This window comes from Maritalea sp. (genome assembly GCF_051251695.1).
GTDB lineage: Bacteria > Pseudomonadota > Alphaproteobacteria > Rhizobiales > Devosiaceae > Maritalea.
Genome location: NZ_JBPOEU010000016.1, coordinates 1 through 56,889, shown reverse-complemented (window position 1 = coordinate 56,889; position 56,889 = coordinate 1). Strand labels below are relative to the sequence as shown.

Annotated in this window: 61 protein-coding genes and 1 riboswitch (1 of these 62 only partly in view); of the genes, 14 read left to right on the top strand and 47 right to left on the bottom strand. The window is 49.6% G+C overall.

Annotated features, from left to right (window positions below; all coding sequences use genetic code 11):
- Together arfB and ACSHWX_RS11335 are read right to left on the bottom strand one after the other, a co-directional pair.
- On the bottom strand, positions 1-49 hold the 5' portion of the coding sequence (arfB, locus tag ACSHWX_RS11340) for an alternative ribosome rescue aminoacyl-tRNA hydrolase ArfB (RefSeq protein WP_435668335.1). Its footprint begins 365 nt before the window's first position; the window shows 49 of its 414 coding nt (coding positions 1-49); the start codon lies at positions 47-49; its stop codon lies off the left edge, out of view.
- A gap of 182 nt (positions 50-231) precedes the next feature.
- Positions 232-855, bottom strand: coding sequence for a TetR/AcrR family transcriptional regulator (locus tag ACSHWX_RS11335; RefSeq protein WP_435668334.1), 624 nt, complete (start codon positions 853-855; stop codon positions 232-234).
- 93 nt (positions 856-948) lie between these two features.
- Here ACSHWX_RS11335 and ACSHWX_RS11330 point away from each other — a divergent pair, with 93 nt between their 5' ends.
- Positions 949-1,488, top strand: coding sequence for a GFA family protein (locus ACSHWX_RS11330; RefSeq protein ID WP_435668333.1), 540 nt, complete (start codon positions 949-951; stop codon positions 1,486-1,488).
- Complete coding sequence (locus ACSHWX_RS11325; protein ID WP_435668332.1) at positions 1,481-1,780, top strand: DUF6958 family protein; 300 nt, start codon at positions 1,481-1,483, stop codon at positions 1,778-1,780. The genes ACSHWX_RS11330 and ACSHWX_RS11325 overlap by 8 nt, the downstream gene beginning before the upstream one ends.
- Positions 1,781-2,026: 246 nt before the next feature.
- Here the strand turns inward: ACSHWX_RS11325 and fliJ are convergent, their stop codons facing one another.
- Entirely contained in the window at positions 2,027-2,440 is a 414-nt protein-coding gene (gene fliJ / locus ACSHWX_RS11320) for a flagellar export protein FliJ (RefSeq protein ID WP_435668331.1), read from the bottom strand.
- 12 nt (positions 2,441-2,452) lie between these two features.
- Complete coding sequence (gene fliI / locus ACSHWX_RS11315; RefSeq protein ID WP_435668330.1) at positions 2,453-3,799, bottom strand: flagellar protein export ATPase FliI; 1,347 nt, start codon at positions 3,797-3,799, stop codon at positions 2,453-2,455.
- A gap of 387 nt (positions 3,800-4,186) precedes the next feature.
- On the opposite strand from fliI, the gene ctrA reads away from it, so the two are divergent.
- The gene (gene ctrA, locus ACSHWX_RS11310) at positions 4,187-4,888 is read left to right on the top strand and encodes a response regulator transcription factor CtrA (protein ID WP_435668329.1); all 702 of its coding nucleotides are present in this window, start codon (positions 4,187-4,189) and stop codon (positions 4,886-4,888) included.
- 79 nt (positions 4,889-4,967) lie between these two features.
- On the opposite strand, the gene ACSHWX_RS11305 is transcribed toward ctrA, so the two are convergent.
- The 7 genes from ACSHWX_RS11305 to ACSHWX_RS11275 form a co-directional block, all read right to left on the bottom strand.
- A complete protein-coding gene (locus tag ACSHWX_RS11305; protein ID WP_435668328.1) occupies positions 4,968-5,792 on the bottom strand; it encodes a CheR family methyltransferase in 825 nt (274 codons plus the stop codon).
- Positions 5,789-6,865 (bottom strand): chemotaxis-specific protein-glutamate methyltransferase CheB, encoded by a 1,077-nt coding sequence (cheB, locus tag ACSHWX_RS11300; protein ID WP_435668327.1) that lies wholly within the window; start codon positions 6,863-6,865, stop codon positions 5,789-5,791. Before cheB ends, ACSHWX_RS11305 begins: the two co-directional genes overlap by 4 nt.
- A 23-nt stretch (positions 6,866-6,888) precedes the next feature.
- On the bottom strand, positions 6,889-7,254 hold the full coding sequence (locus tag ACSHWX_RS11295) for a response regulator (protein ID WP_435668326.1): 366 nt from the start codon (positions 7,252-7,254) through the stop codon (positions 6,889-6,891).
- Between the two features lie 33 nt (positions 7,255-7,287).
- Positions 7,288-7,758 (bottom strand): chemotaxis protein CheW, encoded by a 471-nt coding sequence (locus tag ACSHWX_RS11290; RefSeq protein WP_435668325.1) that lies wholly within the window; start codon positions 7,756-7,758, stop codon positions 7,288-7,290.
- A complete protein-coding gene (locus ACSHWX_RS11285; protein WP_435668324.1) occupies positions 7,755-10,385 on the bottom strand; it encodes a hybrid sensor histidine kinase/response regulator in 2,631 nt (876 codons plus the stop codon). The genes ACSHWX_RS11290 and ACSHWX_RS11285 overlap by 4 nt, the downstream gene beginning before the upstream one ends.
- 131 nt (positions 10,386-10,516) lie before the next feature.
- Positions 10,517-11,167, bottom strand: coding sequence for a histidine phosphotransferase ChpT (chpT, locus tag ACSHWX_RS11280; protein WP_435668323.1), 651 nt, complete (start codon positions 11,165-11,167; stop codon positions 10,517-10,519).
- A 170-nt stretch (positions 11,168-11,337) separates the two neighbouring features.
- On the bottom strand, positions 11,338-11,841 hold the full coding sequence (locus ACSHWX_RS11275; protein WP_435668322.1) for a YHS domain-containing (seleno)protein: 504 nt from the start codon (positions 11,839-11,841) through the stop codon (positions 11,338-11,340).
- 132 nt (positions 11,842-11,973) lie between these two features.
- Here ACSHWX_RS11275 and ACSHWX_RS11270 point away from each other — a divergent pair, with 132 nt between their 5' ends.
- Positions 11,974-12,546 carry a DUF1134 domain-containing protein gene (locus ACSHWX_RS11270; protein ID WP_435668321.1) on the top strand — a complete coding sequence of 191 codons (573 nt, stop codon included), beginning with the start codon at positions 11,974-11,976 and terminating at the stop codon, positions 12,544-12,546.
- Positions 12,547-12,738: 192 nt separating this feature from the next.
- Positions 12,739-13,926, top strand: a complete 1,188-nt coding sequence (locus tag ACSHWX_RS11265; RefSeq protein ID WP_435668320.1) for a hypothetical protein — start codon at positions 12,739-12,741, stop codon at positions 13,924-13,926.
- Between the two features lie 10 nt (positions 13,927-13,936).
- On the opposite strand, the gene ACSHWX_RS11260 is transcribed toward ACSHWX_RS11265, so the two are convergent.
- On the bottom strand, positions 13,937-14,311 hold the full coding sequence (locus tag ACSHWX_RS11260; protein ID WP_435668319.1) for a DUF6476 family protein: 375 nt from the start codon (positions 14,309-14,311) through the stop codon (positions 13,937-13,939).
- Between ACSHWX_RS11260 and ACSHWX_RS11255 the strand changes: the two genes are divergently transcribed.
- Entirely contained in the window at positions 14,310-15,317 is a 1,008-nt protein-coding gene (locus ACSHWX_RS11255) for an RluA family pseudouridine synthase (RefSeq protein ID WP_435668318.1), read from the top strand. The two genes, ACSHWX_RS11260 and ACSHWX_RS11255, sit on opposite strands and share 2 nt — an antisense overlap.
- Before the next feature lie 182 nt (positions 15,318-15,499).
- Complete coding sequence (gene rpoH, locus ACSHWX_RS11250) at positions 15,500-16,387, top strand: RNA polymerase sigma factor RpoH (protein ID WP_435668317.1); 888 nt, start codon at positions 15,500-15,502, stop codon at positions 16,385-16,387.
- Positions 16,388-16,423: 36 nt separating this feature from the next.
- Here rpoH and ACSHWX_RS11245 read toward each other — a convergent pair whose 3' ends face one another.
- The 3 genes from ACSHWX_RS11245 to ACSHWX_RS11235 all read right to left on the bottom strand — a co-directional run bounded on the left by ACSHWX_RS11245 (position 16,424) and on the right by ACSHWX_RS11235 (position 18,961).
- A complete protein-coding gene (locus ACSHWX_RS11245) occupies positions 16,424-17,425 on the bottom strand; it encodes a hypothetical protein (protein ID WP_435668316.1) in 1,002 nt (333 codons plus the stop codon).
- A gap of 181 nt (positions 17,426-17,606) precedes the next feature.
- Positions 17,607-18,230: an FMN-binding negative transcriptional regulator gene (locus tag ACSHWX_RS11240; protein ID WP_435668315.1), complete on the bottom strand. Its 624-nt coding sequence runs from the start codon at positions 18,228-18,230 to the stop codon at positions 17,607-17,609.
- A gap of 17 nt (positions 18,231-18,247) precedes the next feature.
- Entirely contained in the window at positions 18,248-18,961 is a 714-nt protein-coding gene (locus ACSHWX_RS11235) for a thiamine diphosphokinase (protein WP_435668314.1), read from the bottom strand.
- An 11-nt stretch (positions 18,962-18,972) separates the two neighbouring features.
- Positions 18,973-19,069, top strand: a riboswitch (TPP riboswitch).
- Between the two features lie 72 nt (positions 19,070-19,141).
- On the opposite strand from ACSHWX_RS11235, the gene thiB reads away from it, so the two are divergent.
- The 3 genes from thiB to ACSHWX_RS11220 are packed head-to-tail and all read left to right on the top strand — an operon-like array spanning position 19,142 to position 22,416.
- Entirely contained in the window at positions 19,142-20,149 is a 1,008-nt protein-coding gene (thiB, locus tag ACSHWX_RS11230; protein WP_435668313.1) for a thiamine ABC transporter substrate binding subunit, read from the top strand.
- Complete coding sequence (locus ACSHWX_RS11225) at positions 20,124-21,815, top strand: hypothetical protein (protein WP_435668312.1); 1,692 nt, start codon at positions 20,124-20,126, stop codon at positions 21,813-21,815. The genes thiB and ACSHWX_RS11225 overlap by 26 nt, the downstream gene beginning before the upstream one ends.
- Positions 21,799-22,416 carry an ATP-binding cassette domain-containing protein gene (locus tag ACSHWX_RS11220; RefSeq protein WP_435668311.1) on the top strand — a complete coding sequence of 206 codons (618 nt, stop codon included), beginning with the start codon at positions 21,799-21,801 and terminating at the stop codon, positions 22,414-22,416. Before ACSHWX_RS11225 ends, ACSHWX_RS11220 begins: the two co-directional genes overlap by 17 nt.
- Here the strand turns inward: ACSHWX_RS11220 and ACSHWX_RS11215 are convergent, their stop codons facing one another.
- Together ACSHWX_RS11215 and ACSHWX_RS11210 are read right to left on the bottom strand one after the other, a co-directional pair.
- A complete protein-coding gene (locus tag ACSHWX_RS11215) occupies positions 22,417-24,708 on the bottom strand; it encodes a hypothetical protein (protein ID WP_435668310.1) in 2,292 nt (763 codons plus the stop codon).
- A 45-nt stretch (positions 24,709-24,753) separates the two neighbouring features.
- A complete protein-coding gene (locus ACSHWX_RS11210) occupies positions 24,754-26,046 on the bottom strand; it encodes an adenylosuccinate synthase (RefSeq protein ID WP_435668309.1) in 1,293 nt (430 codons plus the stop codon).
- A 165-nt stretch (positions 26,047-26,211) separates the two neighbouring features.
- Here ACSHWX_RS11210 and ACSHWX_RS11205 point away from each other — a divergent pair, with 165 nt between their 5' ends.
- Positions 26,212-27,180: a DMT family transporter gene (locus tag ACSHWX_RS11205; RefSeq protein ID WP_435668308.1), complete on the top strand. Its 969-nt coding sequence runs from the start codon at positions 26,212-26,214 to the stop codon at positions 27,178-27,180.
- On the top strand, positions 27,173-27,388 hold the full coding sequence (locus ACSHWX_RS11200) for a SlyX family protein (RefSeq protein ID WP_435668307.1): 216 nt from the start codon (positions 27,173-27,175) through the stop codon (positions 27,386-27,388). The genes ACSHWX_RS11205 and ACSHWX_RS11200 overlap by 8 nt, the downstream gene beginning before the upstream one ends.
- A 25-nt stretch (positions 27,389-27,413) precedes the next feature.
- Here the strand turns inward: ACSHWX_RS11200 and ACSHWX_RS11195 are convergent, their stop codons facing one another.
- The 6 genes from ACSHWX_RS11195 to ACSHWX_RS11170 form a co-directional block, all read right to left on the bottom strand.
- The gene (locus ACSHWX_RS11195) at positions 27,414-27,854 is read right to left on the bottom strand and encodes a VOC family protein (RefSeq protein WP_435668306.1); all 441 of its coding nucleotides are present in this window, start codon (positions 27,852-27,854) and stop codon (positions 27,414-27,416) included.
- 325 nt (positions 27,855-28,179) lie between these two features.
- Entirely contained in the window at positions 28,180-29,772 is a 1,593-nt protein-coding gene (gene serA / locus ACSHWX_RS11190) for a phosphoglycerate dehydrogenase (RefSeq protein WP_435668305.1), read from the bottom strand.
- A 70-nt stretch (positions 29,773-29,842) separates the two neighbouring features.
- The gene (locus ACSHWX_RS11185) at positions 29,843-31,003 is read right to left on the bottom strand and encodes a phosphoserine transaminase (protein WP_435668304.1); all 1,161 of its coding nucleotides are present in this window, start codon (positions 31,001-31,003) and stop codon (positions 29,843-29,845) included.
- A 126-nt stretch (positions 31,004-31,129) separates the two neighbouring features.
- Entirely contained in the window at positions 31,130-31,453 is a 324-nt protein-coding gene (locus tag ACSHWX_RS11180; RefSeq protein WP_435668303.1) for a hypothetical protein, read from the bottom strand.
- 139 nt (positions 31,454-31,592) lie between these two features.
- The gene (locus tag ACSHWX_RS11175) at positions 31,593-32,402 is read right to left on the bottom strand and encodes an endonuclease/exonuclease/phosphatase family protein (protein ID WP_435668302.1); all 810 of its coding nucleotides are present in this window, start codon (positions 32,400-32,402) and stop codon (positions 31,593-31,595) included.
- Between the two features lie 344 nt (positions 32,403-32,746).
- The gene (locus ACSHWX_RS11170; RefSeq protein WP_435668301.1) at positions 32,747-33,445 is read right to left on the bottom strand and encodes an outer membrane protein; all 699 of its coding nucleotides are present in this window, start codon (positions 33,443-33,445) and stop codon (positions 32,747-32,749) included.
- Between the two features lie 167 nt (positions 33,446-33,612).
- Between ACSHWX_RS11170 and ACSHWX_RS11165 the strand changes: the two genes are divergently transcribed.
- Entirely contained in the window at positions 33,613-34,536 is a 924-nt protein-coding gene (locus ACSHWX_RS11165) for a DMT family transporter (RefSeq protein WP_435668300.1), read from the top strand.
- Positions 34,537-34,556: 20 nt separating this feature from the next.
- Here ACSHWX_RS11165 and glmM read toward each other — a convergent pair whose 3' ends face one another.
- Positions 34,557-35,903 carry a phosphoglucosamine mutase gene (glmM, locus tag ACSHWX_RS11160; protein ID WP_435668299.1) on the bottom strand — a complete coding sequence of 449 codons (1,347 nt, stop codon included), beginning with the start codon at positions 35,901-35,903 and terminating at the stop codon, positions 34,557-34,559.
- 142 nt (positions 35,904-36,045) lie between these two features.
- A complete protein-coding gene (locus ACSHWX_RS11155) occupies positions 36,046-36,672 on the bottom strand; it encodes a LysE family translocator (protein ID WP_435668298.1) in 627 nt (208 codons plus the stop codon).
- A 120-nt stretch (positions 36,673-36,792) separates the two neighbouring features.
- Between ACSHWX_RS11155 and ACSHWX_RS11150 the strand changes: the two genes are divergently transcribed.
- Positions 36,793-38,103 carry a hypothetical protein gene (locus ACSHWX_RS11150; protein ID WP_435668297.1) on the top strand — a complete coding sequence of 437 codons (1,311 nt, stop codon included), beginning with the start codon at positions 36,793-36,795 and terminating at the stop codon, positions 38,101-38,103.
- Positions 38,104-38,147: 44 nt separating this feature from the next.
- Here ACSHWX_RS11150 and ACSHWX_RS11145 read toward each other — a convergent pair whose 3' ends face one another.
- The 22 genes from ACSHWX_RS11145 to ACSHWX_RS11040 form a co-directional block, all read right to left on the bottom strand.
- Positions 38,148-38,786: a VOC family protein gene (locus ACSHWX_RS11145; RefSeq protein ID WP_435668296.1), complete on the bottom strand. Its 639-nt coding sequence runs from the start codon at positions 38,784-38,786 to the stop codon at positions 38,148-38,150.
- 152 nt (positions 38,787-38,938) lie between these two features.
- Complete coding sequence (gene ftsH, locus ACSHWX_RS11140) at positions 38,939-40,864, bottom strand: ATP-dependent zinc metalloprotease FtsH (RefSeq protein WP_435668295.1); 1,926 nt, start codon at positions 40,862-40,864, stop codon at positions 38,939-38,941.
- Between the two features lie 166 nt (positions 40,865-41,030).
- Positions 41,031-42,329, bottom strand: a complete 1,299-nt coding sequence (gene tilS, locus ACSHWX_RS11135; protein WP_435668294.1) for a tRNA lysidine(34) synthetase TilS — start codon at positions 42,327-42,329, stop codon at positions 41,031-41,033.
- On the bottom strand, positions 42,323-43,303 hold the full coding sequence (gene ybgF / locus ACSHWX_RS11130) for a tol-pal system protein YbgF (RefSeq protein WP_435668293.1): 981 nt from the start codon (positions 43,301-43,303) through the stop codon (positions 42,323-42,325). The genes tilS and ybgF overlap by 7 nt, the downstream gene beginning before the upstream one ends.
- A 144-nt stretch (positions 43,304-43,447) precedes the next feature.
- Positions 43,448-43,936 (bottom strand): peptidoglycan-associated lipoprotein Pal, encoded by a 489-nt coding sequence (gene pal / locus ACSHWX_RS11125; protein WP_435668292.1) that lies wholly within the window; start codon positions 43,934-43,936, stop codon positions 43,448-43,450.
- A 142-nt stretch (positions 43,937-44,078) separates the two neighbouring features.
- Positions 44,079-44,897, bottom strand: a complete 819-nt coding sequence (ygiD, locus tag ACSHWX_RS11120) for a 4,5-DOPA dioxygenase extradiol (RefSeq protein WP_435668291.1) — start codon at positions 44,895-44,897, stop codon at positions 44,079-44,081.
- 108 nt (positions 44,898-45,005) lie between these two features.
- Positions 45,006-45,530 carry a GNAT family N-acetyltransferase gene (locus ACSHWX_RS11115; RefSeq protein WP_435668290.1) on the bottom strand — a complete coding sequence of 175 codons (525 nt, stop codon included), beginning with the start codon at positions 45,528-45,530 and terminating at the stop codon, positions 45,006-45,008.
- Positions 45,531-45,543: 13 nt separating this feature from the next.
- On the bottom strand, positions 45,544-46,857 hold the full coding sequence (gene tolB / locus ACSHWX_RS11110; protein ID WP_435668289.1) for a Tol-Pal system beta propeller repeat protein TolB: 1,314 nt from the start codon (positions 46,855-46,857) through the stop codon (positions 45,544-45,546).
- An 83-nt stretch (positions 46,858-46,940) separates the two neighbouring features.
- Positions 46,941-47,990, bottom strand: a complete 1,050-nt coding sequence (locus ACSHWX_RS11105; RefSeq protein ID WP_435668288.1) for a hypothetical protein — start codon at positions 47,988-47,990, stop codon at positions 46,941-46,943.
- 4 nt (positions 47,991-47,994) lie between these two features.
- The gene (gene tolR / locus ACSHWX_RS11100) at positions 47,995-48,444 is read right to left on the bottom strand and encodes a protein TolR (protein ID WP_435668287.1); all 450 of its coding nucleotides are present in this window, start codon (positions 48,442-48,444) and stop codon (positions 47,995-47,997) included.
- On the bottom strand, positions 48,444-49,148 hold the full coding sequence (gene tolQ / locus ACSHWX_RS11095; RefSeq protein ID WP_435668286.1) for a protein TolQ: 705 nt from the start codon (positions 49,146-49,148) through the stop codon (positions 48,444-48,446). The genes tolR and tolQ overlap by 1 nt, the downstream gene beginning before the upstream one ends.
- Positions 49,149-49,358: 210 nt before the next feature.
- Entirely contained in the window at positions 49,359-49,799 is a 441-nt protein-coding gene (gene ybgC, locus ACSHWX_RS11090; RefSeq protein WP_435668285.1) for a tol-pal system-associated acyl-CoA thioesterase, read from the bottom strand.
- Position 49,800: 1 nt separating this feature from the next.
- Positions 49,801-50,259: a hypothetical protein gene (locus ACSHWX_RS11085; RefSeq protein ID WP_435668284.1), complete on the bottom strand. Its 459-nt coding sequence runs from the start codon at positions 50,257-50,259 to the stop codon at positions 49,801-49,803.
- Between the two features lie 23 nt (positions 50,260-50,282).
- Positions 50,283-50,768 (bottom strand): NUDIX domain-containing protein, encoded by a 486-nt coding sequence (locus ACSHWX_RS11080; protein WP_435668283.1) that lies wholly within the window; start codon positions 50,766-50,768, stop codon positions 50,283-50,285.
- 3 nt (positions 50,769-50,771) lie between these two features.
- Complete coding sequence (locus ACSHWX_RS11075; protein ID WP_435668282.1) at positions 50,772-51,263, bottom strand: NUDIX hydrolase; 492 nt, start codon at positions 51,261-51,263, stop codon at positions 50,772-50,774.
- Positions 51,256-52,302, bottom strand: coding sequence for a Holliday junction branch migration DNA helicase RuvB (gene ruvB, locus ACSHWX_RS11070; RefSeq protein ID WP_435668281.1), 1,047 nt, complete (start codon positions 52,300-52,302; stop codon positions 51,256-51,258). Before ruvB ends, ACSHWX_RS11075 begins: the two co-directional genes overlap by 8 nt.
- 3 nt (positions 52,303-52,305) lie before the next feature.
- Positions 52,306-52,878 carry a hypothetical protein gene (locus tag ACSHWX_RS11065; RefSeq protein WP_435668280.1) on the bottom strand — a complete coding sequence of 191 codons (573 nt, stop codon included), beginning with the start codon at positions 52,876-52,878 and terminating at the stop codon, positions 52,306-52,308.
- Positions 52,875-53,492, bottom strand: a complete 618-nt coding sequence (gene ruvA / locus ACSHWX_RS11060) for a Holliday junction branch migration protein RuvA (RefSeq protein ID WP_435668279.1) — start codon at positions 53,490-53,492, stop codon at positions 52,875-52,877. Before ruvA ends, ACSHWX_RS11065 begins: the two co-directional genes overlap by 4 nt.
- 2 nt (positions 53,493-53,494) lie before the next feature.
- The gene (ruvC, locus tag ACSHWX_RS11055) at positions 53,495-54,001 is read right to left on the bottom strand and encodes a crossover junction endodeoxyribonuclease RuvC (RefSeq protein WP_435668278.1); all 507 of its coding nucleotides are present in this window, start codon (positions 53,999-54,001) and stop codon (positions 53,495-53,497) included.
- A gap of 87 nt (positions 54,002-54,088) precedes the next feature.
- Positions 54,089-55,069 carry a DUF1775 domain-containing protein gene (locus ACSHWX_RS11050; RefSeq protein WP_435668277.1) on the bottom strand — a complete coding sequence of 327 codons (981 nt, stop codon included), beginning with the start codon at positions 55,067-55,069 and terminating at the stop codon, positions 54,089-54,091.
- Positions 55,070-55,133: 64 nt separating this feature from the next.
- Positions 55,134-55,541 carry a hypothetical protein gene (locus ACSHWX_RS11045; protein WP_435668276.1) on the bottom strand — a complete coding sequence of 136 codons (408 nt, stop codon included), beginning with the start codon at positions 55,539-55,541 and terminating at the stop codon, positions 55,134-55,136.
- A 26-nt stretch (positions 55,542-55,567) separates the two neighbouring features.
- Complete coding sequence (locus tag ACSHWX_RS11040) at positions 55,568-56,314, bottom strand: YebC/PmpR family DNA-binding transcriptional regulator (protein WP_435668275.1); 747 nt, start codon at positions 56,312-56,314, stop codon at positions 55,568-55,570.
- Positions 56,315-56,889: the final 575 nt, after the last annotated feature.

Sequence of the window (56,889 nt, the reverse complement as noted above, 5' to 3'; positions counted from 1 at the left end):
GTTCACTCAGTTCCCAATCGGCAAGTGTGATGGTGTCATTGATGCGCACGCGAAAACCTTATTGAGTGGCAAGAAACACACTTCAAGCGCACATTGGGCATAAAAGCAAGATCGACACTTACTTACCACGATTTCGAATTCCCGCTGTTTAATCAGCAAAAATAGTCTGCTTTGAACCCAGAGTCACCGATGCTGCACTCTGAACGAATGACCGCATTTGACGGTCAGAGCTCATTCATATGCGGCCAAAAACATCTCGACCGTTTGCTCGGCGTGGCACCGCAATTCATCGTGGGAAGGGATGGCAGTATCGCCGAAGTGCATGATCTCGGTTGTCGGCCCGCCCATTAACAGCCAGTTGAATTGCTTCGCTGCGACCTCCGGGGATTTGATGTTCAGGGCACCTCTAGCAGAGAAAGCCTCAAATATACCCGTCAACCGGGCGATGGCACGACCTGGCCCCGCTTTGTATAGTGCTGCTCCCAGATCGGGAAAGCGCAAGGCCTCACCAATAATCATGCGGCGAAGCTGCATCAAGCGCGGCGTCAGGACGATGCGTAGTTGTTCTTTCGAGAACTTGGTCAACCATTCTCTCGGGGTGATGTCGGCTGGCAGAGAACCGACTTCCTGCCCGATCGCGCTTGCAGCGCCGCCCGCGAGATCACGAATGACAGTGGTGAACAAGCCCTCTTTGTTCTGAAAATGCGTGTAAATCGTTTGGACAGACACGTCTGCGCGGAAAGCGATGTCTTCCATACTCGTCCCGAGAAACCCGTTCTCTATGAAGATATCTGCTGCCGCCGCGATGATCCTCGCCTTGCTGCGGGCAATTCTCGTGCTTGCGCCGTTGGACATCTGTCGTGGCTCCTCTTGCATCTGTGTTGCGCAATCACCCTTGACATACGCTAAATGGAATGATCATTCTAATCAATGATTATGGAGGCCAAAATGATAGAAGATGCACGACTTTCCTGCTGCTGTGGCAAGGTAACACTGGAGATTGATGGTGTCCCGTCCATGAGCAACGAGTGTCTTTGCGACAGCTGCCGGAACGCAGCGGAAATTTTTGCCTTTCTACCCGACGGGATTAACATTGCCAACGATCACGGCGGAACTCCCGTCTTGATTTGCAGGACGGATAAGGTTTCTTGCGTCGATGGCGCTGCCCGCCTCAAGGAACACCGACTGACGCCCGACAGCAAAACGCGGCGCGTTATCGCGACCTGCTGCAATACGCCGATGTTCTTGGATTTTGAGCCGGGACCATGGATCAGCCTTTATGCAGTCAATTGGCCAGAAGCCGAAGCGCCGCCACTCCAATTTAGAATGTTTTGCAATGACTTGGATGACATGAGTGTGCTTCCAAAAGACGTGCCAAACGGCAAACCCGTTCCCTTCGGTGTCGCGAGGCGGCTGTTGTGGATGGCAGTCAGCACGGGCTTCCGCACGCCAAAAATCACGTTTGTTGAGGGGGGGCTGGATGCCTGAACCGGAAAAGATCGAGATCGAAAATGTCATGTCACCGGGGCGGACGAAAAAAGTGGACCGCGTCAAATATGAGGCTGTCAGAACGGCCTTGTTGGACGCCTTGGCACCTTCATCGCCCGGCCTCACGGAAGCAGAGGCCAAAGCTGCAATTTTGGAACGGGTTTCGGGGGACTTGTTTCCCGGTGGCCAAAAACTCGGATGGTGGCTTGGTGCTGTCCGTCTCGACCTTGAAGCCAAGGGCATAGTTGTTCGCGAGAACACGAAGCCAAAGCGATATCGCAAGGCTAAGTGATGCACGAAAGCAGTCGTTGAAAACAATGGCGCGAACGACAGCAAAGTCCGCTTAGCGGACTCCGTTAAAAAAACCCATTGTTCAAGCTCCCCACCAAAACCAAAACCCCAAAAAGGTCGCACGCCTCATGGCCTGCAACCTCAATAAATCCGGGTAAGTAGAATTCAGCGTTTATGACGCTTTTCAGAACACAGGACAGAATCATGCCTTGCTTAAAAATGCTTCAAAAAAGCCCTAGCTTAAAACTTATTTGCGATGACGCCGCATGAGGGCAATTTCGTCCATCTCGGCTTGATCGCGCTTGGTTTCTTCTGCCGCTTCGCGTGCATGTTCGCGCGCTTCAAGCAACTCGATCTTTTTGAGCTCTTCAACCGCCTCTGCCAACTCGTCTTGCGCTGCTTCTAGCTTGCCGCGCATTTCGTCAGCTGACGCGGTGAGATTGTCTCGACGCGTTGCTGCCGCTTTGGCAAAAGTTGAATAAGCAAAATGACCAACATCCGTGATGCCGGTTTTTTGATGCTCAATTTCGATCTGTTGATCCAATTCGGCCGCCATACGTTCAAAATCGGCAACCATCATCTCGATTTGCGTCACACCGCGACGCTTTTCATCAACTGTGAATTTCCTCAAACGAATGAGGCTCTCATTCCGTGACTTCATGACTTGTACTCCTTACCCAACCAAGTCTTCATTCCCGCCGCCTTCTACACTGGCGACAATCTCGGCAAGCTGACGATAACCTTCTTCTAGGGTTATCCGCTCGTCCTGCAATTGAGACAAAAACGCGTCCAATTGCGGCGCAATGGAAATGGCCGTGTCCACTTTCGGATCTGATCCAGACCGATAGGCCCCCAAACGGATCAATTCCTCCATGTCAGCAAATACTGACATATATTCACGCGCTTTCAGCAAAACGGGCCGAAATTCGTCCGGAACACAGCCCGGCATCGTGCGTGAAATGGACCTCAAAACATTTACCGCCGGGTACCTTCCCCGCTCGGCAATCGCCCTTTCCATTACAATGTGCCCATCCAAAATACCGCGAACAGCATCAGCAATAGGTTCATTATGATCATCACCTTCTACTAAAACTGTAAAAAGTCCGGTAACAGAACCAGAATTTTTTAACCCTGGCCCCGCTCTTTCCAATAATCTTGGCAATTCAGTGAAAACAGTAGGCGGATATCCCTTCGCGGTGGGTGGTTCACCCGTCGCCAACCCGATCTCGCGCTGCGCCATCGCAAAACGGGTTAAACTGTCCATCATGCACAACACCCGCTGGCCTTGATCGCGGAAATATTCGGCCAGTGTTAGGGTCATATAGGCCGCTTGTCTGCGCATTAGAGCCGGCTCATCCGAAGTTGCTACAACAACAATGGCCCGTTTAAGCCCTTCGACCCCCAAATTGTCTTCAATAAATTCTTGGACTTCACGTCCGCGCTCACCGATCAGGCCAATGATGGCGACATCAACGTCGGTATTGCGTGCCAGCATCGACATCAAAACCGACTTACCAACCCCAGACCCCGCGAAAATACCCATCCGCTGCCCATCGCAACAAGTGGTGAACGTGTTCAAAACTTTCACCCCGAGATCAATCGGTGGTCCAACCCGCGCCCGCTCATGGGCGGCTGGCGGAGATGCGCGCAAAGAATAATGATCAGCACCTTTTAGTATAGAAGGTCCACCATCAATGGGATCGCCATTTGCATTGATCACCCGCCCAAGCCAGCCTTGAGCGGGCTGAGCCGTGCCGCCATGCGAATAAAAGATCGCTTTACAGCCAAGCCGTACGCCTTCAAGCGGGCCAAACGGCAAGCAAAGAGCATAATCATCTTCAAAACCAACAATCTCGCACATTAGATTGTGGCCAAGCCGCGTTTCGATGGCAACGCGTCCGCCCACGCGCAACTCACGCACCGGGCCGATGACTTCCACCAGCAGCCCTTGCACGGTTTTAACCCGGCCAAAAACTTCCACCGCGTCCATCGCATCTATATCGGCAATTAGAGATTCCAAATCGTGCGCCAATCCTTTTGATTCGGTTAATGCTAACGATTCCTTTACAAAAACGCACTATTAACAGAGTTCAAGCGAAATAATTTATCGCCCACACGCAATTCCATACATCGTCAGTAACTGCCAATTCACCGAGTCCAAAGAGTCGGTTGCAACCTTTTCTTAAACTAAATTATTAAGTTGATAACCATCAATTTTTCTTTTGTTTTCAACAACTTAATCTAATTTGAAAAACTTAACAGATGCATATTGCGGAAGTGAATTAAACTTTGTTAACTATTTCTCACTAGGGTAATTTCATATCCAGTAGGATTCATTAACTGGTGCGCCGATGGTTGGCAGCACTGCTTGGGTTCCATGACGGAACAAAAGGACAAGGGGAACGAAATGCGGGTACTCCTAATTGAGGACGACAGCGCAACCGCGCAGAGTATTGAGCTTATGCTCAAATCTGAGAGTTTCAATGTGTATACGACTGATCTAGGCGAAGAGGGCGTAGATCTAGGCAAGCTTTATGATTATGACATCATTTTGCTTGATTTGAACTTACCTGACATGAGCGGATACGAAGTGTTGCGCACATTGCGGGTCGCTAAAGTGCAAACCCCGATCCTTATTCTTTCTGGCCTTGCTGGTATCGAAGATAAAGTTCGCGGCCTGGGCTTTGGCGCAGACGACTACATGACCAAGCCATTCCATAAAGACGAAATGGTTGCACGAATTCATGCTGTTGTCCGTCGTTCCAAAGGACACGCACAGTCAGTCATCAACACTGGCGACTTGTCCGTTAATCTGGATACCAAGACGGTAGAAGTAGGCGGCCAACGCGTACACCTCACCGGCAAAGAATATCAAATGCTCGAACTTCTATCTTTGCGTAAAGGGACAACCCTGACCAAAGAAATGTTCCTCAACCACCTTTATGGCGGTATGGACGAGCCAGAGCTTAAAATTATCGACGTATTTATTTGTAAGCTTCGCAAAAAGCTTTCGACCGCAACGGGCGGCAAAAACTACATTGAAACCGTTTGGGGCCGTGGTTATGTACTGCGCGAACCAGACGAGAACGAATTGTCCGAAAGCGCGTAACGCTTTTCGTCACATTCAAGAATTTCAGGGCCCTGCCATTTTGGTAGGGCTTTTTGTTTTCTCTATAAACATTTTTGGATTAGAGACTTGAAGCTGGCTGAAACAGGTTTTGGTGCTCCCCGGTCGGCAAAAACTCCTTGCTGATGCCAATTAGTGTCTCCGCCGCGCCGAGCATTAAATATCCATCCGGGTTCATCTGTTTTCTTATGCCAAGCAGAACTTTTTGCTTGGTTTCCACATCAAAATAAATGAGCACATTGCGGCAAAACACAATATCCATGCGGCCGATATTTCCCAGAGGTTGCAGCAAATTCAGCTCTTTAAATTCAACAAGCGCACGCACATTTGGTTTTACACGCCAAGCCGTCCCTTCTTGGTCAAAATGGGTGATGAGCCGCTGGGCGCTCAATCCGCGTTGTGCTTCAAACTGATTATAAAGCCCATCTTGTGCGGTTTTCAAAGCCGATTGGGAAATATCAGTCGCCAGAATTTTGACGTTTAAACCCTCCAGCAACTTCGCATTCTCCAACACCGAAATGGCCAGGGAATAGGCTTCTTGCCCCGTCGCCGCTGCGGCGCACCAAATATTCAAGCCCTTGCCAGTGCCGGATTTTTGTTCCACGAGCTTGGGCAAAATGATGTTGTTGAACAGATCAAATGGCGTTTGATCCCGAAAGAAAAAACTTTCATTGGTGGTCATCGCATCAACGACCGCCTGACGTAACTCGGCCGTTGCCATCAAAAGCCGCATGGCCAAATTTTGAAAGCTGGAAATACCAAACCGCGTCAAGATCGGCGCAAGCCGCGTTTCCATCATATAGGCTTTGTTTTTTGACAGTTTGATGCCACTTTCCAAAACAACAAAACGCGCGATTTTATCAAAAGTATCTTGATCGATGCTCATCTCACGTTTCCTTTGGCTGCTAGGATGGCGGGTCCGATTTTGGGCAATGCCAACATGCGATCAACAACACCAGCCGAAACCGCAGCGCCAGGCATTCCCCACACGGTGCTTGTGGCTTGATCTTGTGCGATCACCAAACCGCCAGCTCTGTAGATAGCTTCCGCCCCTGCAGTGCCATCACTGCCCATCCCCGTCAAAATAACGCCGACACAGTTGGCACCATATTGGCTCACGATGGATTGAAACATGGGGTCGACGGACGGCTTACAAAAATTAATCGCCGGATCAGTCCCAAGCCCAACTCGCACTTGCCCATCACGCTTTTCAACCCGCATGTGAAAGCCCCCCGGTGCGATGTAGAGATGCCCGGGCTTTATCTCAGCGCCATCAATCGCCTCACCGCCGAAAAGCTTGGCACGCTTGGCCAAGTCTTCGCCCAGCAATCGGGTAAAATGGGCGGGCATATGCTGGGTAACAAGTACCGCACATTCATCCAGTTGACCGCTAAGGGCGTCGAACAAGTCACTTAGGGCTTGGGGCCCACCAGTAGAGGCGCCAATCGCGAGAACGGACATTTTCCCCTTCCATGAACGTTCACTTGCAAGTTGCAATTTGCCTGAGCCAACAACAAGATCTGCAGGTCCGAATGTCGACGCCAGCGCCCGAAGTTTGCCCAACAGTTCAATCCGATAAGTTTCCCTCGAGCTGCCCACATCTGGCTTGGCAAGATAATCGGTTGCCCCCGCGCTTATCGCTGCAAGAGAAACGCGTGCATTTTTTGTCGTCAGTGCTGATGAAATCAAAATCTTGGCATCGGGCACAATCTTTATCAATTCAGGCAACGCGTCCATCCCCGTCATAACGGGCATCTCCAAATCCAATACAATCAGATCTGGTCGCGTAATCTTGGCTTCTTCAATTGCTTCATGGCCATTGGTCGCGCTCGCAACCACATGGAGTGTGGGTTCATCCTCGATCCAACGCCGAATTATACCCCGAATTACCGCAGAATCGTCAACAAGCATCACCCGTGCCGGCGCAGATTTTGCGCCGTGCATCAATTGCGCCTCCATAAGGACGCTCCTTTCGACCGTAATTACTTTTGGTCGAGCAACAGGAATTTTTGTTCCAGAATATCCCGATCAAAAGGCTTCATCATATATTCGTTGGCACCAGCCTTGAGCGCCATCGCGATTTGCCCCACATCATTTTCTGTGGTGCAGAATATTACTTTCGGGGTTTCGCCCCCAACATAGCTGCGCAATTCTTTTAAAAACTCTATGCCGGACATAACGGGCATGTTCCAATCCAAAAAGATGGTGTCCGGCATGGATTTTGCGCATTTTTCAAAGGCATCACGACCGTCTTCAGCTTCATCAACTTCATAGCCAATGTCTTCAATAATACGGCGGGCTACTTTGCGAATTACACTGCTGTCATCAACAACAAGACAGGTTTTCATCGCGTTTCTCCTTCAAAAAATTCACGTTTAGAACTAGGCAGCCTCCTGATGCAGAATTTTGGCGATCAATTGATCTGCCATCAAAACCACCATCAACTCATCATTGAGCCGAAGAATACCTTGACTATAGACCGCCAAATTCCCACCAAGATTGATCGGGTTCGGTTTGATATCAGCCGCTGAAAGCGCAACGACATCACCGACACTATCGGCCAAAAGTCCATAAGATTCGTTTAAATATTTAACATTGACCATCTGCCGACCAATCATTGTTCCCTCAGTGATCGGCAGGCCCAGCAAGAACTCTGTGTTCACCGCAACAATAATCCGGCCACGCAGGTTCAATATCCCAGCGATTTCCGGCTTCACCGATGGAATGGGCGTGAATTGTTCCGGCTTAAAAACATCTTCCACCACTTCAAGATTTACCGCGAATAGTTGCCCTCCGATCCGCAACGTCACAACCTGGATCATATCCCCGGTATTTTTTTGCTCATTGATCATGCTGCCTCCAGTTCTTTTGATTTCACAGCGCGACCAACGGCATCACTAAGGTGCTCCCGATCTCCCTTAAGCACAAAATCAAACAGTCCAGCTTCTTGCGCACGGTTTTTAACACTTGGCGCATCATATGCTGACAAGGCAATCACCGGTGTTTTTACTTGATGTGGTAATTCTCTTATTGATCGCGCGAGCGAAAAACCGTCCATCCCCGGCATTTCAATATCCGTAACAATAAGATCATATTGCGCGCTCTTTGTAGCAGCTGCCAGTGCGGTTTCACCATCTTCACAAACAGTCACGTCAAACCCAGCGCTTTTAAAAATTGGCACCAGCATGTTTCGGAAAAAAGCACTGTCTTCGGCATAAAGAAGGCGCTTGCGATCAACCGATCCGTCTGCGGGAATACGCTCAAGCGATTTTGGATGCTCCACCGACATGAAATGAGACATATCCAAAATTTCAGTGGCGCGTTCCCGAACAATGGCCGTGCCAAGATACCCGTCACGACGGGCTTCAATATCAATGTCCATACGGTCCGAAATAATATCAATCACTTGGGAAACGACCAAACCAAGTCGAAAACCTCGATCTTCGAATACCAACATCGACATTTTACCCGTTTCTGGGGGGGGGCCACACAACATTCTAATGGGCATCAACATGCCTCGATATTGCAACAGATATTGCCCATTGACCTGCTCAAGTTCGCCTAAATTAACGGTCTCTAGTCGACTAACCAGCGACAAAGGCACGGCTTGGCGTTGATGGCTTTCGGCCTCAAACACCAGCAGTTCTATCAGAATGGTCTCGTCAACTTCCTCTTCGATCTGCACGGGCTGCGCCAAGTCGCCAATATCGGCTTGCGCAACAGAATTTGCCAAACCAGATGGATCCATAATCATGATCACACTGCCATCACCCAAAATGGTCGTTCCTGAAAAATGTACAAGATCTTGCAAGGCACCCATCATCGGCTTTACGACGATTTCTTCTGTGTGGAACACTTCATCCACCAGCAGCCCGAAACAATATGGGCCAACTTCGGTGACCACCACATACCCTTCTTCGGGCACCTCGCCAGGCCGAACCCCCAACAAATCGCTCAGACCAACTACGGGCAATAAGTGATCGCGCAATTGGAGAACCAAAGCCCCATTCAAATGTTCAATTTTGTTCGCCCGTTTATTGACCCGCACGAGTTCGCGCACAGCGCGCTGCGGCAGTGCAAATCTTTCTTCCCCCACAGCAATGACCAGCGCCGGCACGATGGCGAGGGTCAAAGGGATTTTCAAACTGATCGTCGTGCCCTTGCCCAAGGTCGATTTTAGATCAATGGCGCCGCCGATCAGTTCGACATTGGCGCGCACCACGTCCATCCCAACGCCGCGCCCAGAAACGCTGGTGACTTCGGTCGCTGTGGAAAATCCGGGATGAAAAATAAGCTGTTGAACCTGCGCATCGCTCATGGTGGCGAGTTCGGTTTCTGAAACAACTTTCTTTTCTAGCGCTTTTTGTTTTAGCCGTTCGACATCAAGGCCACGGCCATCATCCGAAATCTCAATGACAATTTGCCCACCTTCGTGGCAAGCATTCAGCCGCACAATTCCGTTTGCCGGTTTGCCCGCAGCTTGGCGTTCGGGGCCAGTTTCCAGGCCATGGTCCGCAGCATTGCGCACCATATGGGTAAGCGGATCTTTGATTTGCTCCAATATCTGCCGATCAAGCTCGGTATCTTCACCCGACATCTCAAGGGAGATTTCCTTGCCTAAATCCTTAGATAAGTCGCGGATCAATCGAGGCATTTTTTGCCACGCAGCCGAAATCGGCTGCATCCGCGTTTTCATAACCCCGTCTTGCAACTCAGCGGTTACCGAACAAAGGCGATGCAATGGCGCGTGAAATTCACTTTCCTCCCGATCCCGCGAGATCGCCATAAGCTGGTTCCGCGTGAGAACCAGCTCAGAAACCATGGTCATCAAACCTTCAAGCACAGGCAACTGAACACGAATAGCAGGCGGATTGCCGACCTGGCCCGATGAAGATTTCGGCTTTTTTGCGTCCTCACCTAAATCAGGAGCCTTGTTGTTTTGAGATACGCTGTTCGTCGCAAGCGAAATTTCAGCACTTGGTTGAGCCGTTGGCGGCTCTATTGGATCATCTGGCCCGGGCGCTGCTAAAAACGCCGCCTCCAATGGATCAAGGGGTGCGCCTTGGGCTTCATGCGGCTGTTCGGCAAATTGATCCGCTGAATTTGACGCATTGGCCAACCGGCTAAGCGCTTCTATCAGATCATTATCGTTGCCATCAGGCTCAACCCCAGTTTCGCCCAAAACGTCCAAATGGCTTTTCACCCGATCAATGGACAACAGGATGGTTTGAACCCCATCCCCCACAACAGGCGCACCATCTCGATATTGTCCCATCAAACTTTCAGCTGCGTGGGTTAAGGCCTCAAGACGTGGCAGATCCAAAAACCCGCAAGTGCCCTTAATCGTATGCACCAGACGAAATATGCGTCTTAAAATCTCACTGTCATCAGGGTTCTTTTCGAAGTCCACCAACTGGGTATCGACCAGCTCTAGGCTTTCGATTGTCTCCGTCAAAAAATCGCTTAGCAATTCATCCATTTGCTCGCCTAAAAAAATACCCGCAATCGCGCCGGTTTCAAGTATCGGCACAGATTGCGGGTATTTTAGTTAACGAGTTATTTCAATATCCCCGCACAAGTATTCACGCGTAGGGAACTGCACTAACGTACCTATTTGGTTTTAACCGCCGCGATGGTCACCACATCATCGACCAACTCGATGGTAACATCCAAACCAGATTCACGAGCAAGCAGCCCCGCATAATAGGGTTGAATAACCTGCGCGTCGATCCGGCCATCTTCCGGCTTACCGGCCAAAAGAGGCCCAACAAGATGTGGAATAAGCGTTTTTTTGCCGGTTGATTTTAAGATAGCACCCTCTTCACCAAGTGGCGCGCCATCTAGAGAAACAGTAACCGTGCCCCCGCGTGGCACTGATCCAGCAGAAATCAGCAAAAGATTGAGGATCATCTTTACTTTGTTCTTAGGCAGCAATACCGGCTCGATATTCCACTCAAGATCAGCTTTTTCGCCAGACATATAGCTTTGCGCAACTTTTTCAGCTTCGCGGGTATCAATTTGCGTGCCCTGCGTGGAGGATGCGCCGAAGGCAAGCCGCGCAAATTCAAGTTTCGCCCGGGCCTGTTTGGCCGCATTATTGATCAATTCTTGCGCAAACTCTGCCATTTCGGCCTGCTCAGGATCGGCCAATACTTCCAAACCGTTGCCAATCGCCCCAACAGGGCTGATCAAGTCGTGGCAAACGCGCGAACACAACATCGCCGCCAAATCTGGTCCATCTAATTCAACAATATCAGCCATTGCATTCCCTTAAATTGCGTAAATGGTCTGGCTGCACCAATTGGCATGCCCAACCGAATCAAGTTTATGCAGTTTAGCTTGTCCCGAAGGGTGAGCAACATCTTGGATGAACTTTAAAAAATGCGATCAATTGGGCTATTCGCCGATCTAACGGATATGCCCAAGATCAATCATTGGCGCGCAAGTTGATCACGCAAACCCACCCAGTTGGCAAAAGCGAAATTCACCATCGCTGCTTTCTCGAGCAAGAAGGCTTCGCGGTTTCCCGAAGAATAGAACAAATATAGGCGGCGATTATAAACGGAATAAATGCGCGGATTGCCCGAAGACAAATAACCTCGTGCGACACCTGCAAGCCCATAGCCGCCAAATTGGGGCACATAAGCTTCTGGGGCGGCACGAAAGACTTCTTTGTTCGCCTCTGTGGCGAAAAACCAAGAAACACCCTTCCAGGAAAATTCGTATTCAGCCTTGCCCATTAGGGGTTCGGGCTCGGTGAAATAGCTCACCGGGTCCATCCCCTCAATCGCAGAACCTGAAAGAGGGTTGGTCACATACATTTCAAGAAAATTACGCGTCGTGTTGGCATGCAATTGTGACGAGAAGCAAAAAAACAGGCTAACAGCCAAACAAACGGTGCCAAGCTGCCCAATAGTTAATCTTTGTTTACTCAATTGCCGCATCATAGCCTTGATTACACACTACATGTCTTGCGAATGGTGGAACTTTAGCAAAAAGAGATATCTGCTTGGTTAACATCAAAAATACCATTTGAACGACATTCAACATTTAAGGAAAAGCGGCCAATGTTTTCCAAATTCAGATCTCTTATCACCGCCCTTTTTTTGACGTTTGCAACGTCAGGCGTCGCATTCGCTCAATCGGACAGTTTATCGGAACGCTATACTGGCGATGAATTGATACAAGCTGGTGGAGAATTTTTTGGTAAAGTTTCTCAGGGCTTGGCGTCTGTTGTTGAACGTGCCATTTCCAGTTACGGCCTGCCGAACGGCTATATTCTAGGCCAAGAAGGCTCCGGCGCCTTTTTTGGCGGCGTACGATACGGTGAAGGCGAACTTTACACAAAGAACGCTGGCAACCATGTGCTTTTCTGGCAAGGCCCAACGCTAGGGTTTGATTTTGGTGCCGATGGCTCTCAAGTCATGATGCTCGTTTATAACCTACCCGCTGTTGAAAACATTTATGGTCGCTACCCCGGCGTACAAGGGTCTGCCTATGTTGTTGGCGGCGTTGGCATGACGGTTATGAAATACAAAGATGTTTACCTTGTGCCTATCCGTTCAGGTGTTGGCGCGCGGCTTGGCATTAATGTTGGATATCTAAAATTCACCCAAAATCCCACTTGGAACCCTTTTTAAGGTCCAACTCTTCTTCACATTTGGCAAAATCAAAAGCGCGACTTTCGCGCTTTTTTTCTGTCTTGTTTTCCATCTTGGCCCCGCATGTCACTATGTGATACGTTAACCATTGATCAACACATTAGCGTATGGCACTTCCATTTACGTGCAAGCTACATTAGCTATATGGGAGTTAAACCACGGGAGTTTTTGATGGTCATTGAGAGTATGATGTTTTACGCGCTTGGTTTTTTGTGCGCCATCATTCTATCATTGCTTATCCTGCCAAGTGTTTGGCGCCGCGCTGTACGCCTCACCAAGAAACGTATTGCGGCCACCACGCCTGTTACCCTTTCAGAGTTTCGAGCAGAAAAAGACCAGCTTCGGGCCAAAAATGCACTTGAGTTGCGCAAGCTCGAATTGCAGTTGGAAGACCTGCGCAAAAAGCGCGCCGCGCAGCTTCGTGAGTTAACTCAATTGCGCCAGACCCAAGATTTGGCCGTGCATGAGCGCGAAACAACCGAAAATGTTTCCGCCGAGCTCATCGATCGCAACCAAGAATTGCAAGACCAAGTTCGAAATTATGAAGTTGAACTGACCAACCTGTCGCAAAAACTTCGGTATCGCGAAAGAGACTTGGCGCAAAAAATCGAAGAGTTGGATCAGGCGCGTGCCGCTGCTAACATCGCAACGTCCGCTGTCGTACAAAATTTCGATGATGAAATTGCTGTCGGCGAGTTGGAAGGCGATGCCAAAAAACTGGCCAAATCCCTCATCGCTGAGAAAAAGCGCAATGCGTTCCTCGAAGAGCAGCTCCGTGCTTCAATGAACCGCGTGCAAGAGCTTAAATCTAAGTCCCGTTCAACAGCGGACAAAACCCTCACCAAGAACATTCCTGACCTGTTGGACGACGCAGAAGCACATATCGCTATTGCAGCCGAACGCTTCACGACCATGTTGAACGAGCAGTCGGCAAAGGCTCAAACGACCCAGGATGAAACGGAGCAGCATGATGACGCTGAAGCTCCAATCAGCAGCGCTGGGCAAAGCCTCGCCGAAGAATTTCGTGTAGAAGACGAAATGGATGACGTTGGCAGCCGCATTCTAGCGCTTGAAGAAGACATTCTTTCGCGCTTCTCGCAAAAAACTGGTGACGTTGATGATTTACGCGAGCGCATGGAAAATATCGCGGTTGATGTCAGCCACCTGATTTACGATCAGGATAGCAACACCAATACGCAAGGCGAAGAAAGCCTGTTTGATCGTGTGCGAAAATATGCAGATGATGGCGTTGATGAAACCGTTCTGGGCCAAGAGCCAACTCAAAACCAAGACGATGAGAACGCGATCGGCATTGTCGCCGATCGCATGGATGCATTGAAAAAAGTATCGTCGAACTAGTTTGAAGCTCTTAGTTTAATGGCGCTTCTGGCGCGATGCTGATATCCCGAACAACATCACCCGTTTTCGCATCCACCAGCCGAATTGTCGTGTCGGCACCAAGCTTGTAGGTCAAGGTGATAAGGCCGTCTTGGGCAACAACAGAAACAATTTGTGCGCCTTGAGGCACACTAACACTTTGCGCTTGATACTGGTCATTACTCGACTTTTGGTTCAAACGATAGACAAGCGCGCCCGCAACCGCCATAAACCCCAGCATCAGGATAAGAACACTGATACCAAATGAACGGCGCGCCCGATGGATAACCGCTTCCGCTTCTGGTGTAAGAGTGCTCGTTTCATCTTGGTTTTTATCTTGCGCGTTTAAAGGTTGATCAGCACTCATGAACAATGGCTCCACTGGCGAATTGACTAAATTTTCGATTTCATCCGAAGATGACGGTATGCGACTGGACGTGGTATTGGCCAAACACCTTGATGCACATTCGCGCTCAAGATGCCAAAGCCTTATTCGTTCTGGCACGCTTACCATTGACGGCGCGACCATAAGCGAGCCGAAATACCGCGTCAAACAAGAACAGCAACTAATATTTATAGAACCCGCACCGATAGACGCTGATCCGGAACCCGAAAACATTCCCCTTAAGGTGCTGTTCGAGGATGATGCGATCATTGTTATCGATAAGCCCGCAGGCATGGTGGTGCATCCCGCAGCAGGTGTTCAAACCGGCACCTTGGTCAATGCGCTGCTGTTTCACTGTGGCCAAAGCCTAAAAGGCATCGGCGGCGTCAAGCGCCCCGGCATTGTGCATCGTTTAGACAAAGACACGTCTGGCGTGATGATCGCCGCAAAAACCGAAATTGCGCACAACTCATTGTCAGCCCAATTTGCAGACCACGGCAAGAACGGACCGCTGCGTCGCACCTACAATGCTTTCGTGTGGGGTGTACCAGCACCCGAACAAGGCAAGATTGACGCAATGATTGGCCGGTCACCGCACAACAGAACAAAACAAGCCATTGTCGAAAGTGGCGGTCGCAACGCGGTCACCCATTATCAAGTGGTGGATGCCTTCGGCGGCGACAAATGGACTGTTGCCCAAATCGCCTGCCAATTAGAAACTGGGCGAACCCACCAAATCAGGGTTCACCTATCCCATATTGGGCATGCCTTATTGGGCGATCCTTCCTATGGTATTGGGTTTGAAAGCCGGGAACGCAACCTGCCAATGATACTGCAAAAAGCGCTAAAATCACTCGCACGCCAAGCCCTTCACGCAGTCGATTTAACCATCGCCCACCCGACAACTGGCGAGAAAATGCACTTTTCTTCGCCCTTCCCAGAAGATTTAACACAATTGCATAAATGCCTGCAAAACCCTGATAGTTAGACATAAACTTGCCTCCCGCATCGAACTTTATGCAATTTTTCTGATTTTGGGGATGAAATTTCATATATCCGCCCTATATAGTGCCTAAGTTGAGAACATTGCTGCCCAACGCGTCTTTTAGAGTGTTGGCATGCGCCGGCTAAAACTGTATTCGCGGCGCGCTAAAAAACAGGGGGTGCTTTATGGCCCAAACAAATCTTCCAACGCTGTCATCAGATGATGGTTTATCGCGCTATTTGCAAGAAATTCGCACATTCCCCATGCTGCCGCATGACGAGGAATTTATGCTCGCAAAGCGCTATAAAGAGCACGAAGACCCTGAAGCTGCGAAAAAGCTAATTACATCACATCTGCGCTTGGTCGCCAAAATCGCCATGGGCTATCGCGGTTATGGGTTGCCCATTTCTGAAGTTATCTCAGAAGGCAATGTGGGTTTGATGCAGGCCGTAAAACGGTTTGAACCCGATAAGGGCTTCCGCCTCGCCACCTACGCCATGTGGTGGATCCGCGCCTCAATCCAAGAATATGTTTTGCGGTCATGGTCGCTCGTAAAAATCGGCACAACCGCTGCGCAAAAACGCCTGTTTTTCAATTTACGCAAAATCAAAGGCCAAATCGCTGCCCTTGATGATGGCGCGCTTCACCCCGATCAAATCAAGCAAATCGCCACGACGCTTAAAGTGTCAGAAGCCGATGTTGTCTCAATGAACCAACGCCTGACCGGCGATGCATCACTCAACGCCCCCATGCGTTCCGACGAAGGTGCATCCCAGTGGCAAGACTGGTTGGTTGATGACGAGCCCGATCAAGAAACCCAATTGGGCGACGCGCAAGAATATGACGAACGCATGGGCCTTCTTAAAAATGCGATGGAAGTGCTGAACGAACGTGAGCAAGAAATCTTCAAATCCCGTCGCCTGCGCGAAACGCCATTGACGCTGGAAGAATTGGCGCAAAAATTCGAAGTCTCCCGCGAACGCATACGTCAAATCGAAGTGCGGGCCTTTGAAAAAGTGCAAATTGAAGTGAAAAAGCAAGTGGTGGAAAATCAGCCTGCTTTAGTTGAGTGATGCCGACGTCAACGTCTGCATCACCCTGATCAAAATCTAATTCAATTGTGTCATCAGCTTGGGATCAAACATGCCACGGCATAGTTTTCGGTCTAAGCGTAAAGCTCGACGTTTCTTTTTCGCCATAGATGGCAACGCCAGGACAAGTTTCACTATATCTAGTTTTGCTTGCATGTTTTCATTTTGAAATTGTTTCCTGCGATCAAACAAAATTTCATCACCCTTGCGAATTCGAAAATTAACGCCGAAATGCTCAAACATGATGTACTCGGACATCACTTCTGCAAAATCCTCGGCAGCATTTGCCATTGCGTAAGGGGTTGAATAATTGGACTGCTCCAGTTCCCTTAGTAGAGAACTATCTTGTCCCTCTGCTGGATAGTGCTTGAGGGTAAAAACATAACCCTTTAAAATTCGATCTGCCGCCAATAAAATGTAGTTTGACGAGCGTTGGAGTTGAGAATTGCAACCGAAAAAACCAAACCTATGCAGTATACTCAGCCTTGGGTGGCTCTCCATCAAATGCGCCAACTCATGAAAAATAAGATTGGCTAACGCATAGTTCAAATCCTTTATGCGCGGTTTTGTGTATTCGATGTCGTAATAGAGCTGTGAAGCGTCGGTAAATTTCCATTTTCCAGGGTCTATCTCGCGATAAGTTTTGAAAAAGTTGGCACCCAGCGCATATCTCGAAAACGATGTTTCAATTAGACTTGAGTAGGTCCTCTGCATTCTCACAACAGCATCCCACCCCAGATACATTTCTGTGTTTCTGAGAAAGCCAGACCCGTGGCCTTCGAATTCCTTAGCAACAAATAGTGCATCAAGATCACACATCGTTTGTTGCATGGCAGATGGTGCAACATCAAAAATCAATTCGAGTTGTTCACCTAGCTTGTAAACCGCAAGCTCTTTAGGCGGGTCTATGCAGTCACGTGATTCATGACTTAGCGTATAACAAACCTTTTCGGAGATCGGCACCTTGCACTGTATGGCGGAAGCCTGTGAAAATGCCGCTTGCGCGCCAGAGAAGAACAAAATCGCGGACGCAACCGCACCGCCAATAATTCGAGTACGCATAAAATTTTTCCAAAAATAAATTCAATAAATAACCTTTTGCCAATTCATGTCTCAAATTGGGCATCAACATGGCAAAAGCGACGCCTAAAATTCTGACGCAATATAATGTAAATAAAAACTTAACTGGGACGGCCGGCTTTTAAAGCCCTGCTTTGATAAACGCTGACATTTTGTGCGCGTCTTGGTCGCCATCTTCTTCCAAACCCGCAATCACGCCTTGCTTGTCGTGGGGCTTGCGATTTTGGCTGACTTTCCATTTGCCGACCAGTTCCGTGATGTCCAGTTCAAGCCCATAAAGACCTTTAAGTTGACGGGCCACATAGTCGTCAGGCGCATCGGAAACGGACCAAGGCTCGCTTCGACCCTTTTCCATTTTATTGGTCAAAGCATTCAAATGCTCAAGTTTCCACGTATCCTCGGTTCTAAACCGCAAGCGGCCACGGGCATGCACCACCATGTAATTATAGGTGGGCACTTCTTTGCCGTGGTCTTTTTTACCCGGATACCAACTGGCTGAGACATAGTGCGTGGGGCCTTGAAAAATGGCCAGCGCCTCCACGCCGTCCTCAAGAGTTTTGTTCAGATCATTGCCGCGTGACAGATGTGCTTGCAGCAAATTGTTTTGCTGGTCAGCCACCATGGGCAAATGATTGGCAGCAAGGCCATCTGCCGTCAGGCACACCAATGCCGCCAAGGGATGTTGCGCAATGCAATCAAACAATATTTCTTGGCGTGTTTCTTCAAACGCGGGCTGTTGATACATGGTGTTTCCGATTAAACTCAGATAGAATAAAGCGGCAATATTGCGTCAAAATGGTCCTTTGGCAAGATCACCAAATAGGGAACATCATGTTGCTCGTTTAGCATCAGTTTCACGCTCGTCTTGTTGACCTCGTTCGACGTGCCAATGCGTTTGCCCACATCCAAGGTGAGCCCATCCAGCGGGTATTTCAGACCGATTGAGCGCTCAAAGGTCACAGGTTGCAGCGGATAAATTGAAAAGCGAGTTCCAACGGGTAATCCAAGTTCAAAATCACCAACAACGCCCAACGTAATGTCCACATCATCCATCAAAACAATATGCTTTTTCACCCCATGTCGGGCGATGGTGTGAAAGGCCGCTAAAGTATGGTCGACGCGTTTGCCCAACATGCCAAAGCAAATGAATAGCGGCGCATCAATCGTATAAAGACACTTTTCAAAATCAGTTGTTTCTTGGTCGGACATTTCAAAAACCTGAGCGTCGTCGTCAAAAGCATCTCTGTCTTGAATGGAATCTAGGTCACCAATCACCGCCTTAAGCTCCAACCCGAGCGCCAGCGCTGCGTCTGCTGCGCCGTCCGCAGCAATCAGCGGATAGCCTTTGGCGATAAATGAACGCAATTGGTCGGCGCAAAAATTTCCCCCACCCAACACAATTACAGGTTCTAAAAACCGCAAAAGCACAATGTCGGGATTAGACAATTGAGGGGCTTGCAAATGTGAATTTTTCAACTAAGTTAGCTCCCGTCTCGCTGGGGTGTTCCATTTATTGGAGCTGAGATTTTACCCATTGAACCTGAACCAGGTCATGCTGGCGGAGGGAGCTCGAGATGACAAGCCCCTTTCGGGACTTTGCCTTGTCATTTCCCCTTTTTCGCACGACCGCAACTGTTTGCAAATAAGGGGACTATTATGTCTTTGAAAAAACTTACGATTGCGGCGCTCTTTTCATTTGTTCCATTCGCTTCTGGCGCAATGGCAGATGAAGAGCCAACGCTCACCATTTACACCTATGATGGCTTTGCTTCTGATTGGGGCCCTGGCCCGGGTCTAAAAGCTGGCTTTGAAAAAAACTGCAACTGTGTTGTGGATTTTGTCGGCACTGAAGATTCAATTGGCGCATTGCGCAAAGCACAATTGGAAGGCGAAAACACAAAGGCCGACATCATTCTGGGTCTGGATACAAGCGTCGCCGCAGAAGCTAAAAGCACCGATCTGTTCGCGCCGCACATGGCCGATCTTTCAGCGGTGAAACTGCCAATTGACTACACATCTGACCAGTTTGTGCCATTTGACTATGGCTATTTCGCCTTCGTTTATCGCAAGTCAGACTTCCCAACCCCACCAACTTCGTTTGAACATCTGGTGCGTCAGGGCGATGACTTTAAGTTTGTCATTCAGGATCCACGATCGTCTACACCAGGTCTTGGTCTCGTCCTTTGGGCAAAAGCGGCTTACGGCGATGACACCAATGAAATGTGGCCAGACCTTGCGCCGCACATCTTAACAGTGACCAAAGGCTGGTCTGAGAGTTACGGCCTGTTCCTTGATGGCGAAGCGGATATGGTATTGAGCTACACCACCTCCCCATCCTATCACAAAATCGCCGAAGAAGATGACAACTATGCCGCCGCGATTTTTGACGAGGGCCACTATGTTCAAGTTGAACTGGCAGGCGTTCTAAAATCATCAAAGCAAAAAGAACTCGCGCAAGATTTCTTGCAGTTCTTGGTGAGCCAAGAAGCACAAAAAATCATCCCCACCACCAACTGGATGTTCCCGGTGATCGAACTTGAGGGCGGTTTGCCTGAAGGGTTTGCTGAGCCATTGAAAGCGGAGCAAACATTGTTGCTGGACGAGGAAACTGTTGCTCAAAACACCAAGGCTTATATCGATGCGTTCTTCGCCGATATCAAGTAAGCGAAATTGGTCCCGCCACATCGGCGGGGCCAAATCTGCTCGACCGACAAAGTCCAAATGGCGCTCACCACGTCTTATACTTGGCTTATCGATTGCCTTGGGCGTTGGCGGATTGATCGTCGCACTCATCGCGATAATCTGGCAAGCCGCCAGCCTGTTCGGCAACCAATCCCAAAGCAGCACTGATCTTTTTCACCTGCTGCGCATGTCGACAATTCAAGCAGGCCTCTCAGTCATTCTAGCATTCGCAACGGGCGGGGTGATCGGCGTTGCCTTGACGCGATTAAAGTTTATCGGGAAATCTTGGGCATTGGCGTTCTTGTCCGCAGGTTTGGTGCTGCCCACGCTTGTTGTTGCCTTCGGCCTTTTGGGCATTTGGGGCCGCGCCGGGTTGATCAATGAGTTTGGCCAATCGCTGGGTTTTTCAAAATTACCATTTTCGATTTTCGGTCTGCAAGGCATTCTCGCCGCGCACACGGTTCTGAACGGATCTTTTGCTGCGCGCATCTTTTATGACCGCCTGCAAGGCCTGCCAACAACCAGTTTAAAGCTGGGCCAATCGCTAGGTTTAACCGCGTGTCAACGATTTACGATTTTGGACTGGCCCGTTCTTAAAAGCGCCATGCCGGGCCTTGGCGCGACGATCTTTTTGATGTGCTTCACCTCGTTTTCGGTCGTGCTATTGCTGGGTGGCGGCCCCAATAATTCAACATTTGAAGTCGCAATATTCGAAGCTGTCAAAGCGGATTTCGACCTAAATCGCGCCGCCCTTTTGGCCGCCGCACAATTGGTGTTTTGCCTTGCGATCATTCTTCCAACCGCAGGGCTAAAAAGCAATTCAATCCTTATTGGCAACAATGACAACCATATTTGGGCCGCCCGTGGAACAGCCAAAATCTGCTTAGCAATTGCATTGCTCATCTTGATGCTTGCCTATGCCAGCCCATTGATAATCATCATCGTAAACGGGTTCGACCCGGCCATGTTCAAACTCATCACGTCGCAAAAGTTTATCAACGCCCTGCTCACGTCAACATTGATTGCAACGGCGAGCGCTCTAATTTCGATTTCCCTCGCGCTATTGCTGGCGTTTTCGCGCGCTGAACTTGTCTACCAAAATCAAAAAGGTTCATCCGCCAAGTTCTTGCGTACATTAATCAGCGCACCGATTTTTGCCTACCTCGCAACCCCTGCAATTGTGTTGGGGCTCGGGTTTTTCTTGCTGGCCCGGTTCGCCCGGTTAGACACCGGCGAAATTGGCATTTACGTTGTCATTTTGGCCAACGCACTGCTGGCACTGCCATTGGCGAATGCAACACTTGGGCCGCCTCTGGAAAAGATCGCCAATAAATCCCAGCGCTTGGTCAGAAGCCTTGATATCAAAGGCTGGCAGCGCATCCGCCATGTTGAACTGCCTTTGGTGCGCAAAGAATGCGCCTATGTGTTTGCGCTTGGCTTTAGTTTTTCGTTTGGCGATTTAGGCGTCATCGCGCTTTTTGGCACCGACGATTTTACCACCCTGCCATGGATGATGTATCGCGCCTTGGGCGCATATCGTTCAAATGACGCCGCCATGCTGGCATCTCTTTTACTGATGATTACCGTATTCAGCTTTTTCATTTTCCCTCGCCTATTGGGAGGTCGCACAGATGCTGACCATCGATAATCTAGAATTTTCGTACACCAAAGACCCCCAATATAAGTTCAATTTCAATGTTGAACCGGGTGAAGTGATTGGAATTTCGGGTGAAAGCGGATCGGGGAAATCAACCTTGCTTGATCTGCTTGCAGGCTTTCAAACGCAGTCTAGCGGCGCAATTGACCTTGACGAAAAGACGATATCAAACCTTCAGCCCGAAGATCGACCCGTGTCGATTTTGTTCCAAAAAGACAATGTGTTTGCCCACTTAACTGCTGAGCAGAATGTGCAACTCGGCACAAAAGAGCGGGTCGATGTTGGACAAAAATTACACGATGTTGGCTTGGCCGAATTCACAAAGCAAAAATGCGCATCCCTATCTGGTGGGCAACAGCAGCGCGTCGCCTTGGCCCGCACTTTAGCGAGAAACCAGCCGATTCTGTTGTTGGATGAGCCATTTTCTGCACTCGACGACAAAACGGCAAACCAAATGCGCCACTTGGTCAAAAAACTCGTGCAGCAACATCAATGGCACACGATCTTGGTCAGCCACCACAAAGCCGATTTTGACATGCTTGCCGACAAAGTTCTTCTGCTCAGAGACGATGAATTAAACGCCGTTGGTTAACTATTGAGCAGCCCAGGCGGCCAATACAGCCTCAAAAATGGCATCCCCATCAGCACCTTTTTCAAGGGTCACGATAGCTTTGCGCCCAGTTGAATAAACCACTGGGAAATCCATCCATCCGCGATCTGACAACAAGCCCAGATTTTTCGCCAAATCTGCATCGGCTGCACTCAGGGCGAACAAGAACGAATTGTCAAAAATCCGCGCTGATGCGCCAACAAGCGGTGTGCCTTGCGCCAACTCTTGGTTTTTCAACAATATACCGGGCAAGCTGGCAATGCCGCCGCCAAGGAAACTATCGGTCACCGTAAAGTTCACTTCAACCAAATGACTGGCTGGCAGTGCAGCATCGCTGTTTTTGCGAATAAGAACATCAACCGACAGATTACGTGCAGGAACCGAAACAGATGCTTTGATCACTGGTGCGCCAAGCTCATCCACATCGCGTGACCAAAGGGTCGACCCCGTAAAGGGCACTGCCCCACCAGAACCTGTAACCTGTTCTTCGATCAGCATAGACCTGCTGCCCAATGCAACTGGCGCAACAGCCGTATCTTCCACATTCAAAGTGGGTTGCGCTACATCAGTTGTTTCGGTGTCTTCGGCAGGCAAGCGTTCGTCCGGCGTCGCTGGAGCGCTGTCTTCTGGCGTCGGCGTCACATCGGTTTGCGTTGTGTCCGCAACTTCGGGCACTGGCTCAACCACGGGCTCTGGCGCCGTCGTTAGCCGCTCGTCCGTTGTGGCAACAGGGGTATTTTCCACAACATCGGATGTGTTGGTCGATGTCGGCGTAATGTTACGCACATTCACCGCGTTTGGTACTGTTTCTGCTGACGGCGTTGCCGTTTCGGTAGGTGTTGTGACAGTTGGCTGTTCAGTCGTTTCCTGACTGTTCAATCCCAATTGAGCCATCAACGGGTTCAAATCAACGAACCCTTCCTTCCAGGCCCAAAAAGCACCACCACCCGCACCAGCGAGTAAAACAACAACCAACAGCAAAAATACCGTTAGCCCGTTGCCGCCTGTGGTTTCATCCTCAACCACCTGCGCATCAACATCGCTTGCCTTGGATTTAAACCGCGACTTGGACTTGGATGCTGCAGTATCAGATTTTTGTGTTGCAGACGCTAAAGACGAAGCATCGTCCTTAAGAGGTCCATCGGGCGAAGGCGGAACCAAATCGCTAACGTCTTTACCTTCCGCTTCCATATCCAACGCTTTGATCGCGCGGTCAATCGCGGCTTGCGGCTCATCGCCGTCAACATTGATCACCGGCTGCTGTGCAGCTTCGTCCACGTCAACTTCGCGCACACTAGAAAGCGCCGGTTTAACGTTTGAATTCTCAATTTTTGCAGGCTCATTGGGCGCAGAATTATTCGCCAATTCAACCTTGGGCGACTCGACTTCTCTTGGCAATGATGCGGCCTGAGCGGCAGCGATCACATCGTCGACCGAGCTGCGCTTCGGCTCGGATGCCCTCGTCATCACTGATGGCACATCAATCTTAGGCTCTACGGCAGTTTTTGCAGCTGCCTCATCTTCTTTTGTAAAAGATGGATTATTTTCAACGATCGGCTGAACGACTTTGTTCTCTGGCTCAGAGGGGCCTAAAACAGCCTGTTCTGTCGTCTCTGGCTCAGTTTTATCTTCAACCAACTCAACAGAATTAGCCTCAATCGGGATATCCGGAATAGCATTTGGTTCAAATGACTTGGTTTCCAGTGGAACAACAGGCTCCGGTTTATCGGCCTCTTCAGACGATTTTTCATCAACCTCAGGCTGATCAACCTCTGCCGCTTTTTCCGGCTCTGGCTCGTCACTGTCTGCTTCATCCAAAGGTTCAGGCGCTGGCATTTCTATAATTTCAGGCGTTACTTCTTCTTCGACTGAAGGTCGTTCTTCAACGCTCGTCTCAGGCTCAGCCTCATTTGAGGTTTCAGGCTCTGTAATGGCCTCAACACTAGGCTCGGCAACAGCTGATACAGTTGGTTCTGGAGCTTCAGCATGTTTTTCCGGCGTCGGCGCAACAGCAACCGGCGCTTCAACAATCTCAGTTTCTTCCTTCAGGCCTCTTAAAAGCGATTCGGTCGCTTCTTGCTCCACTTGGCGAATACAATCTTCCAAGGCAAGCCGATGCTGGGTGATTTCGCGCGCCGGAAGCGGCGGCTCAATCGCCCGCAATTGCGTGACCAGCGCTTCACGCGCCTTCTCATACACAGCACGCCGAGACATGCCATTATTTTCTGGTAGGGCGTCAACCGCCCGACGCAAAAGCTCTCGATAGTCAGCCATTAGCTACTCAAACTCACTCCCCGTTACCTATGTAACGAAAAAAACTTAGTCTTGGAAAGGGTCTGTTACCAAAATGCTGTCCAATCTTTCCGGAGATGTGGATAGAACTGCAACTGGTGTCCCAATTAATTCTTCAATTCGTCGTACATATTTAACCGCTTCAGCCGGCAAATCCGCCCAACTGCGCGCGCCAGCAGTGGTGCCACTCCAGCCCGGAAGCGTTTCATATACAGGCTTCACGTTCGCTTGCCCCTTCATGGTGGACGGCAGATATTCAATCCGCTCCCCATCAAGTTCATATGCCACGCAAACCTTAATTTCTTCCATGCCATCAAGCACGTCTAGTTTTGTTAAGGCAATGCCATTTAGGCCCGAAACCAGCGCCGTTTGCTTCACCAACACCGCGTCAAACCAGCCGCAGCGCCGTTTGCGCCCGGTGTTCACGCCCCACTCATGGCCCGTTTTGCCCAAATATTCGCCAATATCATTCAACTGCTCGGTCGGGAACGGCCCCTCTCCAACACGCGTTGTGTACGCTTTGGTGATGCCCAAAACATAGTCGAGCGCACCTGGGCCCAAGCCCGAACCGTTTGCCGCTTGCCCGCCAATTGTGTTGGACGATGTCACAAACGGATAAGTGCCATGTTCAATATCCAGCAACGCGCCCTGCGCGCCTTCAAACAAAATACGTTTTCCATCGCGACGCATATTGTTCAGTTTTTCCCAAACACGTCCGGCGAACGGCAAAACCTCATCAGCGACAGCCATCAACTCATCAAAAATGGTTTGTGGTTGAACTTCATCAATGCCAAGCCCACGGCGCAACGCATTATGATGACGCAAATTGCGCTCAATTTTAGGCATCAGGCTTTCTGGGTCCGCCAAATCGCAAACCCGAATAGCGCGACGACCAACTTTATCTTCATAAGCTGGGCCCATACCGCGCTTGGTTGTGCCGATTTTTAGGCCCGTGTTGGAGCTCTCACGAAAACTATCCAACTCGCGGTGTAGCGACAGGATCAAACATGCATTGTCCGCAATCATCAAATTTTCAGGTGAAATTGCCACCCCTTGGCCGCGCAGAAGTGCCAATTCTTCAACAAAATGATGCGGGTCAACAACCACCCCATTGCCAATGACCGAAAACTTGCCCGGCCGCACAACGCCAGATGGCAAAAGGGCTGTTTTGTAAGTGACGCCATCAATAACCAATGTGTGTCCGGCATTGTGCCCGCCTTGGAACCGAACAACGACATCCGCACGTTCGCTCAACCAATCCACAATCTTGCCTTTACCCTCGTCTCCCCACTGGGAGCCGACAACAACCACATTCGCCATTTAATTTGTTCTCCTTGAGATCGAGCAATTCGCTTTACGAATAGACCAAGTTGATCCAATCGCGCCCCGACAAATTGCTCAAAACTGACACCATCGCCCCATTGTTGGGTATTCCGGGCGACGCCAAAACCTGTTAAGCGTCGCTGGTATAGCAAAAGTGATCCCATGACAAAACCACAATCGACCCCAAATGGTACGAAAAATCTCGTCCATCAACTATTTAGTCGGCCTTACCTGCTTTTAGTGCTTACAGCCTTGTTTTGGGGCGGAAATATGGTCGCTGGCAAAATGGCGGTTGGCGAAATTGCACCGACCAACCTAGTTGCTGGCCGATTTTTGCTCGGATTTCTGGTCATTCTGCCTTTTGCCCTGCCACACTTTAAAACCGATTGGCCAAAAATCCGCGCCAATATACCGTTTTTAGCGTTTGCGGGTGGTGTTGGATTCGCTGGGTTTAACCTATTTCTCTATCTTGGCGCGCAGTACACCACCGCTGTGAACGGCGCCATCGAACAAGCATCAATTCCCATGATGGTGATGCTCGCAAATTTCGCTTTTTACGGTGTTCGAACAACGTGGTTACAAATTTTGGGCGTAACATCCACCATTTTCGGGGTGATTTTTGTCGCAACCGCTGGCCAGCCCCTTCGGCTAATCACGCTGGACGTTAATACCGGTGATGGTCTGATCCTAATCGCATGTGTCATTTACGCGGCATATTCTGTTTTACTGCGTTATCGCCCAAACATTCACTGGATGAGTTTTCTTGCCACCACTTTTATGTTCGCGACCCTTTCCGCGCTAACATACGAGTTGGTAACCGGCGGGCTGCCCACAATGTTATTCAACTTTACAAACGTCACCAACACTGGCTGGCTTATCGTTCTTTACACAGGGTTGTTCCCATCGATCATCTCGCAACTCTTTTATGCACGCGGCGTTGAATTGATCGGTGCAAACCGCGCCAGCTTGTTTATCAACGCCCTACCCCTATTTGGTGCGATCTTGTCTGTATTAATTCTATCAGAAAAATTGCACCCCTATCACATGGTCGCAGCGCTGTTTATCATTGCCGGCATTACGATGGCTGAATTTGCCGCCCGCACGAACAAAAAGACGAAGCAGAATGACTGATACAAAATCCTTGACCTCTCGCCTCGAAGCGCTTGAAGCACACATCGCTCACCAAGATCAAACCATTGAGGATTTGAACAAGGCGATCACCGAGCAATGGACGCAGTTCGAAAAGCTGCAACGTGAAATATCAAAGCTACATGCCGAGTTGGAACAGGTCGAAGCTGGCGGTGCTGGTGAAGCGGACGAACGCCCCCCACATTATTGAGAAGGCCGACGCACGCCCAAAAGTCCTAATTCTCGTCTGGATGCGGCGGCGGGCCTTTCAACTCAATCTTGTTGCCAAACGGGTCACAGAAATAAAACGAATTTCCGACGCCTCGTGCACCACCGTGAAACGCTTCGCGCTCAATCTCAACGCCATGTTGCTTAAGGTGTGAACGCAATTCGTTATGATCAAATGGGCCAGCCGCCAAACAGACATGATCCACATTTTGCCCACCAAGCACCGGTGGCCTAGCTTCACTTCCTCCTTCATGGGTGTAATCCCACAATACGATCAGCGAAATACCCGCCCAAACCTGCTCCATGCCCAATTCGGGATATGAATATCCAGGCTGGCAACCCAACACATCCAAATAGAAGCGCATCGCTTTTTCCAAGTCGTCCACCAAGAAGACGATGTGATCTATCCCCGCGAGCGAAAACGGAATTGAGTTTGCTTTATCATTCATGGAGTAATCCAAACAGTTAGGTAAATGTAATCGATTTCATTTGTTTATAATTGAGCACCACAATCCTTCATCGTCAAGGCGAAACGGCACAGCACATCTTTTAGCTGTCGCACACGCACATATGCATGGAAAAACAATGGACGAGGCAACTTGTTGCCAAGGAACCCGGCCAACTTTTTGGCCGCGCCCGCGCAGGGGCCGACTTTGCTATAGCGCGGCTTTAGCGCGTCATAGCAAATTCGATACGCCCCCGTGAGCGAAAAAAAGGGCCGACCCAAACTGGATCGACCCCTTCTCAAAAACAGGCTGCAGCCTGCTGCGTTGATTACATATCAGCGAAATAGATCGGCTTGGCTTGTTGAACACCTTCAAGAGCGCAAATGCGTTCCAACTGGCCTTCATCAAGCTTGCCATCAATGTTGATCAGCGCGATTGCATCGCCACCCTCTTCAACACGACCAAGATTGAAGTTCGCGATATTGACGCCCTCGTCACCCAGCAACATGCCCAACCGGCCAACAAAACCAGGTTTATCTTCGTTGGTGATGTAAAGCATTGAAGGGGTCACTTCGGCTTCCATGTTCACGCCCTTCACTTGAATTAGGCGTGGCTTGCCATCAGCAAAAACAGTACCCGCCACAGATCGCTCTTGGCGCTCAGTAATGATGGTAAGGCGGATATAGTTCTCATAAACGCCCTGCTGTTCACGGTTGACCGTTTCAATATTCATGCCACGTTCTTTCGCCAAAACTGGCGCTGAAACCATGTTCACATCGCCCAGCAAAGGCTTCAAAATGCCTGTGATAAGCGCTGAAACCATCGGCTTTGTATTCAGGTCAGCAACTGCGCCTTCAAATTCAATCCGAACACCTGTTATGCCCGTTTCGGTCAACTGACCGGCAAAGCTACCCAGGCTTTCTGCCAATTTAACAAATGGCATCAATTTAGGCGCTTCTTCGGCGGAAATTGAAGGGAAGTTCAAGGCGTTGGAAATCGCCCCATGCATCAAATACGCGCTCATTTGTTCCGCAACTTGCAGCGCAACATTTTCCTGCGCCTCAGTTGTGGACGCACCAAGATGAGGGGTACAAATGATATTTGGAGCCTCAAAAATCGGGTTTTCTTTGGCCGGTTCAACTTCGAACACGTCCAATGCTGCGCCGGCGACCTTGCCGCTATCAAGCCCAGCTTTTAATGCCACTTCATCAATCAAGCCGCCGCGCGCGCAGTTCACAATCCGCACGCCATCTTTCATTTTCGTGATCGCTTCAGCGCCAATAATGCCGCGGGTGCTGTCGGTAAGTGGTGTGTGAAGGGAGATGAAATCAGCCCGACCCAACAATTCGTCCAGCTCTACCTTTTCAACGCCCAAATCCAACGCCCGTTCCGGGGTGAGGAAAGGATCAAAAGCGATCACTTTCATTTTTAGGCCTTGAGCACGATCAGCAACAATGGCACCAATATTACCGCAACCGATAATGCCCAATGTTTTGGCTGTCACTTCAACGCCCATGAAGCGGGATTTTTCCCACTTGCTGGCTCGGGTTGACGCGTCGGCTGTCGGAATTTGACGCGCAATCGACAACATCAAGGAAATCGCGTGCTCGGCAGTGGTGATGGAATTGCCAAACGGCGTATTCATCACAATAATGCCCTTAGCCGTCGCTTTTGGAATGTCCACATTGTCAACGCCAATCCCCGCGCGACCGATAACCTTAAGGTTGGTTGCAGCGGCGATAATTTTTTCCGTAACTTTGGTCGCGGAACGGATGGCCAAACCATCATATTGCCCGATGATCTCAAGCAATTTTTCTTTGTCTTTGCCCACGTCAGGCAAAAAATCAACTTCAACACCATTATCGCGGAAAATTTGTACAGCTGTTTCGCTCAGCTTGTCAGATACAAGTACTCTAGGCATGAAAGCCTCCATCAAATTGTGGGGGAAAGGCCGGCGGTTTGACCGCCAGCAAAAAAATGTGAGTTGGCGTCTAAAGCGCCGCTTTTTCAGATGCAAATGCCCAGTCGAGCCAAGCGGTAAGCGCTTTTAGGTCTGAAGCCTCAACCGTCGAGCCTGCCCAAATACGTAACCCCGCAGGGGCATCCCGGTAAGCACCAATGTCAAAGGCAACGCCTTCCTGGTCCAACCGCGTTGCAATCGCTTTCGCGAAAGCGGCTTGCCCATCAGCATCTAGCGCGGCGATATCCGCATCAACGATTTTTAGGCAAACCGATGTGTTCGAGCATGTCGCTGGAACATCCGCTAAATTGGCAACCCAACCTGTGGCCCCAACCCAATCGCTAAGCACCTTAAAGTTTGCATCAGCGCGATCACGAAGCGAGTTTGCCCCGAGCGATTTCGCCCATTCCATCGCGTCAATTGCATCTTCAATCACCATCAAAGATGGGGTGTTGATCGTTGCCGCATTGAAAATGCCTTCGATCAGTTTTGCGCCCTTGGTCAGGCGGAAGATTTTCGGCAATGGCCGATCTGGCGTAAAAGTTTCAAGCCGCTCAACAGCACGCGGCGATAGAATAATCACCCCATGCGCGCCCTCGCCGCCCAGCACTTTTTGCCAAGAGAACGTCACCACATCGAGCTTTGCAAAATCTAGTTCTTGCGCAAACGCGGCCGATGTCGCGTCGCAAATCGCCAAACCTTCTCGGTCCACATCAATCCAGTCCGCGTTTGGCACCCGCACACCAGAAGTCGTACCATTCCATGTGAACACAACGTCGCGTTTCCAGTCGACGGCATTAAGATCAGGCAACTGACCATAATCAGCCTCAAGCACCCGCACATCATCAAGTTTGAGTTGTTTGACCACGTCAGTAACCCAACCCGCGCCAAAGCTTTCCCACGCCAGCATATCAACGCCGCGCGCGCCCAGCATGGACCAAAGGGCCATCTCAACCGCTCCGGTGTCAGAGCCGGGCACAATGCCGATACGATAATCATCAGGCACGCCCAAAAGTTCACGGGTCAGATCAATTGCGAGCTGAATACGTGCTTTTGCTGGCTTCGCGCGATGCGAGCGACCTAAATGTTTGTTGTTGAGGAATTCTGGCGTCCAACCTGGACGTTTAGTGCAAGGACCCGAGGAAAAACGCGGGTTTACCGGACGGAGGTCCGGTTTCAAAATCTGTGTCATGTGACTATCCTTTCAGATAGGCGACTCTCGTTGGGGAGAGCTGGCCCACTGACCGAAATATAGATTTTTGACCGAATTGCAAACGAAAAATCAGCAATCGGCAAACTCGTCGCAATTGTCAGACAGTCACTTTTTGATGTTTAACTCGACCGCCTGTGCCAAATAGTACTGCAAAACACTTGGCTCCAATACCTTCAATGGCAACACACGCATGGATTTACCCTTGCCGACCAGCCGCCCCAATTCGTCCTGCATCTTTGCCCCTTTTAGAAAGCCAAAATCCACTCCATGTGGCATTGTCCGCATGTGGCAAATACCCCCATTCGCATCCGCGTAGGTGGTAATGCGCGGCTTTTTTGTCTCTGTAAAATTCATCTCGTCGATTAGAACTGATCTGGCGGCGAGGAACAGCCCACTGTGAACTGATTCAATATCCGTCTGAAATTGCACTTACGTCTCCTTCATTTTGAGCAAATGAACGTCACTAACACCACCCTACTGACACCATGGTGTCAGTAGCCTTTGGCAAAACAAACAAAAACCCCGCGCCAAGTCTGGCACGAGGTTTTAATCACTCAAATACGCAGAGCTATCTGAAACACAAGCTAGATGATGAATTGTTGTTTCCATTATCCATGCATATTTCCATTTCATCATCCTCATCCTGTGGGCCAAATCGAACCGGTGAATGATCTGAAATAGCAGCCATCAAATGTCCAATCCAACCGGGAACATCTGTGTTGGCAAATGCAAAATCTAGTTCTCCAGCGCCATCACCGGTGTGTGTTGGTTCACCGACCCCGTAGCGATACGCACCCGCCGGGGGATTCAAATGAACTGCCGCGTTTTGCAAATCCCTATTGTAGTCACCGGGGGCAACCCAATGATGCACCCCGTCTTGATATATATTGATGTAGGCGAGTATATTGTCTGCCTGATTCGAGTTGTTTGGCCCATTCGACCCTGCATGAACGGTGTAAAATCTTGTGGTTTGCCCACCGGGCGGTTGAAACCGAACGCCCAATACCTCTCGCGCCCATCTCGTCGTGCCATCCTGATTTCTTAGGACATGAAACTCTGGCGCCTGTAATGTCGACACAATTGCCAGGTTCGTTCGTAGGCCCGGTGAGGGATTCCCATTATTCGAAACCATGAGATGATAAATATATAGCGTCTGCGCTCGGTTACGCGCAGTGCCGACACGCCAAGTATACTCCCGAGCGGTCGCATTTCCAAGTATAGCTTGTCGACCAGTTGCCACCGCGCCGTTTGGCACAGCGCCAACTTCCTGCAAAGCAACAATGTCATTTGCCAAGATGTCGCGTTCAACATTACCTTGCATCAACGGAATCACATCCCTATTCCATCGATTTTCGCCTTGGTCATTGGCCCCTTGCATATTCCAAGTTACAAATCTGAACGAACCAAACTGTGCATTCGCGATTTGTGTAAAGAACAAAATAGCAGAGCAGAAAATTACCATAAATAACAAAGTGTTTTTTGTGGGCATTGCTAAAGTAAAGTTCATATTTCACCTAAAACATAAAAAAAATAATACAATTAACCATCAAGTACATATAACGACCAACTCACACTCTATTGCAATTATTTAGTTAACACAAACCACCCGAGAGCTTGAGGCGGAATAAGTGTTGTGGTCAATCTATGGCAATGCATGTAAGCACAAAACCCCGCGCCATTTCTGACACGGGGTTCAAATTGTTGTTCTAAGCAAATAATTGCCTAGTGGAAGCGGTACCGCAAACTTGCACGTATTTCATGTGCAATAGCGTCTTGCGCCCATAGTGTTGAATTCGCTGTTGAGAACCCTTTGATCCACAATGCGCGATATCCAACATCGGCAACCATCGCGCCCATGTCATAGCCAACACCAACCATACCAGCCGCAGCCCAAGAGTGTGCGGGATCTGTGCCTGCTTTCAAGCCCGGATCAGCTGTCGTCCAACTAAATGCCTTACCAACACCAGCGCCGACATAACCTGTCCAACCACCTTCAGCTGAATGTTTGCCAAACCCGTCTAGGTCGAAATCGTAATAAACGTTCGCCAAAGCAACTGTTGAGCGCAGACCAATTGAATAGCCAGCAGACTTCATACCGTTATTTTCAAGATAGTCGAGGGTCACGTCTGCACGCAAACCATCGCCAAACTCGTAACCAGCGCCAACACCAACGCTGTAGCCCCACCCCATTTCGGTGACTTTATTGTCAGAGCAACACAATTTTACATTGTTTGCCCAAAGCAAATTGCCACCAAGTGAACCACGCAAATAGAATGAGCCGGTTAGCCCATAATCTACTTCTGGCAATTCAGGATATGTTGGGTATTCCGGTTCTGGAACAATCATGTCGGCTGCCAATACGCTGCCCCCGAGCATGGTTGCAACAGCCAAACTTGCTGCCATCATCCATTTAAGCATCATTCTAATCCTTGTTACGCAAGCCAAATTCTGTGACTTCTCACTGGGCATTATTGTCCCTTTTTGTTAAAAGGCACTTAACCTCGTCCTTTAACCCTAATAATTCAACAATCACATTAACGCGCACGGCCTTCTTTCAGGCCAAATCAAGCCCACTTTTTAGGTAGAATATGGATCAGCAACAACGCACTGCTTCAGATTGGCTTGGCCTTGCCAGCCTCGTTTTTATGTGGGGTAGCTCTTTTATCACCATCAAAATCGCGGTGGATCATATCGGCCCCATGTGGTTGGTAACCATCCGCTTGATCGTCGCCGCTCTATGCATGATTGCGTTTGCATACTGGAAAAATGTTCGACTGCCCAAGGGGTGGCGCGAATGGCGCGCGATGCTGTTTTTAGGTTCGTTTGGCACAGCCATCCCATTTATATTGGTTTCCTATGCCGTCCCCTATGTACCTTCTGCGGTAGCCGGGCTGATGATGGCCACCATTCCATTTCAAGTTCTGTTGTTTTCTCTGGTTTTTCTGCCAGAAGAAAAAGCGACCCCCGTTCGCATCTTAAGTTTGATCATTGGTTTTGCAGGTGTTGCGGCAATAATTGTTGGTAGTGCAGGCCCCAAAACTGATCTTGCCATTTCACTCATACCGTTTGCATTGCTCATTCTCGCAACTTCGGGATATGCCACCAACGGCATTGTTTCGCGCCGGATGATCGATATGCCTGCAATGACCAAATCTTACGGCACCCTTTTGGTTGCAACCGGAACCGCTATCCTATGTTCGATTATTTTTGAACCCATACCCACCAGCTTAAGTTGGGAAGGTTGGGCCGCAGCTGCCTATCTCGGGATCATCCCAACTTGGGCCGCCACCATTGTCTACTATCGCCTAGTGGACAAAACTTCAGCTGCGTTTTGCGCTCAATCAAATTATCTCGTGCCCACTGTTGCTGTTGCGTTGGGGGCATTGGCATTTGGCGAACAATTATCCCCGTTACAATTTGTGGGCTTCTTCGCCATCATCTTTGGCTTGCTGATCGCAGAGGGCGTCATCAAACGAAAAAGGCGGCCTCGATTACCGACGCCGCCTGCCTAAATTCAAAAAAACTGCAATATTTATGCAGCAGCGCCCTTAATAACGTCCGCTATGTCACCAACAACATTGGTGACAAGCGTTTCGTCATCGCATTCGCCCATAACTCTAATTAGAGGTTCTGTGCCGGAGGCGCGGATAACCAGCCTGCCGCTTTTCCCAAGTTTTTCTTTGCCAGCGGCGATCGCTTTTTTCACCTGCTCATCTTCCAACGGCGCTCCGCTTTCATAACGAACATTGGTTAAAAGCTGAGGCACGGTTTCAAACAACCGGCATACTTCAGAAACCGGCTTACCCTTAGATTGAACAAGCGCCATAATCTGCAATGCAGAAACCAAACCATCACCTGTTGTAGTGTGATCAGATAGAATAATATGGCCGGACTGTTCTCCACCCACATTAAAGCCGCCAGCGCGCATCCGTTCAAGAACATAACGGTCGCCAACTTTCGTGCGCTCAAGCGTCAGATCGCGACTGTTGAGATAACGCTCAAGCCCCAAATTGGACATCACTGTGGCAACAACGCCACCGCCGGTGAGTTTTTCCTGCTCTTGCCAGAACATAGCCAAAGCTGCCATCAACTGATCACCGTCAACAATTTCGCCTTTTTCATCGACAATCACCACCCGGTCAGCATCACCGTCCAACGCAATCCCAATATCCGCACGCGTTTCGCGCACTTTTTCTTGCAAGAGTTCAGGCGCCGTCGATCCACAGCCCTTATTGATGTTGAAGCCATCGGGGTTCACGCCAATTGTGATAACATCCGCACCAAGTTCCCACAAAACTTCGGGCGCCGTTTTGTAGGCAGCGCCATTGGCACAGTCCACTACAATTCTCAAACCAGAAAACTCTGTAAAGCGCGGCAATGTCCGTTTCGCGTATTCTGAATATCGCCCACGCGCTTCTTCAATTCTATGCGCACGGCCAATTTGGCGGCCTCGAACAACTTCTTCACCAAGATCGCTCGCCAGAAGTTGTTCGATTTTTTGTTCCATTTCATCATCAAGCTTAAATCCATCAGGCTGAAACAGTTTTATGCCATTGTCATCATAAGGATTGTGAGAGGCAGAAATCATAACACCTAAATCAGCACGCAGCGACCGCGTAAGCATGGCAACAGCAGGTGTCGGGATCGGCCCAAGCAAAAACACGTCCATGCCAACGGCATTAAATCCAGCGGTCAGGGCATATTCAATCATATAACCAGAACGACGCGTATCCTTACCAATAACAACACGATGACGGTGTTCTCCACGCTGAAAAACCAATCCCGCCGCTTGACCCACTTTAAGGGCAAGTTCGGAGGTCAGCTTTCTACCGTTCGCCAAACCACGTATGCCATCAGTACCAAAATATTTTTTTACCATTGTCGTTCCCAAAACCAGTCGTCGATTTGCCTGATAAAGACAATCAAAAGCTGCCCTAACACTAATTATCCAGCTGAAATATACCAAACTCGTGACGAAATGAAGGTCTAGTTTAATACCACTTCAAAATACCGTTAAGCGATTACCGATCAAGCGCCAATTTGCCGCCCAACAAAATCAGAAATGAACCGCCAACCATTTTTGCCCACCTTGCCCCCATGTTTGATCGCCGCAGTTTCTTAATCATCAAACTTGCAAACACAACGCAAAACAGATCACCAGAAGAGAACATCAAGTTTACAATTGTGCCCAACACCGCCATTTGCAACCAAACTGGCCAAGCGGTGGATAGGTCGACAAATTGGGGTAAAAAGGCGACGAAAAAAATCGCCGTTTTTGGGTTCAACACTTCAACGATGGCACTTTCAAAAAATGCCTTTGTCGCATCTTTCTGATCACCAGAAGTTTCCGGTCCTTGCTCCTTGCGCTTTAAAATCATCATAATGCCAAGAAATATGAGATATAGTGCGCCAACCACTTTGATCAAAAAGTAAGCTTGTGGGATAAGGGCCAACAGAGCTGCCAAACCAAACGCGGCTGCGCCAACATGGAAATATCCACCCAAATGAACCCCTAACGACGCCATCAGACCGGCCTTGCGCCCTCGCGCTAATGTTTGCGCAGAAACATAGATCATCGATGGTCCGGGCATATAGGCGAACATTGCTGTGGTGATTAAAAACGCAACCAAAATTTCAAAGGCTGGCATGAGATGGCTCCATTTCAAAAAACGCGTAAAAACAACATAGCGCACTCCATACAATTTGTAAGCTTGTTGGAACATGCGCACCCCGATACGCTGAAAAACGGTCCCTAAACTGGAACAAAAATGATGCCGTCAAACACTGATCTACGCATAAGTGATGCCTTTATTACCAGCATTTATCAAAAAGCCCTCGCCAAACCGGGCCTATTAAACGCAGACGATACTGCAGCGGTGTTTTTCGATCTTGATATAATCGATGCTCGGATTGAGGAGTTGAATTTACTGTTTCCCCCTCAAACCATCCATGCGATGGCGGTAAAGGCAAACCCACTTGGCAAAATTCTTGAAGCGGTTGTGAAAAAAGGTGCAGGGCTAGAAGTCGCCACGCTGCCTGAACTTTATTTGGCGCAAAAAGCCGGTTGTCCACCGTGCAAAATCATCTTTGATTCGCCGTGTAAAACGCTCGAAGAATTACAGTTCGCACTACAGTTGGGTTGCCATATTAATGCGGATTCATTTGCTGAACTGGAACGTATCAACACGCTCGTCAACCAGTTGGGCGGCACACAATGTTCAATCGGACTGCGGGTTAATCCCCAGGTCGGCACCGGCACAATTGCCTCAACAAGTGTTGCAGGAGATTACTCCAAGTTCGGCGTGCCAATGAATGCCTATAGTGATCAGATTATCGCGGCCTATGTCCAATATTCTTGGCTCAATTCCATTCACATACATGTTGGTTCCCAAGGCTGTAACCTGAACATGCTCTTGAACGGGATCAAAAATGTTGTCACTTTGATCAACCAGATCAACGCCGTATTGAGCAACACAAACTCAGTGCGACGCATTGACGTTTTGGATATGGGCGGCGGCCTACCCGTTACGTACAAGGATGATCAGCCTGCACCAGATATCAAGGAGTATACAGATCGCGCCTTGGCACTGTTCAAACCACTCTTGGACAACGGTTTGAGGCTGGTTACCGAGTTCGGCAGGCACATAAACGCAAATGCCGCTTGGGCAATTTCCGATGTAGAATATGTCAAAAATGACCCGGACATCAATACCGCGATGATCCATTTGGGCGCTGATATGTTTTTGCGCAAATGCTATCGGCCCGATGACTGGCATCACGACATTGCTGTCTTAGAACCAGATGGCACCCTCAAGCAGCGTGTCGCCTCCAATCCCTACAATGTTGCCGGTCCACTTTGTTTTGCTGGCGACATCATCGCCCAAAATATCGCATTGCCTGAAATCAATGCGGGCGACAAGTTGGTGATAAAGGATGTCGGCGCTTACACATTGAGCATGTGGTCCCGCTACAATAGTCGGCAAATGCCAAAAATTATCAGCTACCGCAATGACGGTGAAGAATTTGCCATATTGAAGGATCGCGAAAGTCTAGAAGACCTTTTCAAGTTCTGGACCTAAAAAGGGGAAGCTTTGCCGTGTGCTTTGGCTTTGCATCGCAAACCCTAAGTCAGCTTCCTCACCCCGTTCGGTGTCTCAATATCCGCTAAAAACCGGATTTGCGGCCCGCTTACGACGTGAGGTGGACGATCGATTTGAAGATCGAGATATAGTTTTTCAATTGCAGCAGGATCTGGGTGTTCTAGGGTAAGCGACTTAAGCCGACAGCCAAGGTCAGGGATGTCTGCCATCGAAGTAGGGTCATCCCTATGGTCAATAAGTGAAGGCGCTGCACCGTCTAGCGGCAAGGAACCATCCACGGGGATAGAGAATGCAAAACTCGGATCGGTTGGCGGCAAGGGCACATTTTCGCCGAACATATCCTGATGCCATTCGATTTCGGCAGCGATATCAACCGTGCTTGCAACCCATCCGCGCAAACGTCGCCCGTCCTCCCAATCCGATCTCACTCTTTTCTGATTGTCCAAACCAAACCATCGCGACCGACTGGGGGCTGCACCGTCTGGGTCGAGCGCGACAATTTCCAAATAGACGCTATCTCCCAGCTGAAGACGATGATTGTGCGTGCCCATATATGGGTGAGAAGTGCCAAAAGGCACATCAAGATCAAGGCATTGCCGGACATGGGCAACCCCTTCGCCAAGCGTAGGGGCAATTACTGTGATGTGGTCAAGTTTCAACATAAGAAATGAATTCCATTTCTGCGCACAATGTCAGTATGATCCAACCCTACGCAAAAAGCCAAGTGAACCTAGCGCTCCTCTTTGAAACTCACCCACAAAAAAGGCCGCCCAGATGGACGGCCTTTAATTCGTGAACGAAAAATCAGAAAGACTTAGCCTTCAGGTTGTGGCGCTGCGTCGCCGCCAGCCAAGCCATCGTCCTTCTTTTTCGTCGAAGGTTTACCGGCCTTAGGCACCGCAGATGCCTTTGGCTTGTCTTCATCATCATCGTCTTTACGTGTTGGACGCTTGCCATCCATCAACGCACGCAATTCGTCGCCCGTTAAGGTTTCAAATTCCAACAATGACGTCGCTATATTTTCAAACAGATCTTTGTTGTCTTTGATCATGTTTCGGGCTGTGGTTTCAGCATCTTCGATCAAGCTACGAACTTCTTCGTCAATCAAACGGGCCGTATCATCCGAAATCTCAGAGTTTGACTGACCATAAAAACCGTTTTGACTAGATTTCAAAAGCACACGGCCAAGTTTTTCGCTCATGCCCCATTCGGTGACCATCGATGTCGCCAACTTGGTTGCACCCTGAATATCACCAGCTGCACCTGAGGTAACTTTCTCTGGTCCAAACTTATAAATTTCAGCTTCGCGCCCACCAAATGCCATCACCAATTGGGCCAAGGCCTTTTCTCGAGAAAACGAATATTGATCCGACTCGGGCAGACTAACCACCATACCCAATGCTCTACCGCGCGGGATAATGGTCGCTTTGTGAATTGGGTCCAATATTTTAGGCATAAGAAGCGAAATCAAAGCATGGCCAGCTTCGTGATAGGCCGTGTTTTTCTTTTCATCTTCCTTCATTGCCATCGTGCGACGTTCAGCACCCATCATGAGTTTATCTTTGGCGTCTTCAAATTCAGACATCGTCACAAATCGTTTATTGCGACGTGCTGCCAACAATGCAGATTCGTTCACCAAGTTCATGAGTTCCGCACCCGAGAAACCTGGGGTTCCGCGTGCGACAACTTTCAAGTCCACGTCTGGCGCCAATGGCACTTTACGAACGTGTACTTTTAGAATTTTCTCACGGCCACCAACATCTGGGTTTGGCACAACCACTTGACGGTCAAAACGACCTGGACGCAATAGCGCTGAATCCAAAACATCTGGACGGTTGGTCGCTGCGATCAGGATAATGCTTTCATTTTCTTCAAAGCCATCCATCTCAACAAGCAACTGGTTCAATGTTTGCTCACGCTCATCATTGCCCCCGCCCATGCCTGCACCACGAGAACGGCCAACAGCATCAATCTCGTCGATAAAGATGATACATGGCGCGTTTTTCTTGGCTTGTTCGAACATGTCGCGTACGCGGCTTGCGCCCACGCCAACGAACATTTCAACAAAGTCAGAACCCGAGATGGTGAAAAATGGAACGTTCGCTTCACCTGCAACAGAACGTGCGAGCAAGGTTTTACCCGTACCCGGAGGGCCCACCAACAAAACACCGCGCGGAATTTTACCGCCCAAACGTTGGAATTTACCAGGATCACGCAAGTAATCCACAATCTCTTCCAAATCCTGCTTCGCTTCGTCAACGCCAGCAACATCCTCAAAAGTAATTTTACCTTGGGACTCGGTCAACAGCTTAGCGCGCGATTTGCCGAAGCCCATCGCACCACCTTTGCCGCCGCCTTGCATTTGGCGAATAAAGAAGAACCACACGCCAATGATGACGATGAACGGAAGCCATGAGGACAATAGGATTGTCCAGAATGGGCTTGATTCTGGTTCACGCGATTCAATTTCGACGCCACGCGCTTCAAGTCGCGAAACAATGTCGACGCCATCAGGAATGTTGGTCTCAAATGTACCGCTGTTCTGATACGTGCCACGCAACACATTATTGGTGATCACAACGCTACTCACGTTGCCCGCGTCTACATCAGCAACAAATTCCGAATATGTGCGTTTAGCCACGCTCGCAGATTGTGTCGAGCTGTTGAAAACCTGAAATAGGCCCAGCAATAGGACCAAAATCACGATCCAAATGGCGAAGTTTCTAAAATTGCCGTTCATTAATCCTGCCTTGGATTTGCACCCCGCGCGTGCGCGAAGCTCGTCATTAAAAAAGTTGTAGCAAATGTAGGGATCAACGCCCGTTGTTTCAAGAGCTGTTTCGCCGCAGATTGCTAAAGTTTCGTATCAAATTCCAGATTTAAATCTAACCTATTACTTATTAACGTTAGTTCAGCGCATTTGGACCAAATGTTCGAAAAACATCAACACCTTCAGCCAAAATGTGTTCCCCAATTGCCATAATCTGCTCGGGTGATGACACCATCGGTGCAGCACGCACAGCTTCAATGGGAACAAATGGTAGGTCTGGCAACATATTCTCAAGTAAGTTACGCGTAATTTCGGTCGCTGGCGAAACACGAATTGGCGATCGAACGTCTGGCGCGACAATAATTTGGAACCTATTGTCCCACTTCGCGGACTGGCCTGCATCCAACATAATCGGCTTACCTTGTAGGCGACCAGCTTCGCGAAAAATTTGCCCAATATTCTGGTTGACCTTAATGCCACAGCCGCCAAGGGTAAGACCCTTAAAAGCGTAATGGCCCGATGTGAAGTGATCATGCAAGGCTTCAAGCTGCGCCAAACTTGCGGTTTGACTAACCCCACCTGCATCATCCAAGGCCCGTGCCAGCAAGCGAACACCAAGTTCAACGGGCTGTTTCATCAGGGCTTTTATGTCAAAATAGACACAGCCAAACGGATCGATTGCAAAGGCTTCTTCATATTCTTGTTCTGCCCATTGCCGCAACGCATCGTCGGCTCGGCGCAGGCGTTGCGCCGACAGCCCAACCATATCATTCGTTAGGCCAGCGTCATGAAGCTGGGGCATAAATTGACGCCACCGCACCCGCTCAAAATCACGGCTTTCATTGGAAGGGTCATTCACCGGCAGATATTCTTGTCTCGCAACAACCCGTTCTAGCTGTTCACGTGTCACGTCCAAAAACGGGCGAAATAAAAACATATCATCGCGCACACTTTGCCTCGACATGCCGCCTAACCCTGTTACGCCGCTTCCTCGCGCCAAACGCATCAAAACCGTTTCGGTCTGGTCGTCAAGGTGATGCCCCGTAAGCAAGGTGGAAATGCCAAGCCTATCCATCGCTTCGCCGATCAAGCCATATCGCAAGGCGCGCGCTTTAACCTGCAAACCGCTTTCGGGAGCTTCAATCGTGCCCGTTAAAATCTGAACTTCAAGCCCCAGCGCCCGCGCAGTATTGGCAACAAACTGCGTTTCTTGTTTCGCTTCAGGGCGCAAACCATGGTCAACGGTGAACACCGTGATTTCCACCGGGGATGATTGCTGCGTGCGCCACTTCGCCGCCAACACCATTAAGGCCAAACTATCAACCCCGCCGGATACCGCCAACGCGAAATGGTCAACATCACCCATCGGGGCAAAAAGCAGATTTAACCGATCCGGATCATCCAAGCTCAAATCTGCAAGCGCACCTTTTAACATTGCGCCTGTCTTTGTTCCTTTTTCACCCGCGTTTTAAAGGAGGCAGGTTGGTCTGGAAATTTGCGCAACACTTCAATAAATGTGCGACAAGCCGTTTCCCTCTCGCCTGAACGCGAAAGTACAATCCCCAACTTCATCGCCATATCCGGCGCTCTAGTTGAATTGGGATAGTTTTCAAAGCCGTTCAAAAACACCTCTGCAGCTTCTTCAAACTCACCTTGCTGCATCAACGATTCCCCTAGCCAATGATAGGCGTCTGACGTTTGCCGATGCGTGGGGTAAAGCGCAACAAACTGGGAAAACTGGTCACGGGCAAATTGATAATCCCCGCGCACAATAGCTTCATATCCAGCTTCATATTGCGCATCTGCATCAGCATCGCTAATCACGCCGCCAGAACCAAAGCTTAAATCAAGCGGCTGACCGCCCTCTTCAAGTGTGATGGTGCCAAGTGTGTTTACAGTGGATTGCAAAGTTTCATTTTGGGTCTGATTTTGTTCCTGCGGCAGCCTCTCAGACGGCGTCACGCTGCCTGGTCGAGGTGCCGCACTAGTTTTTCCCGACGAGCCGCCTTCCAAATCCTGAAAACGGAACTCATAATCTTCCTGCATGCGCTCCAAAAGCGTTTGCATCTGGGTTAACTGAAATTGCAAACCTTCAACTTGTCCGTTGAGCACCCGCATCTGGTTCTCAAGCTGATCGAGCCGCACATTAATTTCACCGACTTGTCGGCTGCTCTGGCCAATGCGAATGCGCGGCACAGGTGCTTGCTCTGCAAGATTATTGTTCAAACCTTGTTGCAGCTGAAAAATATTCTGGCTTAGGTCATTCGCTTGGCTATTCAACAATTCAATCCGCGCGTTCATGCTTGTTGGATCAGATTTGCCAGCAAACGCCGAAACGCTCAGCAATGTGCTAAATGCCGCAGCACCCAGCAATAATCCTAAGCGGCGTGCTTTAATTTGTTTCATCATGGCCACTCCTCACTCAATTGGTTTAAAGGCCCAACCCTTTGTAAAGCTGTTTCCCGCCTCAGGTAAAACAAAATTACGACAAAAAAACGCCGGGCTCGCAAAGCGAAAACCCGGCGTCCGCCTCCAGCAGAGGATTTTATGTGGTTACGGCACCAAAACGGTGACAGCACGTCGGTTCTGCGACCAACAAGAAATGTCGTTACACACGGCAACTGGACGTTCTTTACCAAACGATTTAGTTGAGATGCGGTTCGAACTCACACCGCGACTAACAAGATAGTTCACAACGGCTGAACCACGACGTGCGCCCAACGCAATATTGTATTCGCGTGTACCGCGTTCGTCGGCATGGCCTTCAATTTGAACGCGATATTGTGAATAGCGTCCAAGCCACGTTGCTTGCTTATCCAATGTAACCTTAGCTTCGCTCGTAAGAACTGAACTGTCGGTTGTAAAAAATACCCGGTCGCCAACGGTGACCAAAAATTCCTGCTGTGTGCCCGGCGCGGCTTGACCAGGACCAAGATTGCCAACACCACCATTTGGTGTGCGCGCACAAGCCGCTACAACGGCAACAAGTGCAACAATCAATACGCCTTTCATAAGGCTGACGATTTTATGACTCAACTGCATGTTGAATAGCTCCAAAATAAGGACAATTTAATTATAACTATTTACGCCCCGTTATCTTAAAACCGGGTTCCCAAAGAAGGTTAATGACCACTTAATCAGGCTAGATTGTGACAACAATCAAAACATTCCGGTACAATTGAGGCTAAAAGTACACAAAAGACCGCATCGAAAGAGCGCCCAAATCCAATTCTTCATTAAAGAAGGTTAGCTGATCATCCGCTTTTGCATTTGCCGCAATGTATAACATGGGCGAATAATGCTCCCATGTTGGGTGCGCCATTTGGAACAGGCTTTGTTTATCCGACATGTCAAATAATGGCGCATGATCACCATCAACCAGTTGCGTTTCAACCAACTGATCGAATTCTTGTGCCCAATCTTGCACTTGGCCGTCCCTTGGGATTTTCCTTAAATTATGCACCACATTGCCGCTGCCGATAATCAACACGCCTTTTTCGCGCAACTGGGCAAGATTGCTGGCCAATTCATACTGGCTCTGCAGGGGTAATGACATATCAATCGACAGCTGGAACACGGGCACGTCCGCATTTGGAAACAAGCTTCTAAGAACTGCCCATGCACCATGATCCAATCCCCATTCTTCCGTTTCATGACTATTGTGATCCTTCAGCAATCGAGCAACTTCTCTTGCGGTATCCGGCGCGCCAATCGCAGGATATTCAACATCGAACAATGCCTGCGGGAAACCATAAAAATCATGGATGGTTTTGGGTTGCTTTCCCACATGCACCAATGTTGTCCCGTTGGTTTCCCAATGGGCCGAGATGCACAAAATGGCTTGCGGTCGCGGTAAGAGATCACCCAACGTGCGCCAGTTCTTGGCAAATCTATTATCAGTTATGGCATAAATCGGGTTTCCATGACCCAAAAACACCATCGGCATTTTAGGGCTTGGCTTTAAGCTTTCTAAGAAATGCTCAAACTTCACGACCTGCGGCATGCTTACAATCCTTCGTGCATATGTTGACGCTTTTAAATGCGTCAACAAAGCTAGGACCGGGCAAGCCTTGGATCAAGTACGCACAAAAACCATACCGTGGAATAAGCCTTAGAATTCCAAATGATAATGCGCGACATCGGGGCTAGATTGAGCTTCATCCGATGTGAACCCGGCTTTTTCCAAAACCCGCGCCGACGCAATATTGTCAGTTTCAACACCACCTGCAATTGATGAAATTTGGGCCATAGAACGGCAATGTTCGACAAAGCCCTTGATCAACTCAGAAGCAAGACCCTGCCCCCAAACATTTTGATTGAACAAATAGCCAATCCGCAAATCAAACTTGCTATTGTCCAACGGCAATACGAACAGGAACAACAGCCCCACAGTTTTTGCGGTTTGTTTGTCTCGCAGCGCCAGCAATTCGCCTTCAGCCAACCGATCCGCCGTCCATTTTTCAGCACCCGCTAAGTCGACATCTTTTGAAAAATGCGGTGGCAATGTCTTCAATACATTCCGCGTCAAAAGCAGCGGCAATTGTGCGTAAAACTCATCCGCCAGCGCAGGCTGATCAACAATCAGCGCCACGTCAATTGCGTTTAAACGGTCGGTTTCAAATCCAAATTGGAGCACATGGTCTCCTCAATTAACGCAATAAAGGCGACCATGTTGGATCAGAGGCAAACGTTTCCGTTGGGATGCGCTGTTCGTTACGGCCCCACACATCAATTGTGTAAAGTTGCGGACCGCTATCACCACCCGGATCTTTAAAGAACATGAGGACCCGACCGTTCGGGGCCCAAGTTGGCCCTTCCATCAGGTTGCTTGAAGAAAGAATTCGTTCTCCAGAACCGTCAGGACGAATAGTCCCGATATGGAATTGGCCTTCACTTTGCTTCGTAAAGGCAATCAGATCCCCTTTTGGCGACCAAACTGGGGTTGAATAACGCCCATCGCCAAAGCTAATACGTTGGGCACCGCCCCCGCCTGCGCTCATCACGTAAATTTGCTGGGAACCACCTCTATCAGATTCAAATGCAATCCGCGCACCGTCTGGTGAAAATGTTGGTCCGGTGTCAATCGCCGCGCCACTGGTCAACGCCGAAGGTTGACGGGCTTGCAAATTCATCGAGTAAATATTGGTGTTCGCCCCTGATGTCACACTGAAGGCAATATTTTGACCATCTGGCGAAAAGCGCGGCGACAATGTCATTTTGCCAAAATCCGCCACACGCTGTTGTTTGCCCGTCGAAAGATCAAGCAAATAAATTTGAGGCACATCGCCCGCGAAATTCATGTAGGACAGCAAATTACCCTGGGGCGAGTAACGCGGGGTCAAAACAATTGAATCCCCCCGTGTGAGGTACTGAACGTTCGCCCCATCTTGATCCATAATTGCCAGCCGTTTGGTTCGGTTGGCCTTCGGCCCACTTTCCGCAACATAAACGATGCTGGTATCAAAATACCCGGCTTCACCGGATAGTTTTTCATAAATCGCATCCGCCACAATGTGCGCCACGCGCCGGATATTTTGGCGGTCTGCCGAAAAGCTCTCACCAAATGCCTGGGTGCCTTCAACAACGTCCCACAAACGCACATCGGCCTGTATTTGACCACCGACCTCATTAACGCTGCCCATAACCAACGCGTCTGCTTTTGCATTACGCCAATTGCCAAAATCTGGGTTTGCGCCCACATCGCCTGCTTGCACGGGCATACTGGTGGCTGGGAGTGGAGCGAAAAGGCCGGAGCGCTTTAAATCGGCAACCACGATCGAAGTGATTTCGGCCGCCAATTGCGGATCAGACGACGAAAATGTTGGAATGCCAATCGGCATCGGCTCAAAATCACCGCCCGATACAACGATTTTCACCAAGGCACTTGCCGGTGAGCTGAATGCTGCCAGTCCAAGACCCGCAGTTCCAAATTTTAGCGCCTGACGGCGTGTTATCTCAATCATGGTACTTTCCTTTATTGAAGGACTATCCATCGAAGTTTAAATTTGCGCAAGCCCAACATCGGGCCAGTACTATTCTGGTATTTCTAGCGAAGGTCTCTTGGGTCAAATGTAACATCCACTTGCCGCCAATCTTCATATTTTCCAGATGCCAACGTGTAAGGTCCACAGCGACGTACAGCGCGCTGCGCAGCGCCAGCAGTTGCTTCACCAACTTTGCCGCGAATAGATATATCCAACACTTGCGGTGTGCCGCCAACCGAACCGTCCCGGTTCAAATCAACCAGCAAACGCACCGTCAATCCATCCATTTCTAAAGCAGAAATTGGCGGGTTCCAACATTTACGCATTTGTGCGGCGAGCGCTGCTTTTTCAGACTGGGTTAGCCGTGCTGCGGTGCCGGTAGTTTTACCCGCTGTCTTTTTGCCACCGCTGCCAGTGGTTGCGCCACGCGTGTCTTCTTTATTGATAATATCAGAAATCTTGTCCGCTTTTTTCGCCTCTTCAGACGCTCTTTTTGCCGCCTGCTTTTTCACACTTTCAGCATAAGCAACCCTCGCTTTTTCAACCGCAGTATTGGTCGCAGGTGGTTTTGGCGCTTGCACCTCTGGCTCAGCGTTTACATCCTGCGTCGCGACAACCGGCTCAACAGGTTCTGCCGTTGGCTGAACGGGCTCCGGTGTTGGCTCAACTACAGGCTCTGGTTCAGGCGCCGGAGGTGTCGGCTCAACCACGGGTTCAGGCTCTGGCGTTGGTTCGGGTTGAGGCGGCTCTGGCACACGTTCAACTGGAATAGGGTCTGGTTCAGGAACAGGCTCCGGCGCACTTTCTTGTGTTGGCGCAGGGGTTACTATTTCTGTGTCCTCAGGTTTAGCCTGATTTTCTTCGGTGTTGCCGGTCGGCTCAGCAATTTGTGCTTCGACTTCACTATCAACCGCAGAAGGCGTTTCAGTTTCAATGACATTGCTGTCCAACGACCCAAAACGAATATTCGACACGCTTTCAATAGGCACAAGTTCAATCGGGATCGCTTCAATTTCAGTTGGGTCAAACTTCTCCGCCCCGCCGAGCGACATAAGCCCGACAGCCAACAGAGCCGCGTGTGATACCAATGAAACGCCTAAACCGATCCGCATGTGGCTACTGCCCTTGCTCCTGCTCGGTAATCAAACCAATTTTGGTGTATCCAGCACCTGACAATTGACCCATAATTTTCATCACGCTGCCATAGTCAGCCACCGTATCGCCACGCACGTAAATGCGCTCGTCGGTGCCATTGGCTGCAAGTTGTTCAATCGTCGCGATCAGGTCAACGGCCTCGATCCGCTCTTCCAAAACATAAACCTCGCCCGTGGACGTAACTGACACGGTTATAGGTTTGCTGTCGGTGTTTAGGGATTTCGCTGCGCTCTGCGGCAAATCAATCGGCACGCCAACGGTGAGCAAGGGGGCTGCCACCATAAACACAATCAGCAACACCAACATCACATCCACCAAAGGGGTCACGTTGATCTCACTCATGGGCTGGCTTTTGCCGCGCCGTCCGCCACGCCGACCACCGCGTGACCCGCGATTTGCGCTCATGCCCATTACTGGCCTCGGCTTTCAAGCTGACGGGTCAAAATGGCTGAGAACTCATCCGCAAAGCCTTCAAGTCGTCCATTGAGTTTGTTCGCATCGCTCGACAATTTATTGTACGCAATAACCGCTGGGATCGCTGCCAACAGGCCAAGCGCCGTGGCAAACAATGCCTCCGCGATACCGGGTGCAACGACCGCCAAATTTGTGCTTTTTGAAACCGCAATTGACTGGAACGAATTCATAATGCCCCACACCGTGCCGAATAGGCCGATAAAGGGCGAGGCCGATCCAACCGTTGCAAGGAATGTAAGACGCGCTTCTAATTTATCGCTTTCCCGCCCAATTGTAAGATCAAGCACCTTATCCAAACGCTGCTGCACGCCGAGATAGGAAGATGCGCCCTGCTCGTGGCTGCGCTTCCATTCCTTCATCGCTGCAACAAAGATCGAGGCCATGCCCTTTGTGTCGGTATCGCTGAGCTGTTGATATAGCTCTTCAAGCGATTGGCCAGACCAGAAATTCTTTTCAAACCGGTTCATTTCCCGACGCGTGCGATTATAAAGCAGACTCTTGTCGACAATAATGCCCCAACTCCAAACCGAAGCGACCAGCAAGCCGATCATCACCAGTTTAACAACCCAGTCCGCAGCCCAGAATAAAGCGAAGAGCGAAAAGTCTATTTCCGCAGCCGAGGTGGCGAGTTCTACTTCCATTTATCTTCCCCTTAAACGCCAGTCTTGGGCGTTATTTTGCCGTTCTACCGGTCGACCTGATTTGCATGACCCTCAAATTTGTCAAATTTAAGAGCGCAAGTGCCTATCGCACCTACAAAATCCCAATATGCGACCCTTAGGCTGATCCGGTAATTTTATGGTTAATAAAGCGTTGCTGAATTTAAGATGAACAAAAAGCGCTGCCAAGACCTATTGGCCACCCAACGCAGTGCGCAAGTTCTGCGGCAATCGCGTTGGACGACCCTTCGCATTGATCGCTACAGCGCTCACTTCGGCCTGTGTGATGATATTCCCATCGCGCCGCAAAATTTGCATAAGCTTCATTCTGGTGCCCTTCATCTCAACCACAGAGGTCGTGACCTCCAAAAGATCGTCAATATGGGCAGCGCGTAAATATTCAATATTCAAAGAACGCACCGCAAAAGCGATCCCCTCAGTTTCAAACAATTGTTGATGATGCACGCCATGTGCGCGCAAAAACTCAGTTCGGGCACGTTCAAAGAATTTCAAATAGGCTGCATGATAAACATTGCCTGAAAAGTCGGTGTCTTCATAATAGATACGCACCGGAAAAAGGTGCGCACCATCATTGGTGACTTCACCGCCAAATGGGTATTGTTGGTTATTCAAACTAATTCACTGCCTTTGCGCATGTGCCGTCACCCACGCCAACGCAGGGGCGATATGTCATCATTTCTGTTTCCACATCATCCTTAAACACAACCTGAACAGATACTGTTTTTGCGGTTTGCGAGGGTAAACTAATCGCGATAGCTTCAAGTCCCGCATCGCTTGGAATTGAAAACGGCGCATCTGGAATACAAGGTGCCAACGCAAATTGCTGGTCCAATGCATCTGAATTCACTGAATAACGAATTTCCTTGAGCCGGCAACGTGAGGTCACAAGGGCTGTGAAATAAATCAACTGCTGGCCATCATATTCGCGAAACGCCACCCAGCCCGCTTGCTTGTTCGCATCCACCATCATCTTGAACATCGACACATCTGGCACCCCAGACATGTCCTGCGCCGACGCCACGCCGGGAACGAGCCCTGCCAAAATCGCCAATGTCAAAAATAGTCTCTTCATCATGTCCTCCCAAAACATATCCATTATTCAACAATCGTAACATGAATTGGGCACTTTGGTAGATCAATGAAATGAGCGTGTAATTGTTGCGGCTCAACCTGAGCCTTGATCAGTCCATCCGCTGTTGCGCGAACCCAGCGATGGGCAACCTCTTTATCTTCTTCTTGGTGTACATGGCAGATTTCGCCCGGCGCAAAAGCAAGACTTTCAGGCTTGTCGATCACATAGTAGAATGTAAACTCATGATACCGAACATCGGATCCATCGTAAAAGCTCTCGGTGATAATCAGCGGACTTTTCGCTTCAACGTCAATATCCAATTCTTCGCGCATTTCCCGCGCAAATGCCCGTCCACTATCCTCGCCCCGCTTTACACGTCCGCCGGGAATGTACACATAATTCAACTCTTCTTCGGTCGCACAAAGCATGTAGCCTTTATGCTTGATAATGCCCGCCGCGCGGACATTGAAAACAGCGCCCACAGATTTAAATGTTAAATCAATGCCCATTGCTCAATAGTCCGGATCAACAACCGTTTGGTGCAAAAATCCATTTGGCAAATCGACCAATCGAGTGCGCATTGAGTGGGGGTGAAGGTTTACATATGCCAAACCTTCGGGGCTGAACGGTGCCCACTCAAAGTTCAACAATGTGCCGTCATCTTCGCCCGTTGCGCAGACTTCACCAAATTTGAATGGGATGTGCGCCGGGGGTTCAACTTCATAATAGAAGCCAAACTCGTGGTATTTTTTGCCATAGCGCCAGAAGAAGTTTTCAATGATATATCGGAGTTGGGGATTTTCAGCTTTCGCGTTTAGCTCTTCATCCATCTCACGATGGAGAGCCTGCAAAGAGCTTTCCCCCCGTTGCACCCGGCCGCCCGGCAAACACACGAAATCATCATCGTTCTCCCGGCACACCAACACATGGCCTTCATGCCGAATGATCGCCGCGCAGCGCACATTGACTCGCAGATTGCCTTCGTCAAACGTAAGATTACTCATCGTCGCCCTGCTCTTCTTCAAACAAGCTAGCTTGTACGCCTAAAAAGCCTTGGGGAACACCCATACCCATATGCTGAAACGCCATTGCCGTTAACATACGGCCGCGCGGTGTGCGTTGGATAAATCCCTGCTGAATGAGGTACGGCTCAATAATTTCTTCAACCGCATCGCGCGGTTCAGAAAGCGCGGCAGCAATCGTTTCAATGCCGACAGGGCCACCGCTATAATTGGTGGCAATGGTGCCCAAATAGCGCCGATCGACCTGATCCAGACCTTTTTTATCCACGTCCAAGCGACCAAGGGCCTTGTCCGCAACTGCAGCGTTGATTTGCTCCACATCGTCGACCTGAGCAAAGTCCGCAACCCGACGCAACAAGCGCCCTGCGATACGTGGTGTACCCCGAGACCGACGCGCAATTTCCATCGCACCGTCTTCAGTCATGCCTACGCCCATCAAACGTGCGCCGCGTTGAACAATTTTCACCAATTCTTCTGGGGTGTAGAATTGCAGCCGCACAGGAATGCCAAACCGATCCCTAAGCGGTGTGGTCAACAGCCCGGCGCGCGTGGTCGCAGCGACCAAGGTGAACTTGGCCAAATCAATCCGCACGGAACGCGCGGCAGGCCCTTCACCGATGATCAGATCGAGCTGAAAATCTTCCATCGCTGGGTAAAGCACTTCTTCAACTTGTGGGTTGAGACGATGAATTTCATCAATGAACAGCACATCGCGTTCTTCCAAGTTGGTGAGCAACGCGGCCAAATCACCGGCCTTTGTGATCACGGGACCAGATGTTGCGCGAAAGCCAACACCAAGTTCCTTGGCCACAATTTGCGCCAACGTGGTTTTGCCTAAACCCGGCGGCCCAACGAACAAAACATGGTCCAGCGCCGAACCACGTTTTTTCGCCGCGTCGATGAAAACCTGCAAGTTGTCGCGTGCTTTTTCTTGCCCCACAAAATCATTGAACAATGACGGGCGCAGGCTGACATCAACCTCGCCATCCCGGTCTGCGGTGCTGTCGGTGATATCCGTCATAAATTACCTATTGTCGTTCTTGGTCGTTTGGGGCGTAGTTTTGGGTATGGTCAACCAACACACATGCGCCCAAAGGAACGCCATCAACATACCCGTAATGGTGCCGACCCCAAGGCCTATATAAAAGTCAGGCGAGGCATAATTGACGCCTTGACCTGTCCCAAATGCCCCAACCAGTGCGTTTAGAACGAGTACGACAACAAAGCCAAATGCCCCGCCAGCCATCACGGCCCGACGCACAAAATCTGACTGGGATAGGATTGCGCCGCGACCAACCGACAAACCATATGGCGCAAGAAATGCCAGACTGAATCCGGTCGCAAACAGGCCCAAAATCATTGCGAAGCCAAACGCTTTGCCCAATTGAAGCCAATAGCCACCAACAAACGGATTTGTAATCGCGTTCCAAATATCTGAAAAGCTGAACAGCACCACCAACAGTAAAGCACTGCCCATCGGGCCAACAACGGCACTGCGCCAAACAAACATCATCGCTTGGTTTTGCGGCTTCGGCTTCTCTTGCTCTGGTTCCGGCTTACGCTTTTTCGATGGATCAAATTTTAGAACGTTATTCAACTACTCAACTCCTTCAGCCCCATGCGAATGAGTTTTTCGGTTGAAACATCGTCGCCTTCTTTTGCAACAATTTTTGCCAACACAGAAGAGGCCTGCATTTGTGAATATCCCAAATTGGTCAGCGCCGATGCGGCGTCTGCGACATTGCTCGACGCAACACCCTCGCCAATGGCTTCTTGCAAGCCTTGTACGCCCGGATCGATTGCAGCGCCTGCGGGGACTTTACCCTTCAGCTCGCTAACGATGCGCTGCGCGACTTTGGGGCCAACCCCCGGCGCGCGGCCAACCATGGCTTTATCCTGCAACGCGATGGAACTCGAAATTTCAGAAATCGACAAGGTCGACAGAATTGCCAAGGCCACTTTTGCCCCAACGCCTTGCACGGTCATCAGCAATAAGAACCATTGTTTTTCGGGCTGCGTGCCAAAGCCAAATAGCTTGAGTTGGTCTTCGCGGACATAGGTTTCGATAAACAACGTTGTCGCTTCGCCAACTGAAGGCAAGTTGCCCAATGTGCGACCGGAACAATGGCACACATAACAAACACCGTTCACATCAATCAGCACTTTGTCGTCGTCCAACGCGTCGACCAAACCTTTGAGTTTTCCGATCATATCTATGCCTGTGCCTTGTGCTGAATAGAGTTACGGTGATGCGCGTGGGTAATCGCGATGGCCAACGCATCGGCAGCATCTGCGCTTTCAAACTTCGCGGTTGGCATCAATATATTGATCATCAATTGAACCTGATTTTTATCCGCATGCCCGGCGCCAACCACTGATTTTTTGATCTTGTTGGCCGAATATTCTCCAACGCGCAAACCGCATGAAGCAGGGGTCATCAAGCAAACGCCACGGGCTTGGCCCAGCAACAACGCCGAACGCGGCCCTGCATTCACAAATGTTTCTTCCACTGCTGCTTCATCGGGTGAATGGGTCGCGATAAGTTCTTTAATGCCCTCGTAAAGCCCAAGCAGTCTTTGCGGTAATTCGTCTTTGATCGGCGGCTTAACAACGCCGGACGCCACATAGGAGAGCCGGTTTCCTGTCTGGTCGAGAATGCCCCAACCAGTATTGCGCAGGCCCGGATCAATGCCCAGAATTCGTATTGTAGAATTACTCATATTTGCCGCGCCCATGAAAAAGAGGTGCAGTTGCCCGCACCTCTTCTTTGAACATGTTCTTGTTCTGTACGCAAGCTTCCTTGCCAATTAATGGTTGGAATGGTCCATGCTTGGCGCACCCATTTGTGCTGCAGGGAACATCACATCAACCTTGCCTGCCTGTTCAAATTCAAGCGTGATTTTGACCATTTGATCTTTCTGGATCGCATCGTTCAGCCCAATCAACATCAGGTGAAAACTGCCAGGCTTGAGTTCAATTGTTGCACCGGGTTCAATCACCAACCCATCAACCAATTGCGCCATTTTCATCACACCGTCAGTGATGCTCATTTCGTGAACTTCAACCACTTTTGAAACTTCAGATGACGCACCGATAAGCCGATCCGCTTTGTCGCCTTTGTTGGTTATCGTTAGGAACGCGCCACCGGCCGGAGCGCCATTTGGCGTTGCCCGCGTCCATGCTTTATCAATGTGCAAATCGCCGGCCATCACCATGCCATGCATTTCCATTTTGGCCATGCCGTGATGTCCGGTATGAGCGTTCGGGTTTTCGACGATCTTAAGTCCAGGCGCTGGATGTTTTGGACGATCTTTTCCCTCAACAGGAATTTCATTCCATGCCACTTTTCCTTCAGCTCCACAAAGCTGAGTGGTTTTGAAATAGAGCGTATCGCCTGCCGTAACGTTGCCAATGCGGCCAAACACCACAAATTCGTCATAGGCCCAGTTTTCAACAACACCGCCAGACCATGTGACTTTGCGCACGCCCTCTGTGCTTTCTCTGCCATGCAAAGTGATCGGTTGCTCATATGCACCATGCTCAACTTTCATGTCAAAGCCGTGGTGCGACATTGGTTTTGCGCCGTAAAAGCCATGCGGCAATTCAATGATTACATCATTGGTGGCCTTGCCGTCACATCCGTGTCGCACCCGCAAAACAACTTTGAAATAATTGTCTGCCTGCGCAATTTGCGTTTCCAATGTTGCGTGAGCAAATGCCGCGCCTGTTGAAAGAGCTGCCGAAAAGGTGGCAGCAGCAAGTGCTGTTTGAAAGATAGATTTAGTCATTTTATTTCCTAATAAATTCAAGCGTTAGCTTACGGCCAGACGCATCAAGATCATTTTTTTGATTTTAAATTTGCGAGGAAATAAGAGGCGGTGCCCTTGGAGATTGGGGGGTATAGCTTACCCCGCGCCGATAGTCTTGCAACTGCATCGGCACCAATGGCATGGCACCCAGCAAAGGCAAATTGATGGTGGGCAGGTCTGCACCGAACCCTAAATCAGCCGCCGCTGATTGCGCGACAATACACATTGTACCGTCGCCATTTATCTTTTGAGGTTGATTAGGGTTGGCGATTTCGATCAGCCCGTGCGCGGAACAGATCACCAATAGATCGTCGTCTGACCACGTCGATAACACACCGGCATAGCTGGGCAGCATCGCTTGAAACAGTAAGAAAATCCCAAGCGTTAACGCACGTTCAGCACGCGTCAGCTTGATCATGTTCATCACTGTTTTGAGCCTTCTGCCCAACATTTTGGTTTTCCTCAAGTTAAACAGCGCTACTCAGAAAGTTGCGCCATCACCTCGTCTGACATTTCAAAATTCGCATACACATTTTGAACGTCATCATCTTCTTCAAGAATTTCGATGAGCCTTAATAAGGTTGCGCCTTTTTCAGCATCAACCGGCACATTGTTTTGTGGTTTCCAAATCGGGTTCACCGATTTTGGCACACCCAGCGCTTTTTCAAGCGCAGTTGAAACGTCGCCCAAATCTTCAAATGCACAGATAATGGTGTGGCCCATTTCATGGGTTTCACAATCTTCAGCCCCGGCTTCAATCGCCGCGTCCATCAACGTATCTGCGTCACCAGCTTCAAGCTCATAGGTGATTTCGCCAACGCGATCGAACATGAAACCAACAGAACCGGTTTCGCCCAAAGCACCACCATTCTTGGAAAATGTTGACCGCACGGTGGAAGCTGTCCGGTTTTTATTGTCGGTCAGTGTTTCAACGATCACCGCCACGCCGCCGGGGCCGTAGCCTTCATACCGAATTTCATCGTAAGAATCCGCATCGCCACCGATGGCTTTTTTAATCGCACGTTCGATATTGTCTTTGGGCATTGATTGCGATTTTGCGTTTTGAATAGCAAGACGCAAACGTGGGTTCATGTCCGGATCAGGCATGCCGCTTTTCGCAGCAACCGTAATTTCCTTCGAGAACTTCGAGAACATTTTGGAGCGGATTTTATCCTGCCGCCCCTTGCGGTGCATAATATTGCTATATTGTGAATGGCCGGCCATGTCTTCGGTCATCCCCCTGTCTGATTGAACTTAAGTCTGGTTGAACTGATTGTGCATCTTATATGGCGTCAACCGACGAAAATAAAGCCTCATCATGCGCTTTCATAGCCTGATCTTGGTTTGCACCCCTTGCGCTAAATCAATTAAATCCAGCGCCACACCTTGAACTTCAAAATTTCATCACCCAATTATTAGAACAAGTATTCTAATAATAAAATAGATTTGAAACATGCAAATGCAAAAACATTGGTATTTAGGGGCATTGGGATTTATCGGCATTTATCAACTTTCAAGGGTCATCGAGACCTTTTTGGCAATGGGCCCGACCTGGCAGCTGACTAATCTTTTATGGCTACTTTGGTTGCTCAATTTTCTGCCGGAAACGAAGGCTAAGCAAACGCCGAGTTGAGATTGGAACAGCCCCCCACCCTTAATCCCTCCCCACAAGGGGGAGGGAAAGTGAGTGATCGACAAGCGGAGGTGCTCAACGACCAATCGGTCTTGAGGTTTTCAAGTGGGCAGATACGCGAGGCGTTTAAGGTCTCGTCTTGGGTAGAAATAAAATGAGACGTTAA

Coding starts and splice junctions, on each gene's coding strand:
- ACSHWX_RS11335 (WP_435668334.1), bottom strand. CDS start 855: ATGTCCAACGGCGCAAGCACGAGAATTGCCCGCAGCAAGGCGAGGATC.
- ACSHWX_RS11220 (WP_435668311.1), top strand. CDS start 21,799: ATGCTGACCATCGATAATCTAGAATTTTCGTACACCAAAGACCCCCAA.
- ACSHWX_RS11080 (WP_435668283.1), bottom strand. CDS start 50,768: ATGGGCATTGATTTAACATTTAAATCTGTGGGCGCTGTTTTCAATGTC.
- ACSHWX_RS11265 (WP_435668320.1), top strand. CDS start 12,739: ATGGTCATTGAGAGTATGATGTTTTACGCGCTTGGTTTTTTGTGCGCC.
- ACSHWX_RS11285 (WP_435668324.1), bottom strand. CDS start 10,385: ATGGATGAATTGCTAAGCGATTTTTTGACGGAGACAATCGAAAGCCTA.
- ACSHWX_RS11290 (WP_435668325.1), bottom strand. CDS start 7,758: ATGATCAATGAGCAAAAAAATACCGGGGATATGATCCAGGTTGTGACG.
- ACSHWX_RS11205 (WP_435668308.1), top strand. CDS start 26,212: ATGACAAAACCACAATCGACCCCAAATGGTACGAAAAATCTCGTCCAT.
- ruvA (WP_435668279.1), bottom strand. CDS start 53,492: ATGATCGGAAAACTCAAAGGTTTGGTCGACGCGTTGGACGACGACAAA.
- ACSHWX_RS11330 (WP_435668333.1), top strand. CDS start 949: ATGATAGAAGATGCACGACTTTCCTGCTGCTGTGGCAAGGTAACACTG.
- thiB (WP_435668313.1), top strand. CDS start 19,142: ATGTCTTTGAAAAAACTTACGATTGCGGCGCTCTTTTCATTTGTTCCA.
- ACSHWX_RS11050 (WP_435668277.1), bottom strand. CDS start 55,069: ATGACTAAATCTATCTTTCAAACAGCACTTGCTGCTGCCACCTTTTCG.
- ACSHWX_RS11075 (WP_435668282.1), bottom strand. CDS start 51,263: ATGAGTAATCTTACGTTTGACGAAGGCAATCTGCGAGTCAATGTGCGC.
- ACSHWX_RS11225 (WP_435668312.1), top strand. CDS start 20,124: ATGCGTTCTTCGCCGATATCAAGTAAGCGAAATTGGTCCCGCCACATC.
- ACSHWX_RS11165 (WP_435668300.1), top strand. CDS start 33,613: ATGGATCAGCAACAACGCACTGCTTCAGATTGGCTTGGCCTTGCCAGC.
- ACSHWX_RS11040 (WP_435668275.1), bottom strand. CDS start 56,314: ATGGCCGGCCATTCACAATATAGCAATATTATGCACCGCAAGGGGCGG.
- ybgF (WP_435668293.1), bottom strand. CDS start 43,303: ATGATGAAACAAATTAAAGCACGCCGCTTAGGATTATTGCTGGGTGCT.
- ACSHWX_RS11195 (WP_435668306.1), bottom strand. CDS start 27,854: ATGAATGATAAAGCAAACTCAATTCCGTTTTCGCTCGCGGGGATAGAT.
- ruvB (WP_435668281.1), bottom strand. CDS start 52,302: ATGACGGATATCACCGACAGCACCGCAGACCGGGATGGCGAGGTTGAT.
- ACSHWX_RS11145 (WP_435668296.1), bottom strand. CDS start 38,786: ATGTTGAAACTTGACCACATCACAGTAATTGCCCCTACGCTTGGCGAA.
- ruvC (WP_435668278.1), bottom strand. CDS start 54,001: ATGAGTAATTCTACAATACGAATTCTGGGCATTGATCCGGGCCTGCGC.
- ACSHWX_RS11295 (WP_435668326.1), bottom strand. CDS start 7,254: ATGAAAACCTGTCTTGTTGTTGATGACAGCAGTGTAATTCGCAAAGTA.
- tolB (WP_435668289.1), bottom strand. CDS start 46,857: ATGATTGAGATAACACGCCGTCAGGCGCTAAAATTTGGAACTGCGGGT.
- ACSHWX_RS11210 (WP_435668309.1), bottom strand. CDS start 26,046: ATGGCGAATGTGGTTGTTGTCGGCTCCCAGTGGGGAGACGAGGGTAAA.
- ACSHWX_RS11185 (WP_435668304.1), bottom strand. CDS start 31,003: ATGACACAGATTTTGAAACCGGACCTCCGTCCGGTAAACCCGCGTTTT.
- ACSHWX_RS11175 (WP_435668302.1), bottom strand. CDS start 32,402: ATGCAAGGGGCCAATGACCAAGGCGAAAATCGATGGAATAGGGATGTG.
- ACSHWX_RS11270 (WP_435668321.1), top strand. CDS start 11,974: ATGTTTTCCAAATTCAGATCTCTTATCACCGCCCTTTTTTTGACGTTT.
- tilS (WP_435668294.1), bottom strand. CDS start 42,329: ATGTTAAAAGGTGCGCTTGCAGATTTGAGCTTGGATGATCCGGATCGG.
- tolQ (WP_435668286.1), bottom strand. CDS start 49,148: ATGGAAGTAGAACTCGCCACCTCGGCTGCGGAAATAGACTTTTCGCTC.
- ACSHWX_RS11045 (WP_435668276.1), bottom strand. CDS start 55,541: ATGTTGGGCAGAAGGCTCAAAACAGTGATGAACATGATCAAGCTGACG.
- serA (WP_435668305.1), bottom strand. CDS start 29,772: ATGCCTAGAGTACTTGTATCTGACAAGCTGAGCGAAACAGCTGTACAA.
- ACSHWX_RS11085 (WP_435668284.1), bottom strand. CDS start 50,259: ATGAAGAGACTATTTTTGACATTGGCGATTTTGGCAGGGCTCGTTCCC.
- ACSHWX_RS11150 (WP_435668297.1), top strand. CDS start 36,793: ATGATGCCGTCAAACACTGATCTACGCATAAGTGATGCCTTTATTACC.
- ACSHWX_RS11215 (WP_435668310.1), bottom strand. CDS start 24,708: ATGGCTGACTATCGAGAGCTTTTGCGTCGGGCGGTTGACGCCCTACCA.
- ygiD (WP_435668291.1), bottom strand. CDS start 44,897: ATGCCGCAGGTCGTGAAGTTTGAGCATTTCTTAGAAAGCTTAAAGCCA.
- ctrA (WP_435668329.1), top strand. CDS start 4,187: ATGCGGGTACTCCTAATTGAGGACGACAGCGCAACCGCGCAGAGTATT.
- ACSHWX_RS11105 (WP_435668288.1), bottom strand. CDS start 47,990: ATGCGGATCGGTTTAGGCGTTTCATTGGTATCACACGCGGCTCTGTTG.
- ftsH (WP_435668295.1), bottom strand. CDS start 40,864: ATGAACGGCAATTTTAGAAACTTCGCCATTTGGATCGTGATTTTGGTC.
- ACSHWX_RS11155 (WP_435668298.1), bottom strand. CDS start 36,672: ATGCCAGCCTTTGAAATTTTGGTTGCGTTTTTAATCACCACAGCAATG.
- ACSHWX_RS11200 (WP_435668307.1), top strand. CDS start 27,173: ATGACTGATACAAAATCCTTGACCTCTCGCCTCGAAGCGCTTGAAGCA.
- ACSHWX_RS11240 (WP_435668315.1), bottom strand. CDS start 18,230: ATGTATCAACAGCCCGCGTTTGAAGAAACACGCCAAGAAATATTGTTT.
- tolR (WP_435668287.1), bottom strand. CDS start 48,444: ATGGGCATGAGCGCAAATCGCGGGTCACGCGGTGGTCGGCGTGGCGGA.
- pal (WP_435668292.1), bottom strand. CDS start 43,936: ATGCAGTTGAGTCATAAAATCGTCAGCCTTATGAAAGGCGTATTGATT.
- ACSHWX_RS11260 (WP_435668319.1), bottom strand. CDS start 14,311: ATGAGTGCTGATCAACCTTTAAACGCGCAAGATAAAAACCAAGATGAA.
- ACSHWX_RS11170 (WP_435668301.1), bottom strand. CDS start 33,445: ATGATGCTTAAATGGATGATGGCAGCAAGTTTGGCTGTTGCAACCATG.
- glmM (WP_435668299.1), bottom strand. CDS start 35,903: ATGGTAAAAAAATATTTTGGTACTGATGGCATACGTGGTTTGGCGAAC.
- fliJ (WP_435668331.1), bottom strand. CDS start 2,440: ATGAAGTCACGGAATGAGAGCCTCATTCGTTTGAGGAAATTCACAGTT.
- ACSHWX_RS11305 (WP_435668328.1), bottom strand. CDS start 5,792: ATGAGCATCGATCAAGATACTTTTGATAAAATCGCGCGTTTTGTTGTT.
- ACSHWX_RS11325 (WP_435668332.1), top strand. CDS start 1,481: ATGCCTGAACCGGAAAAGATCGAGATCGAAAATGTCATGTCACCGGGG.
- chpT (WP_435668323.1), bottom strand. CDS start 11,167: ATGGCTGATATTGTTGAATTAGATGGACCAGATTTGGCGGCGATGTTG.
- cheB (WP_435668327.1), bottom strand. CDS start 6,865: ATGGAGGCGCAATTGATGCACGGCGCAAAATCTGCGCCGGCACGGGTG.
- ACSHWX_RS11255 (WP_435668318.1), top strand. CDS start 14,310: ATGAACAATGGCTCCACTGGCGAATTGACTAAATTTTCGATTTCATCC.
- rpoH (WP_435668317.1), top strand. CDS start 15,500: ATGGCCCAAACAAATCTTCCAACGCTGTCATCAGATGATGGTTTATCG.